The following is a 55,560-nucleotide window of genomic DNA, read 5'->3' as shown; positions in this document are numbered from 1 at the left end:
CTTACGGTATCCTTGCATACAGCCGCACGATGACGACCAAAGAGGCGGCCAATCGTTTGTCAGACGTAAGACTTGGTATCGATCTGGATTTAATTAAAGGGATTTCGGGTAATATTTTAAATGAACTTATGTTACTGACTCAGCCTGGTTTTCTTGAACAGTATGCAGGAGAATCACTGACTCAGGAAGAAGCAGATATAAGACGGGCAAATGTGATCCGTGAAAGAATAAAACTTGAATTATAGATTCACCAATGCGTAGGAGGTGCGTGCAACATGATGTTCGGCCGTTTTACAGAACGAGCGCAAAAAGTATTGGCGCTAGCTCAGGAAGAAGCTATCCGCCTTGGCCATAATAATATAGGAACAGAGCATATTCTGCTCGGTTTAGTGCGTGAAGGTGAGGGTATTGCTGCCAAAGCTCTGCAGGCACTGAATTTGGATACAGACCAGATTCAGCAGGAGGTGGAAACCCTTATAGGCACCGGTCAGCAGGGATCGAAAACAATTCATTATACCCCAAGGGCGAAAAAAGTTATTGAGCTTTCCATGGATGAAGCAAGAAAGCTTGGCCATTCCTATGTGGGCACAGAACACATTCTGCTCGGCCTAATCCGTGAAGGGGAAGGCGTTGCAGCCCGGGTACTGAATAATCTTGGTGTTAGTCTGAACAAAGCCCGTCAGCAGGTGCTTCAGCTTCTCGGAAGCAATGAAGGAGCTTCGAGCTCTGGCAGCCAGCAGGCTCCAGGAGCAGGCGGGAGTGCCAATACGCCGACTCTTGACAGTTTAGCAAGGGATTTGACGGCAGTAGCGAAAGAAGAAGGCCTCGATCCGGTCATCGGAAGAAGCCAGGAAATTGAACGTGTTATTCAGGTATTAAGCCGCCGGACAAAAAACAACCCGGTTCTTATCGGGGAGCCTGGTGTAGGTAAAACAGCTATCGCTGAAGGCCTGGCATTGTCGATCGTTTCCAATGAAGTGCCGGAAACGCTCCGCAATAAACGGGTTATGACTCTCGATATGGGTACTGTAGTTGCCGGCACGAAATACCGCGGTGAATTTGAAGACCGTTTGAAGAAGGTAATGGAAGAAATCCGTCAGTCCGGAAATGTGCTGTTGTTCATTGATGAACTGCATACATTAATCGGGGCCGGCGGCGCAGAAGGTGCAATCGATGCCTCGAACATCCTGAAGCCGTCACTTGCACGTGGAGAGCTTCAATGCATCGGTGCCACCACTCTGGATGAATACCGGAAATATATTGAAAAAGATGCTGCGCTTGAGCGTCGTTTCCAGCCAATTCAGGTGAATGAACCGACACTTGAAGAATCTATTCAAATTCTTGCCGGTCTGAGAGACCGTTACGAAGCCCACCACCGGGTAACTATCGGGGATGAAGCGATTGAACAGGCAGTGAAATTATCCGACCGGTATATTTCGGACCGTTTCCTCCCGGATAAAGCGATCGACTTAATCGATGAAGCCGGTTCACGGGTGCGTCTGCGTTCTTACACAGCGCCGCCGAACCTGAAAGAACTTGAGCAGAATCTCGAAGAAACACGCAAGGAAAAAGATGCGGCCGTGCAGAGCCAGGAATTCGAAAAAGCGGCCTCGCTCCGTGATTCCGAACAACGGCTTCGTGCAGAAGTCGAAGAGATGAAAAATGAATGGAAAGAAAAGCAGGGACAGGAAAACTCTGCAATTACGACAGAAGACATTGCCCAGGTGGTTTCAAGCTGGACCGGTGTTCCGGTATCCAAGCTTGCAGAAGAAGAAACAGACCGCCTGCTTCATATGGAAGATATCCTGCATAACCGGGTCGTCGGCCAGGACGAAGCAGTCAATGCTATTTCCAAAGCAGTGCGCCGTGCCCGTGCCGGCTTGAAGGATCCGAAACGTCCAATTGGTTCCTTTATTTTCCTCGGACCTACCGGTGTAGGTAAGACGGAACTGGCCCGTGCAGTTGCAGAAACGTTATTTGGCGATGAAGAGTCGATTATCCGAATCGATATGTCCGAATATATGGAACGGCACGCGACGAGCCGCCTGGTCGGTTCTCCTCCAGGCTATGTCGGCTATGAAGAAGGCGGACAGCTGACAGAAAAAGTGCGCCGCAATCCGTATTCCGTGATTTTGCTGGACGAAATTGAAAAAGCGCACCCGGAAGTATTTAACATTCTGCTTCAGGTACTTGAAGACGGTTTTCTTACCGACTCTAAAGGACGCCGGGTCGACTTTAGAAATACAGCGCTGATCCTTACCTCTAACGTCGGGGCAAGCACGCTGCGCCAGAATAAAAGTGTCGGCTTTGCGGCCCAGTCCACCGAGCAGAAATTCGATGATATGCGGGATAAAATCATGGGCGAGCTGAAAAATACGTTCCGTCCTGAATTTATTAACCGTCTGGATGAAATCATTGTCTTCCACAGCCTGGAAAAAGAGCACATCAAAAAGATTGTGCGCTTAATGACAGAACAGCTTAAAAAGCGTGTGGAAGAGCACGGTATCAGCATTGAAATTACCGATGCAGCACTCGATAAGATTGCCGATGAAGGTTTTGACCCTGAATACGGGGCCCGGCCGCTCAGACGTGCTCTGCAGCGTCACGTGGAAGACCGTTTATCCGACGAGCTGCTTAAAGGCACGCTTGAAGAAGGCAACACTGCTGTGATTGACGTGAAAGATGACGAATTCATTGTTGAAACGAAATCAGGCACGGCGAAAGCGCAATAAAGCTATACTCGAAACAGCTGCCTTGTGGCATATTGATGTCAGGGGGCAGCTGTTTTTCTTTTTATGAACGATAAAATCGTGTGGAATCGAAACGAAAAATGGATACAGCTCGTAGTAAAAGAGGAGGATCGTATGGCAAAAGCAAAAACAAAATTTGTCTGCCAGGAGTGCGGGTATGAAACTCAAAAGTGGATGGGGCGCTGTCCAGCCTGCAACAACTGGAATACGATGGTAGAAGAAAAGGAAGCTCCGGCATCGAAAGCAGGCCGACGACCGGCGGCAAATGTATTCAGCGAAGCTGACAAACCGACACCGATTACCCAGGTGACTGGAGAAAAGGAAAACCGCATTTCAACGTCTGTAGGCGAACTAAACAGAGTGTTAGGCGGGGGGATCGTGCCCGGATCACTCGTGTTGGTCGGGGGAGACCCGGGGATCGGGAAGTCAACGCTGCTTCTGCAGGTTTCTGCTCTGCTTGCTTCTCAGAAGTACCGTGTCCTTTATGTTTCCGGAGAGGAATCGGTCAAGCAGACGAAAATGAGAGCGGAACGCCTCGGTGTGGAAGCAGATACGCTGTTTGTCTTTACAGAAACAAATATGGAGCGGATCGAAGCGGCGATGGAGGAAGTGAAGCCGGATCTTGTAATTATCGATTCGATTCAGACCGTCCATTCGGATGAAATTCAGTCGGCGCCCGGAAGCGTAGCGCAGGTGCGTGAATCAACCTCGACCTTTATGCACATTGCAAAAAATCAGGGCATTGCTGTATTTGTTGTAGGACACATGACTAAGCAGGGGTCGATTGCCGGACCGAAAATGCTCGAGCATATGGTGGATTCCGTGCTTTACTTTGAAGGCGAGCAGCATAATACGTACCGGATTTTACGGGCCGTGAAAAATAGATTTGGCTCGACGAATGAAATCGGGATCTTTGAAATGAAAGAGGCAGGCCTGAAGGAAGTAACAAATCCTTCAGAAATCTTTCTCGAAGAGCGGACGGAAGGCACATCGGGCTCGGCTGTTGTAGCTTCTCTGGAGGGGACCCGGCCGGTGCTTGTAGAACTGCAGGCACTGATCGCCCCTACGAGCTATGCTTACCCGCGCCGGACAGCTACAGGAATCGATCAGAACCGGATTGCACTTCTGATGGCAGTGCTTGAAAAGCGTCTTGGCATGCTTCTTCAAAACCAGGATGCCTATATTAACGTCGCCGGAGGCGTGAAGCTCGACGAACCGGCAGTTGATCTTGGTATTGCTATATGTGTTGCCTCGAGCTTTCGGAACCAATCCACGAACCCGGGAGACATTGTCATGGGAGAAGTCGGTCTTACCGGAGAAATCCGGCGTATTTCCCGGGTGGAGGAGCGCGTGAAAGAAGCAGCGAAGCTTGGATTTTCACGGGCGATAATTCCATCGAAGAACATCGGTGGCTGGACATTTCCCGAAGGCATTCAGGTAGTAGGCGTCAAAACGCTTGAAGAAGCACTGGACGCTGCACTCGACCCGGCGCCGCTCAGATAAATTAAAGATGAAGGTCCTGATCGCTCTAGTAGGACCTTCACTATCCTTTTACCTAATAATTAAGAAAATTCAACGATTTTATGAACATATTGTATCAAATTGTCCAAAGTTATGATAAATATGACGTTAGTGGTTTGTACCAGAGGAAAAATGTTTATAATACACTTAAGGAGGTGTTTGGAAAGTGTTGGAAAAGATTGTACAGTTATTTTTTGTTCTTGCCGGTATTACGTTAGGATTTCTTTATATTCCTGAACTTATTTCTTTATTTCCTTTTTATACGTTTCCTGACTGGGTCTACAACACCTATATCGGCGCTACTGTTGGAGCGGTAATCGTGGGGTTTGTGTTTTGGGCCGTGAGCCTTTGGATCGCGGGGCCAATCGTCAACGGCATGCGATTCCTGGAAGAGAAGGTCGTGAAAGCTCCTGTCACAGACGTGTTGTTCGGTACGCTCGGACTGATTTTCGGACTGGTGGTCGCCTTTCTTATTTCCCTTCCGCTCAATTCTATCCGTATTCCCGTAATTGATTCCGTGCTTCCCTTATTTTTATCCTTTTTCTGCGGCTATTTTGGCTTCCAGATTGGATTTAAAAAGCGTGATGAGCTGTTGGGTCTTTTTTCAAGCTCAAAAAACGCTGCGGCAAAGGAAGAAGCAGCGCTGGCAGCTGCAGCCGCTTCAGAAGAAAATCAGGCATGGGAGAAGCTGCTCGATACAAGCGTGATTATTGACGGGCGGATTGCAGATATCTGCCAATCAGGATTTATTGAGGGGAAACTGGTGATCCCGGAATTTGTACTTGAAGAGCTTCAGCATATTGCGGATTCTTCAGATGTATTAAAGCGTAACCGGGGTCGTCGCGGACTCGATATCCTAAACCGTATTCAAAAGGAACTTCCTATCGAAGTAGAAATTACGGATACTGATTTTGAAGACATTCATGAAGTGGACAGCAAGCTGGTGAAGCTTGCGAAAGTACGAAATGGTATTGTTGTGACCAATGACTTTAACTTAAATAAGGTGTGCGATCTGCAGGGTGTCAGCGTGTTAAACATTAATGATTTGGCGAATGCGGTCAAACCGGTAGTTCTTCCTGGCGAGGAAATGATGGTCCAGGTGATCAAGGACGGGAAGGAACAAAGCCAGGGGATTGGATACTTAGACGATGGCACAATGATTGTAGTCGAAAGCGGGAAAGGCTATATCGGCCAGGAAATAGAAGTGGTAGTTACGAGCGTTCTGCAGACGAGTGCGGGACGGATGATATTTGCAAAACCAAAGGTATCAAAACGCGAAAAAGCTTTATAATGAGATGCCCTGTGCCTGCGCAGGGCTTTTTTATGCAGATTTCCATCAGATATAAACAGCCGGCAGCTTTTCCTTTAGGGCAAGTTTTGGTAAAATTAATGTTTGATAAGCGGCGCGGTAGAATATATAGGGCGTTTTTCGGGTATCAGCATATTATTAACAGGCGCACTTTGCTGTAAGAGCAGAGAAAACGCGTTACATAACACCGGGACTACAATGTCTTGAAATTGGAGAGGTACTATGAACTATGCGGTAGTCATTCCTGCAGCCGGCCAGGGGAAACGAATGCAGGCAGGCCATAATAAACAATTTCTCGTTTTAGAAGAACGGCCATTAATAATTCATACTGCATCTGTTTTCGAGCAGGACCCGTGGTGTAGAGAAATTATTGTTGTTGCCAACGCTTCAGAAATTTATGACATGGAAGAGCTTTTCGAAGAGTGGGGCATTCGGAAGGTAAAGCAGGTGGTCGTGGGCGGAAACGAACGCCAGAATAGTGTGCATGAAGGGTTGAAACGCCTTCTTCCCGAGCACCGGGTCGTTCTGGTGCACGACGGGGCCCGCCCGTTCGTCGAACAGGAAGATATCCACCGCCTCGTGGAACAGGCCGAGCAAACGGGGGCAGCGGTGCTTGGCACAAAAATGAAAGATACCGTCAAACGTACCGATGGGGCGACGGTGCTTGAAACGATCGACCGTTCCAGCTTGTGGGCAGTACAGACTCCACAGGCGTTTCAGGCAGCAGTGGTGATGGAGGCCTACGATTACGCAGCGGCCCACCAGATTATCGGCACAGACGATACCAGCCTGGTAGAATACATGGGCCGGCCGGTAAAGATTGTGGAAGGAAGCTACGATAACATCAAGCTGACTACTCCTGAAGACATGGTGGTGGCCCGGGCGATTTTGCAGAAGCGAAGAGAGGGAAGAAAGTAATGAGAATTGGACATGGATATGATGTACACCAGCTGCAGGAAGGCCGCCCTTTAATACTGGGAGGCATAAACATTCCTCACGATAAAGGACTCCTTGGACATTCGGATGCGGACGTTTTACTTCATGCAGTAACAGATGCGATACTGGGGGCAGTCGGGCTGGGCGATATCGGCAGGCATTTTCCGGACACGGATCCGGAATTTAAAGATGCTGATTCTGCAGACCTGCTTTCTCATGCCTGCAGTCTTGTACAAGCACAGGGATGGAAGCTTGGAAATGTCGATGCGACTATACTGGCCCAGCAGCCAAAAATGGCACCGCACATTCCGGAAATGAAAAAGCGGATCGGTGAACTGCTTGAAGCAGAAACAGAGGACCAGGTGAACGTAAAAGCGACGACTACAGAAAAGCTTGGGTTTGTCGGCCGAAAAGAAGGTATTGCTGCTCATGCTGTTGTACTTCTGCAGCCGGCTGATTAAATATATGTAAAAATAGAGGATATAAAAAAGAAAGTCTACGGAGGGTGAAGGAAATGAGTGAAAAAGTACGTGTACGGTTTGCGCCGAGTCCGACCGGCCATCTTCATATCGGAGGAGCGCGCTCGGCACTGTTTAATTATTTATTTGCCAGAAGCCAGGGTGGAGATTTTATTCTGCGCATTGAAGATACAGATCAGGAGCGTAACGTGGAAGATGCTACTGCCCGTTTAATGGAAAGCCTGCGCTGGCTTGGCATCGAATGGGATGAAAGCGTGGATGTCGGCGGCCCGCATGCGCCTTATCAGTCGATGGAGAGAATCGATCTGTATAAAGAATACGTCCAACGTCTTCTCGATGAAGGCAAGGCCTATTACGACTACATGACAGAAGAAGAGCTTGCCCAGGAACGAGAAGAGCAGATGGCCCGTGGGGAAGCGCCGAAATACAGCGGGCGTGACAGAGACCTTACGCCGGCGCAGCGGAAAGCATACGAAGACCAGGGGATTAAGCCGGTCGTTCGTTTTCGTGTTCCGGAAGGACAGAGCGTCATCATTGATGACGTGGTAAGAGGAAACGTTATTTTCGAGTCCAACGACATTGGGGACTTTGTCATAGCCCGTAAAGACGGCATACCAACATACAACTTTGCGGTAGTTATTGATGATCATTTGATGGAAATTTCCCACGTGATCCGTGCAGAAGAGCATCTTTCCAATACACCGCGGCAGGCGCTGGTCTATGATGCCTTTGACTGGGAAAAGCCGCGTTTTGCCCACGCATCACTGATTTTAAATCCGAACCGCCAGAAAATGAGCAAGCGTGACGGATCTGTCATCCAATTTGTCGAACAATACCGTGATCTTGGATACCTGCCGGAAGCTATCGTGAACTTCCTGGCGCTGCTCGGGTGGTCTCCAAAAGGAGAAGAAGAGCTGTTTACCATTGAAGAATTAAAAGAACAGTTTTCGCTTGAGAGGGTCTCCAAGGCCCCGGCGGTCTTTGATACGGACAAGCTTGCCTGGATGAACAATCAGTATGTAAAAGAAGCGGACACAGAGCGTCTGACACTGCTTGCACTTCCGCATCTTCAGGAAGCAGGAAAGCTGCCGGCAAAGCTTTCGGAAGAACAGTACGAGTGGCTGAAGCAGCTTGTCGGCATCTATCAGGAGCAAATGCATTATGCAGCAGAAATTGTCGAGCTGACAGATTTGTTCTTCAAAACAGAAATTGACTATACCCAGGAAGCCCGTGAGGTGCTCGAGCAGGAGCATGTAAGCACCGTGCTGGAGCACTTCTCAAAAGAGCTGGACGAGGCTCCGGACTTTGAACCGGAAACGGTGAAAAAAGCGGTAAAGGCTACCCAGAAAGCGACAGGCTATAAGGGCAAGCAGCTGTTTATGCCGGTCCGGGTGGCGACAACTGGTCAGACGCATGGACCGGAGCTGCCGGTAGCTATTTCGCTCCTTGGAAGAAACGTTGTACAGGCAAGGCTGCAGCAGGTTCTCTCTTCATAAATAAATATCTGTAAAACTATGACAGGAAGAAGTAAAAAACAACAGGCTTTATACAGAGATGCTCTCCGGTGGCTGAGAGAGGGCACTGAGCCGGTTTTTGAAATGCGTCCTGGAGTCCTCTGCTGAATATAGTAGGCAGCGGCGGCGTGCTCCGTTATGGCAAAAAGAGAAGTGCCTGTCCCGGCGCTTAAACAGAGTGGAACCGCGCTAAAAAAGCGTCTCTGTGCGAATTCGCACAGAGACGCTTTTTTTATTGATATACTAAGCATACAAATATGAAAGCTTGAGAGAAGGCATAGAAAGTGGGGAAGCACCATGTGGAAAACGCTGAAAAATGATTTGGACGTCGTGTTTGACCAGGACCCGGCAGCACGGAACCGTCTGGAGGTGGTCTTCACGTATGCAGGTGTTCACGCTGTATGGTCACATCGTTTCGCTCATTGGCTGTGGAAGAAAAAAATGTTTTTCCTGTCACGGGTAATTTCACAGCTCAGCCGTTTTATTACCGGAATTGAAATTCATCCAGGAGCCGTAGTTGGCGAACGGCTATTTATCGACCACGGCATGGGAGTCGTTATCGGGGAAACGTGTGAAATCGGTGATAATGTAACGATTTTCCAGGGAGTCACTTTAGGCGGTACGGGTAAAGAAAAAGGCAAGCGGCATCCGACGATTGAAGATCATGTATTAATCGCAAGCGGGGCTAAGGTGCTCGGTTCCATGACGATTGGAAAGCATTCCCGCATCGGTGCAGGTTCGGTCGTATTAAATGAAGTGCCGCCCAACTCGACGGTCGTCGGCATTCCGGGAAAGGTGGTTGTGCAGGATGGCGTCAAGATCAACAGAAACTCGCTCGACCACCAGAACCTACCGGACCCGGTAGCTGACAAGCTTCGTTCACTTGAAGAGGAGATCGAAATGCTGAAAGAGCGGCTCCCGGAGCACGAAAGCGCAGACCATGAACAATCGGTGAAAGGAAGAGAGCAGTAATGGCGATTCATATATACAATTCATTAACCAATCAAAAAGAACTGTTTCAACCGATAGACCCGGACCGGATCACAATGTACGTGTGCGGGCCGACTGTGTACAACTACATTCATATCGGCAACGCCCGTCCTGCTATTGTTTTTGATGCTGTCCGCCGCTATCTGATGTACCGTGGATACAATGTGTACTACGTGTCGAATTTCACCGATGTGGATGACAAAATTATTAAAGCTGCCCAGGAAATGAATGAAGAAGTGCCGGTGCTCGCTAATCGTTTTATCGACACGTACCTTGAAGATATCGAATCGCTCGGAGTTGAAAAAGCGGATCTTCATCCGCGGGCGACCGAAACAGTGACAGAAATGGTCGAGTTTATCGAGCAGCTGATCGCAAAAGGATTTGCCTATGAATCAAACGGCGATGTGTATTACCGCACAAAGAAATTCAAAAACTACGGAAAGCTTTCCTCGCAGTCGGTCGGAGATCTGCAAATGGGTGCGCGAATCGAAGTAGGCGAGCAGAAAGAGGACCCGATGGATTTCACGCTCTGGAAAAAAGCGAAGGAAAACGAAATTGCGTGGAACAGCCCGTGGGGCGAAGGGCGCCCGGGATGGCATATTGAATGCTCGGCGATGGTGAAGAAATATATGGGAGACACTATAGATATTCATGCCGGCGGCCAGGATTTAAAATTCCCCCACCACGAAAACGAAATTGCCCAGACGGAAGCATTGACCGGCAAGCCGATGGCCAACTACTGGATGCACAACGGCTATATTAATATTAATAATGAAAAAATGTCGAAATCTCTCGGAAATTTCGTGCTGGTGCATGACATGATTCAGCAGCACGATCCGGAAGTGATCCGCTTTTTCATGATGCAGGCGCACTACCGCAATCCTATTAACTTTGATAACGATTTGCTTGAATCGGCCAGAGCCGGGCTGGAGCGGCTGCGCTCCACGCTTGAAAACGTCAAGCACCGCCGGGGTGAAAGTGCGGACGGCGGCAGCGGGGAAGGCCGGGAGGCGGCCGAACGGGCCAAGGCGCGCTTTCTGGAGGAAATGGATGATGACTTCAACACGGCAAATGCCATCAGTGTACTGTTTGACCTGGCCCGGGAAGCAAATAAATATATGCAGCAGCCACAGACAAGTATCGCCTCACTGGATGCGATTATTGAAACGATGACAGAAATTGGGGACGTGCTGGGGGTATCTTTGGAAAAAGAGGAGGAAATGCTCGATGAAGACATCGAACAGCTTCTCAAAGAGCGGGTGGAAGCAAGAAAAAATAAAAACTTTGCCCGTGCCGATGAAATCCGGGATCAGCTCGAGAACGACGGAATTTTATTAGAAGATACGCCGCAGGGAACCCGGTGGAAGAGGAAGTAGCATGATAAACTATAGTAAAGTAGATGAAAAGCAGTTAAATGCTCTGGCGCTTGCGTATATGGGAGATGCAGTGCTTGAAACCCACATCCGTCATTATTTAATTTCGGAAGGGAAAGTGCGGCCGCAGGAGCTGCATAAGCAGGCTACCTCCTACGTATCGGCTCAGGCCCAGGCGGAAGTGCTTCGGTCCATGTGGGAGGAAAGGTATTTAACTGAAGAGGAGACAGCCGTGGCCAGACGTGGACGCAACGCGAAATCCGGAAGCATCCCCAAAAACACGGACCTGGCCACCTACCGTATGAGTACAGCGTTTGAAGCAGTGATTGGGTATCTGTATTTTGCCGGCAGACAGGAACGGGTGAACGAAATTATTGCATTTGCGATAGACAAAACACAAGAAAGAGGCCAGTCATTATGAGCCAGGAATGGATCGCGGGGAAAAATCCTGTTATAGAAGCGTTGAAAGCCGACCGGAAAATTGAAAGAATTATGATCGCAGATACTGCCAAAAAAGGAGCAGCACAGGAAATAAGAGCTCTGGCAGGAAAAAAAGGAATAGCAGTGCAGGAGGTTTCAAAGAAAAAACTTGATGAGCTCGATGCAGGCGTACACCAGGGAGTAGCGGCGGCTGTGCCGGCTTATCAGTACGCAGGAATGGAGGATTTATTCCGAAAAGCAGAAAAGCAGCATGAGGACCCTTTTTTCCTCGTCCTGGACGGGGTGGAGGATCCTCATAATCTGGGTTCCATGATACGGACGGCGAATGCCTCTGGCGTACACGGCGTCATTATTCCGAAAAGACGGGCTGCAGGTGTGACCCAAACCGTAGTAAAAACATCGGCCGGAGCCGTCGAATACGTGCCGGTAGTCCGTGTAACAAACATTAATAAAACGCTCGATGAATTAAAGGAAAAAGGCCTTTGGATAGCCGGGACGGGAATAGAGAACGCCTCTGATTACAGGCAGATGCAGGCAGACATGCCGCTTGCTCTGGTAATCGGAAACGAAGGAAAGGGATTGAGCCGGCTTGTAAAGGAAGCCTGTGACTTTCTGGTACAGATTCCGATGCACGGAGCAGTTACTTCATTGAACGCTTCTGTCGCCGGTGGTGTTCTAATGTATGAAGTGATGCGTAAAAGACAGGAGAAGGGCAGGCAGACACCATGAAGGACATTCTTCTCGTAGATGGATATAACGTGATTGGCGACTGGCCGGAGCTGAAGCCGCTCCGGGCCGGTCATCTGGAAGAGGCACGGGACCGGCTTATTGATGCCATGGCGGAGTACCAGGCGTATAAAGGATGGAGAGTTATTGTTGTTTTCGACGCCCATATGGTTCCCGGCATTGGGAAAAACTATCAGCTGAAACGTGTGGAGGTAGTATATACGAGAGAACACGAAACAGCTGATGAGCGCATCGAAAAATTAGTCGGAGAGTTAAAAAACGTGGAAACGAGGGTACACGTCGCCACCTCTGATTATGCTGAACAGTCAATGACGTTTGGGAGCGGGGCATTAAGAAAATCAGCACGGGAGCTCCGGCATGAAACAAAGCTTGTCGAAAAAGGCATCGAAGAACAGCTTGAAAATCAAAAAAAGGCAATTCATAAGACTACTCTTCCTATTACGGAAGAAATGGCAGAAATTTTCGACAAATGGCGCAAAAGGGATTTGTAGGCAGTTGACGCTCTTATGAACACTCCGATATAATGATTGCTATATTTATACTACTACGCGCATGGGCGGAGGGATTGTATTGAGTACAGACCTCAAGAAACCGGAACAACGTCAAACCACCCGAACCGAAGATGAAATACTGATTGAATTTGCACGTGCAGGCGATAACCAGGCGTTAGAACGACTGATTGAGAAATACCGGCATTTAGTGCGGGCGAAATCGCGATCGTATTTTCTCATCGGGGGAGATTATGAAGATATTATACAAGAAGGAATGATCGGGCTGTATAAAGCTGTACGAGATTTCCGGGGGGACAAACTATCCTCTTTCCGTGCCTTTGCTGAGTTGTGTATTACAAGGCAGATCATTACAGCTATAAAGACGGCGACGAGACAGAAGCATTCGCCGCTGAACTCATATATCTCGTTGGATAAGCCAGTGTATGAGGAAGATTCGGAACGCCCGCTGCTTGATATTTTAGTAGAGACCCACGCCAAAAGTCCGGAGGATCTGCTGATTATCAGAGAGAATCAGGAGGACATGGAAACGAAAATTGGCAGTGTGCTGAGTGAACTTGAACAGCAGGTGCTGCAGCTGTACATCGATGGCCGTTCCTATCAGGAGATGTCCGGACTGCTCGGCAGAAGAAATAAATCAATCGACAATGCGCTTCAGAGAATCAAGCGAAAACTCGAAAACTGTGAAGAGTGGAATGCGTTAATCTCTTGAAGGACGGGCTTTGCACACCTTTTAATTTCAGAAAAATCAAAAATAATTATGTGACAAGTTATTGACAGCGTTTTCTCATAGTGGTAAGATTTATTTAAGTTAATACGTTAGGTTGAGTATATGAAAGCCGCACACCAGTCATTCCATTGGGATACGTGTGCGGCTTTTTCTAGGCTCACCCGGTTATTTCCGGTTGTTCATGCTAATTTTTATTCATTATTATGAAAGCGTTTTTCTGGAAAATAACTGGGGTTAAAGGTCTGGGTCTTGCGGCGCCGCAACAAATAATAAGACGAACCGCCTAACGTTATGACGATAAGTAAGCTTTAATAAAAAAAGGAGGAAGAAAAAATGTCTGTTTATTTAGCGGAGCTTATCGGTACGATGATTCTTATTATCTTTGGCGGCGGCGTAGTTGCTAACATCAGTCTGAATAAATCAAAAGCTCAAGGCGGAGGCTGGATTGTGGTGGCGCTTGGGTGGGGGTTTGCAGTGGCAATGGCAGTTTACGCAGTAGGCCAGTTCTCCGGAGCGCACATTAACCCGGCAGTAACTCTCGGTCTTGCTTCTGTTGGGGAATTCGCATGGTCCCAGGTTCCGGGCTACATTATTGCTCAATTGATTGGTGCTGCGTTAGGCGGCGTAGTAGTTTATCTTCACTTTCTCGGGCACTGGAAGGAAACGGATGACCCGAATACAAAGCTTGGTGTGTTTTCAACCGACCCTGCTCTTCCGAACCGGTTTAACAACTTTCTGAGCGAATTTATCGGCACAGCTGTTCTTGTAGGCGGTATTTTAGGAATTGGCGCGAACCAGTTTACTGAAGGATTGAATCCTCTGATTGTCGGTTTTCTGATTGTAGCGATCGGCCTGTCGCTCGGCGGTACGACCGGGTATGCGATCAATCCGGCACGTGACCTTGGTCCGCGTATTGCACACGCATTGCTTCCAATTCCGGGCAAAAGAGATTCCAACTGGTCCTATGCCTGGATTCCAGTAGTAGCACCGGCAGCCGGCGGTGTGTTTGGTGCAATGGTTTACCGTTCGTTCTTCTTAGGAGAAGGCGCAATGGCACTGATGATTTACTCGGTCATCGTAGCAGTTTTCTTAGGAGGCCTGTACTACATGGGCCGGCGCTCTGCCAAAACGATTATGTCCAACCCTGAAGTGAAAAACTAATACAACTTATATACGAAAGAGGAGATGAGGCGGATGGAGAAGAAATACATTTTAGCAATCGACCAGGGAACAACAAGCTCGCGTGCCATTATTTTTAACGAAGAAGGAGAAATTGTAGGCACCGCGCAAAGAGAATTCAAGCAGTACTTCCCGAAATCCGGGTGGGTGGAGCATAACGCCCAGGAAATCTGGACCTCTGTCCTTGCCGTACTCGCAGAAGTGCTTGGTGAAAACGGTATCCAGGCTGAAGAGATTAACGCAATTGGAATCACGAACCAGCGTGAAACAGCGGTGGTATGGGACAAACACACCGGGCGTCCTGTCTATAACGCAATTGTATGGCAGTCCCGGCAGACGATGGACATCTGCAATGAGCTGAACGAGCAGGGCTACGGTGAAATGTTCCGAAATAAAACGGGACTCCTGATTGATGCTTATTTCTCGGGAACGAAAGTGAAATGGATCCTCGATAATGTGGACGGTGCCCGGGAAAAAGCGGATAACGGAGATCTTCTGTTTGGTACCATTGATACGTGGCTCATCTGGAAGCTGTCCGGAGGCAAAGCCCATGTAACAGACTATACCAATGCCGGCCGGACGCTTATGTACAATATTTATGATCTGCAGTGGGACGACGAACTGCTTGAGGTTCTTGGCGTACCGAAGAGCATGCTTCCGGAAGTACGTTCTTCTTCCGAGGTGTATGCCAATACGGTGGATTACCACTTCTTCGGCCAGGAAGTTCCGATTGCCGGCGTAGCAGGAGACCAGCACGCTGCCCTGTTCGGCCAGGCATGCTTTGAAAAAGGGATGGCAAAGAACACGTATGGCACCGGCTGCTTTATGCTGATGCATACCGGAGACAAACCAGTGCCTTCTAATAACGGACTATTGACCACGATTGCCTGGGGAATTGACGGAAAAGTTGAATATGCTCTTGAAGGAAGTATTTTCGTAGCCGGCTCGGCTATTCAGTGGCTGCGCGATGGCCTGCGGATGTTTACGAACGCTCCGGACAGCCAGAAATACGCAGAGCGTGTCGACGATACGAACGGTGTATACTTTGTACCGGCATTTGTAGGGCTCGGAGCTCCTTATTGGGACAGTGAAGCGCGCGGAGCCATCTTTGGACTCAGCCGTGGCACGGAAAAAGAGCATTTCGTAAGAGCTACGCTTGAATCGCTTGCGTATCAGACGAAAGACGTTCTCGGCGCGATGGAAGCGGACTCAGGTATTGAAGTGAAGTCTCTCCGTGTTGACGGTGGAGCCGTTTCAAACGATTTCCTGATGCAGTTCCAAAGTGATATTGTCGGTGTACCTGTAGAGCGCCCGGCTGTTATCGAAACAACTGCGATGGGAGCAGCATATTTAGCAGGAATTGCTACGGGCTTCTGGAGCAGCAAAGAAGAAGTGAAAAAGCAGTGGAAGAAAGAGAAACAGTTTGAACCGCAAATTAATGAGGATACGAGAACAGAACTGTACGATGGCTGGAAGGAAGCGGTGGACGCTACCAGAGCGTTCAAGCCGGGAAAAAAGAAAGCAACAACTCAGTCGTCTAACTAATAATTTATGAAGGGACCGGCGTTCCCTATGGAACGCCGGTTTTTATGTGCCCTTTAATTTCTCCTTGATTATAGTACAGAAGTTGTTTATGATTGATATTGGTAGAAATATATGTGCACCTAAAGCAAACAGACCGCAGAGCCCTTAGGAGCGGCTGTTTTTTTAATGGTTGAAAACAAGCCGGGCAAAGAAGTCTGATGGTACATGGATGCAGAAAAAGATGCAGATACATTGTTCGTACGAGACCTTATATTAATAATTCTATAACCGTAAACACCGGTTGATGGAGGTGGCTGCATGGCTGGGGGTACGAAAAAAGGCCCTATCCGCTTTCTCAAAGAAGTAGGGCAGGAAATGAAGCGTGTTACATGGCCGACACGCAAAGAACTAACGAAATATACAATTGTCACGGTGCTGACTGTCATCTTTTTTGTGATCTATTTTGCCGTTATCGATTTAGGGCTTTCTGAGCTTGTTCGTATATTTTTGGAGTAGTAACGGTTGAACGTTTGGAATAAAGGAGGGAAGGGACTTAGCTCCCACTCTAGATATGGAAAAAAGCTGGTATGTAGTCCATACTTATTCGGGCTATGAAAACAAAGTAAAAACGAACCTGGAAAAACGGGTGGAATCCATGGGGATGACGGATAAAATTTTCCGTGTGCTGGTACCGGTGGAAGAAGAAACAGAAACCAAAAATGGAAAAAGCAAGACGGTTTCCAAAAAGGTTTTTCCAGGGTATGTCATTGTTGAAATGGTAATGACAGACGACTCCTGGTACGTGGTTCGCAATACGCCTGGAGTAACCGGATTTATCGGTTCAACAGGAGCGGGATCGAAGCCGACGCCGCTTTTGCCGGACGAGGTAGATGCTATTCTCGGTCAGATGGGCGAGAAGGAACCAAAGGCAGAGGTGTACTTTGAACTTAAAGAAGCAGTGAAGGTTACCGAAGGGCCGTTTGCTGATTTCACCGGCACGGTCGAAGAAATTAATGCCGAGAAGCAGAAGGTCAAAGTTTATGTAAACATGTTTGGCCGCGAAACGCCGGTTGAACTGGAGTTTACTCAAGTAGAAAAAATCTAGAGCCGGCTTACGGTTTCCGCTCTCTCACGAATTAACCATTGCTTATTTTGGCTGCAGGTGATAAAATCATCCTGTTTGGTATTGAAAGATATCACAGCCTAAAGCACATAGTGTTTTAGAATGAGTGGGAGGATACCTTGTATCCGGCTACCACATCACGGACGAAGGAGGTGTGTCGCGTGGCTAAAAGAGTCGAGAAGGTTGTTAAACTTCAAATTCCGGCTGGTAAAGCGAACCCGGCACCACCGGTAGGCCCAGCGCTTGGTCAAGCCGGTGTGAATATCATGGGATTCTGTAAAGAATTCAACGCTCGTACACAAGAGCAGACAGGAACAATCATTCCTGTAGAAATCAGTGTCTATGAAGACCGTTCGTTCACTTTTATTACGAAAACTCCGCCAGCTCCTGTACTTCTTAAAGAAGCAGCTGGAGTAAAAGGCGGTTCCGGTGAGCCTAACCGTAACAAAGTCGGTTCAGTAACCCGGGATCAGGTTCGTGAAATTGCTGAAACGAAAATGCAGGATTTGAACGCATCTGACGTTGATTCAGCAATGCGTATGGTTGAAGGAACAGCCCGCAGCATGGGCTTAAACGTTGAAGACTAATTGAAAGATTTGCCTTGCTGAAGGTTGTGTGCACGCCTCTGACGCTCTTGTCGAAGGGACGGCCCGCAACCTTTACTAGTGGGAGGTCTTACCGTTAAACCACAACAAGGAGGAAAAACAATGCCTAAAAGAGGTAAAAAATACCGCGAGGCGGCGCAGCTCATCGACCAGGAGCAGCAGTACAATGCTGAAGAGGCGATTGAGCTTGCGAAGAAAACATCGATCGTAAACTTTGATGCAACGGTAGAAGTAGCGTTTCGTCTTGGAATTGACCCGCGTAAAAACGATCAGCAGATCCGTGGCGCGATTGTACTTCCAAACGGAACAGGAAAAAGCCAGCGTGTGCTTGTTTTTGCTAAAGGCGAAAAAGCCCAGGAAGCAGAAGCAGCCGGCGCTGATTATGTAGGAGAAGAAGATCTGGTGAACCGCGTGCAGCAAGGCTGGTTTGACTTTGATGCAGTAGTAGCCACTCCTGACATGATGGCCCAGGTAGGGAAATTGGGCCGTACTCTCGGACCAAAAGGCCTTATGCCTAACCCTAAAACTGGTACGGTTACGATGGACGTTACAAAAGCTGTTGAAGAAATTAAAGCAGGTAAAGTGGAATACCGTGTCGATAAGTCCGGTAACATCCATGCGCCAATCGGCAAAGTATCCTTTGATACTGCAAGCCTGGTGGAAAACTTCAACACGGTTGCCGACGCGCTTCAAAAAGCAAAGCCGGCAGCTGCTAAAGGAACGTACATGAGAGGCGTTGCTGTAACGACTTCCATGGGTCCTGGCGTAAAAGTCAGCACTTCTTCGTTGAAATTCGCATAAAATTAAACCGTAATACTTTTGTTTGCCGGCAGCTCCCGGGCGATCTTGAAAAAGCTCTTGACCCGGGTGCTGCTTCCATTTATACTAAATGACGGATCAGCCAACAATTTTATATTGTTGCCGCAGACAGCAGGAGTGCACAGCACTTAAATAAACATCCTGCCGAGGTACCATTCCTATACATTAAACGCTTTGGAGTGTTTTACGGGAGTAGTGTCTTCGTGTCTGCTAATTGAGACAGGAAGATTTTTTTGTGTCTGCGGTTGCAGGCGGCAAACAATAAAGAATGGCAGGAGGTGGAACGGATGAGCAAAGTAATCGAACAAAAGCAGGCGGTTGTTGATGAAATCGCAGCTAAGCTGAAAGACAGCGTATCAACCGTACTGGTAGACTATCGCGGTCTGGACGTATCGGAAATCACGGAATTGCGTGCGCAGCTTCGTGAAGCAGACGTTGATTTCAAAGTATATAAAAATACAATGGCGCGTCGTGCAGCCGAAGACGTGAATCTGAAAGACGAGTTGAACGACTACCTGGTAGGTCCTACGGCCATTGCAACAAGCAAAGAGGACGCAGTAGCACCTGCGAAAGTATTGTACAATTTCGCTAAAGATCACGAAGCACTGGAAATCAAAACGGGTGTCATTGAAGGCAGCGTTGTTTCCCAGGAGCAGATTCAGGAATTGGCCAGCCTCCCATCCCACGATGGACTTGTGGCTATGCTGCTTAGCGTTATGCAGGCGCCAATCCGTAACTTCGCACTGGCTACAAAAGCAGTGGCAGAGCAAAAAGAAGAAGAAGAGAGCGCCTAACCAACCGGCGTTTCAATCGGCTTAAATATTAATATTAAGAGGAGGATTATCCATGAGTAATCAAGAAATGATTGATGCGATTAAGGAAATGTCCGTTCTGGAACTGAACGAATTAGTAAAAGCAATTGAAGAAGAATTCGGCGTAACAGCAGCTGCCCCAGTAGCAGCTGGCGGTGGCGGCGGTGAAGCCGTTGAGGAAGAGCAAACAGAATTCGACGTAGTACTCGAAAGCGCTGGATCTTCTAAAATCAACGTCATCAAAGTCGTCCGCGAAATCACCGGCCTTGGCTTGAAAGAAGCTAAAGCACTGGTAGACGGAGCTCCTGACACATTGAAAGAAGGCGTATCTAAAGAAGACGCTGAAGAAATGAAAGGTCAACTCGAAGAAGCAGGCGCTTCTATCGAATTGAAGTAAGCTTTCTATAAACTCATCCGCACCTGTGCGGGTGAGTTTTTTGTTGCAATAAACTCCCTGGCCCTGCTATGATAATATTCCAATAATCAGAACGGAGCGATGCTATGAGCGGTGAACAATATTTTCATGCAAACCCAAGTGCGGCAAGTAACGAGAAAGTCATTCATGCAGAGCTTCGGGGGAGAGACTGGTCGTTTATTACAGACAGCGGAGTATTCTCGAAACAAACGGTGGATTTTGGTACGGCAACGCTGCTTGAAACCTTTGAATGGCCGGAGGTGGATGGCGACATTATCGACATTGGCTGTGGTTACGGCGTAGTGGGAGTCACTCTCGCCAAAGAAACCACCCGGAGCGTTCTGCTTTTTGATATCAATCAACGTGCTGTGGAACTGGCGAATAAAAATATCCAGCGCTGCCAGGCTGATAATGCAAAGGCGGCGGAGAGTGATTTATTCAGTGCCTATAAAGGCAGAGCGGCAGCGATTTTGACAAACCCTCCTATCAGGGCAGGAAAAAAAGTGGTGCACCGGTTGTTTGAAGAAGCTTATGAAGCGCTAAGCCCCGGAGGCGAATGCTGGGTTGTCATTCAAAAAAAACAGGGTGCCCCTTCAGCGAAGGAAAAGCTTAACGAGCTGTTTCCGGTTGTGAAGAATGTGAAAAAGAATAAAGGCTATTATATTTTTCGTGCGTGCAAATAAATAAAACAGCACCATCAGAAGTTGACGGTGCTGTTTTGATATGGTATTATAATTTAATGCGTATAAGTGTCCGTACGCGTCAAACTACATGTAATATTCTACTTATAAAATTAGGTGATACCGTAAGAAGTATCATCCATTTCTTTTCTATTTGCCACTTCACGGCTGGGCTGAATTACGGTTGCAGCAAGCTTATCCACTAAAACGAGAACGTTTGTGCTTTTGATTCCTTCTTATTCTAACACACTCGAATGAGAAATGGGAGAATCGATCGTAATAAGTATTAGGAAAAACAATTCCATTTAAGACAATCAATATAAGTCAGGGAGAAGCAATCAGCGTTCTCAAACTGGCTATTCGGTTTGCGAAGCTTTTTTAACGACGACGTGTGCGCGGGCTGTTCTCTGTGTTCTGATCCGCAGACTGTTTTATCAGAGCAGAAAGAGCCGTCCGTCTACATGACGACGCGTCTCTGCATTTATCACTATTTAGCTATATTACCGATAATTGCCTTGGAAAAACGCTTGTTTTTAAAACGGGCGGATATCATGCGAGATTTGAGGGGTGAATCTGTTGTCAAGTCAACTTATTCAATTTGGACGTCACCGCCAGCGGAGAAGCTATGCCCGAATCAATGAAGTCTTGGACCTTCCAAACCTCATTGAGATTCAGACGGCTTCTTATCAATGGTTTCTAGATGAAGGTATTCGCGAAATGTTTCAGGACATTTCGCCGATTGAAGATTTTACCGGAAACTTGGTGCTTGAATTCATCGATTACAATTTAGGAGAGCCTAAATACCCGATTGATGAATCAAAAGAACGCGATGCCACGTATTCTGCACCGCTCCGGGTCAAGGTTCGCCTGATGAACAAGGAGACCGGCGAAGTAAAAGAGCAGGAAGTATTTATGGGTGATTTCCCGCTTATGACCGACACAGGTACTTTTGTGATAAACGGGGCTGAGCGCGTTATCGTATCCCAGCTCGTACGTTCACCAAGCGTATATTTTAACAATAAAGTAGACAAAAACGGAAAGCGCGGCCACACTGCAACCGTCATTCCGAACCGCGGTGCGTGGCTCGAGCTTGAAACAGATGCAAAAGACGTCGTTCACGTTCGTATTGACCGCACCCGGAAAATCCCGGTCACCGTTCTTCTTCGTGCGCTTGGGTTTGGCTCTGACCAGGAGATTATCGATCTTCTGGGTGAAGACCAGTACCTGCGGAATACGCTCGAAAAAGATAACACAGAAGGCAGCGAAAAAGCCCTTCTCGAAATTTATGAACGTCTCCGCCCTGGGGAGCCGCCAACGGTGGACAGCGCGAAGAGCTTATTAAATACGCGCTTTTTTGATCCGAAGCGGTACGATCTCGCAAATGTCGGGCGTTATAAAATGAATAAAAAACTTCATATCCAGAATCGTTTGTTCAATCAGCGTTTAGCAGAAACGCTTGCTGACCCAGAAACGGGAGAGGTCATTGCCGAATCGGGCACGATGCTCGACCGCCGGACATTGGACCGTCTGATGCCGTACCTGGAAAACAACCTTGGATTTAAACGGTACACCGTTTCCGGTGGAGTGGTGGAAGATGCAGATTTGGACGTACAGTCTATTAAGATTTATGCAGATGACGGTCAAGGCGAAGACCGTGAGATTAACGTAATCAGTAACGGAAATATTGATCATGATACGAAGAATATTACTCCTGAAGACATGATTGCTTCAGTTAACTATTTCTTCAATCTGCTTCACGGCGTCGGCCGTACAGATGATATTGACCACCTGGGCAATCGTCGTCTCCGTTCCGTCGGTGAGCTGCTTCAGAATCAATTCCGTATCGGGCTTTCCCGTATGGAGCGTGTTGTACGTGAGCGTATGTCCATTCAGGACCCAAGCTCCATCACGCCGCAGGCGCTTATCAATATTCGTCCGGTGATTGCTTCTATTAAAGAGTTTTTCGGAAGCTCGCAGCTTTCCCAGTTCATGGACCAGACAAATCCTTTGGCTGAATTGACGCACAAACGCCGTCTGTCAGCGCTTGGACCGGGTGGTCTGACCCGTGAACGTGCCGGCTTTGAAGTTCGTGACGTGCACTATTCCCACTACGGGCGTATGTGTCCGATCGAAACGCCGGAAGGTCCGAACATCGGTTTGATTAACTCCTTATCAAGCTACGCCAAGGTAAATAAATTCGGCTTCATCGAAACAGCTTACCGCCGTGTAGATCCGGATACGGGAGTGGTCACCGAGCAGTGTGACTATCTTACTGCCGATGAAGAAGACAACTACGTAGTAGCTCAGGCGAACGCTTCACTTGCTGAAGACGGCACGTTTGCCGACGATGAAGTTATTGCCCGTTTCCGCGGGGACAACACGATCGTTCCAAAAGAAAAAATCGACTATATGGACGTATCGCCAAAGCAGGCGGTTTCTGCTGCGACAGCGTGCATTCCGTTCCTGGAAAACGATGACTCCAACCGGGCATTAATGGGGGCGAACATGCAGCGTCAGGCAGTACCGCTTCTTGAACCGGAAGCTCCTCTTGTAGGCACCGGCATGGAATACGTTTCAGCGAAGGATTCAGGTGCTGCCATCATCGCACGCCACAAAGGCGTAGTTGAGCGGGCATCCGCACGTGAAATCTGGATCCGCCGCATTGAAGATGTAGACGGAAAAGAAGTAGAAACAGATATCGACAAATATCGTATGATGAAATACGTCCGCTCCAACCAGGGCACAAGCTACAACCAGCGTCCGATCGTTAAAGACGGAGACCGTATTGAAAAAGGCGAAGTACTTGCAGACGGTCCGTCGATGGACAACGGGGAAATGGCATTGGGCCGTAACGTATTAACCGCCTTTATGACCTGGGACGGCTATAACTATGAGGACGCCGTTATCCTTAGTGAACGGGTAGTAAAAGACGATGTTTACACTTCCATTCACGTCGATGAATACGAGTCAGAGGCCCGCGATACTAAGCTCGGACCGGAGGAAATCACCCGTGATATTCCAAACGTCGGCGAAGAAGCGCTGAAGGACCTGGATGACCGTGGTATTATCCGTGTCGGTGCGGAAGTGAAGGATGGCGACATTCTTGTTGGGAAAGTAACGCCAAAAGGCATGACAGAGCTTTCCGCAGAGGAACGTCTGCTTCACGCAATCTTTGGGGAAAAAGCCCGCGAAGTACGGGATACTTCGCTTCGTGTTCCGCACGGTGCAGACGGCATTGTACTCGACGTAAAAATCTTTAACCGTGAAGACGGAGATGAACTTCCGCCGGGAGTGAATCAGCTTGTCCGGGTATACCTCGTGCAGAAGCGTAAGATTCACGAAGGGGATAAAATGGCAGGCCGTCACGGAAACAAAGGTGTTATTTCGCGTATTCTTCCAGAAGAAGATATGCCTTACCTGCCAGATGGAACACCGATTGATCTCATGCTGAACCCTCTCGGGGTGCCTTCGCGTATGAACATCGGACAGGTGCTTGAAATGCACCTGGGCATGGCAGCTCGTTCCCTGAACCTTCACATGGCAACACCGGTATTTGACGGTGCCCGTGAAGAGGATGTTTGGGAAACTATTCAGGAAGCCGGCCTCGCCCGGGACGGAAAGACCGTATTGTATGACGGGCGAACCGGGGAAACCTTTGACAACCGTATTTCAGTCGGGGTCATGTATATGATCAAGCTTGCCCACATGGTGGACGACAAGCTTCACGCCCGTTCAACCGGACCTTACTCCCTCGTTACCCAGCAGCCGCTTGGTGGTAAAGCCCAGTTCGGCGGCCAGCGTTTCGGGGAAATGGAAGTATGGGCGCTTGAAGCGTACGGTGCAGCTTATACGCTGCAGGAGATTCTCACGGTGAAATCCGACGACGTTGTCGGCCGTGTGAAGACGTACGAAGCGATTGTTAAAGGGGAAAACGTTCCAGAGCCTGGCGTTCCCGAGTCGTTTAAAGTTCTGATTAAAGAGCTTCAAAGCCTTGGCATGGACGTAAAAATGCTTTCAAGCAATGAAGAGGAAATCGAGATGAAAGAGCTCGATGACGAAGATGAACAACCCGGAGATAACTTGAATCTTAGAATCGAGTCCACGGAAAACGCATAAGGTCTCATCGGTAAAACGGAGAACACGGGGTGTCTAATTAAAAGCTTTTCAGCTTTTTGTAGGCACCTCTTGTCCCTCTTTCAGCCATGCCACCTTTAAAGATTGAAAGGGAGGTCGACCTCTTGATAGACGTCAATAACTTTGAATATATGAAAATTGGACTTGCCTCTCCGGAAAAAATTCGTTCCTGGACACACGGCGAAGTGAAAAAGCCAGAAACGATCAACTACCGGACGTTAAAACCGGAAAAAGACGGGCTGTTCTGTGAGCGTATTTTTGGTCCGACCAAGGACTGGGAATGCCACTGCGGTAAATACAAGCGTATTCGCTATAAAGGCGTAGTCTGTGACAGATGCGGAGTAGAAGTTACCCGTTCGAAGGTGCGCCGGGAACGCATGGGCCACATTGAACTTGCAGCTCCGGTATCTCACATTTGGTACTTTAAAGGTATTCCGAGCCGTATGGGACTTGTTCTTGATATGTCCCCGCGTTCGCTCGAAGAAGTTATTTATTTTGCTTCCTATACAGTAACGGAGCCAGGGGACACACCGCTTGAATACAAGCAGCTGCTTTCCGAAAGAGAATACCGTGCGTATTACGATAAGTACGGCAAAACCTTCTCTGCTCAAATGGGTGCAGAAGCCATCCGTAAGCTTCTCCAGGATATTGATCTTGAAAAAGAAGTACACGGCTTAAAAGGCGAACTCGAAACAGCACAAGGTCAGCGCCGCACCCGTGCGATCAAGCGTCTGGAAGTGCTTGAAGCATTCCGTCACTCCGGCAACCATCCAGCATGGATGATTCTCGATGTGCTCCCGGTTGTTCCTCCGGAAATCCGTCCGATGGTTCAGCTTGACGGCGGCCGGTTTGCAACATCTGACCTGAACGATCTGTACCGCCGTGTTATCAACCGGAACAATCGTTTGAAACGTCTTCTTGATCTGGGAGCACCAAGCATCATTGTGCAGAACGAAAAGCGTATGCTCCAGGAAGCTGTCGACGCCTTGATCGACAACGGGCGCCGCGGCCGTCCGGTTACCGGTCCCGGCAACCGTCCGCTGAAATCTCTTTCTCACATGCTGAAAGGGAAGCAGGGGCGTTTTCGTCAGAACCTTCTCGGTAAACGTGTCGACTATTCCGGTCGTTCCGTTATCGTGGTCGGGCCGAGCCTGAAAATGTATCAGTGCGGACTTCCTAAAGAAATGGCACTTGAACTGTTCAAGCCGTTTGTAATGAAAGAGCTCGTAAACCGGAGCCTGGCACACAACATTAAGAGCGCTAAACGGAAAGTGGAACGCGTGCATCCGGAAGTCTGGGACGTGTTAGAAGACGTCATCCGTGAACACCCGGTTCTTTTGAACCGTGCTCCGACACTTCACCGCCTTGGTATTCAGGCGTTCGAACCAACGCTGGTCGAAGGGCGTGCCATCAAGCTTCACCCGCTCGTATGTACAGCGTATAACGCCGATTTTGACGGGGACCAGATGGCCGTACACGTACCGCTTTCAGCAGAAGCACAGGCAGAAGCCCGCGTGCTTATGCTTGCAGCGCAGAACATCCTGAACCCTAAGGATGGTAAGCCGGTTGTTACACCATCCCAGGACATGGTGCTTGGAAACTATTATCTGACCCTTGAGCGTGAAAACGCGATGGGTGAAGGCTCTACTTTTAACGATATAAAAGAAGTGCTCACTGCTTATCAAAACGGCTATGTGCATCTGCACACCCGTATTGCTATGCCTGTGCGTGCGTTAAATAAAACGAACTTCAGTGAAGAAGAGATGAGCAAGCTCGTCTTAACGACACCAGGAAAGCTCATTTTCAATGAAATACTGCCGACGTCGTTCCCTTACGTGAACGAGCCGACAGCATTAAACCTTGAGCAGGAGCTCCCGGAAAAATATGTAGTACCGAGCACGACAGATGTAAAAGAAGAATTAAAAAACCGCGAACTCATTCAGCCATTTAAAAAAGGCTTTCTGGGTGACATCATTGCAGCGGTGTTTAAAAACTTCCAGATCATTGAAACGTCGAAAATGCTTGACCGTATGAAGGATCTTGGCTTCCATTACTCCACAAAAGCAGGAATTACGGTTGGTATTTCCGATATTGTGGTGCTGCCGGACAAGCAGGACGTACTCTCGGACTCCGAAGAGCAGGTCTCGAAGGTAATGAAGCAGTTCCGGCGCGGTTTAATTACCGAAGAAGAACGCTACGATAAAATCATCAGCATCTGGGGCAGTGCCAAAGACATCATCCAGGACAAACTCATGGGCACGCTTGATATTCGCAACCCTATTTTCATGATGAGTGACTCCGGTGCCCGTGGTAACGCCTCGAACTTCACGCAGCTTGCAGGTATGCGCGGACTGATGGCCAATCCATCCGGACGAATCATCGAGCTTCCTATTAAATCGAGCTTCCGTGAAGGACTTACAGTGCTTGAGTACTTTATTTCCACGCACGGTGCGCGTAAAGGTCTGGCAGACACAGCGCTTAAAACTGCCGACTCGGGTTACCTGACCCGTCGTCTTGTGGATGTGGCCCAGGACGTTATCATCCGTGAAGACGACTGCGGCACTGACCGCGGCCTTTCAGTGGCAACGCTCCGTGAAGGCAACGAAATCATTGAAAAGCTTCAGGATCGCCTGATCGGCCGTGTAGCCTTTGAAACAGTGCGTCATCCTGAAACAAACGAAGTACTGGCTCAAAAAGGCGAGCTTCTGAATGAAGATTCGGCCCGCATTATTGAAGAAGCCGGCGTTGAAAAAGTTGTTATCCGCTCTGTCTTTACGTGTGATACACATCACGGCGTCTGCAAAAAATGCTACGGCCGTAACCTTGCCACTGGAGCCGACGTTGAAGTGGGCGAAGCAGTAGGAATCATCGCTGCACAGTCGATCGGTGAGCCGGGTACCCAGCTTACTATGCGTACGTTCCACACAGGCGGCGTAGCCGGGGATGACATTACCCAGGGTCTTCCCCGTATCCAGGAGCTTGTTGAAGCCCGTAATCCGAAAGGGCAGGCTGTCATTTCTGAACTCTCCGGCGAAATTGTCGATGTGAAGGATCTGACGGATAAAAAAGAAGTTACGGTGCAGGGTGCGCTTGAAAGCCGCTCTTATACAACTCCGTACGGTGCCCGCCTCCGTGTAAGTGTAGGAGACCAGGTGGAAGTCGGCCAGGCTCTTACTGAAGGTTCCATCGATCCGAAAGAACTGCTGAAAGTTACCGGACTTGACCAGGTACAGCAGTATCTTCTGAAGGAAGTTCAGAAGGTATACAGCATGCAGGGCGTTGAAATTGGCGACAAGCACATTGAAGTAATGGTCCGCCAAATGTTCCGTAAAATCCGGATCACTGATTCCGGTAATACAGACGCTCTTCCTGGCAGTCTGGTGGAAGTGCACGCGTTTGAAAAAGCAAATCGTGAAGCACTTCAAAAACACCATCAGCCAGCCGTCGGACAGCCGGTCATTCTTGGTATCACGAAAGCATCGCTTGAAACGGATTCCTTCCTTTCAGCCGCTTCGTTCCAGGAAACGACAAGAATTCTTACGGACGCAGCGATTCGCGGCAAGCGCGACGAGCTGTTAGGCCTGAAAGAGAACGTTATTATCGGGAAGCTGGTTCCGGCCGGTACGGGCATGCAGCGTTACCGCAGCCTTGAACAGGTTCTCCCGGAAGAAGCTGTGGAGGAAATGCAGGAATCGGGCGAAGAAGTGTATTCGTCGGAATGAAATAGTGTTGACATCGCAAAAACGCGGTGATATGCTATCTAAGGTGCGTTAAGCTCCTGTGCTTTGGAGGATGAATGATGTCTTATGAAAAAGTAACACAGGCTGACGAAGTTTTGATTGGAACTAAACAAACGCTTAAAGCGATTGAACATGGCACAGCTTCCGAAATCATTGTGGCAGAAGATGCCGCTGCAGAAATTCAGCAGCGTATTCTTAAAGCAGCAAATGAAAGCAGTGTTTCCATCCAGTTTGTCGATTCAATGAAAAAACTTGGAAAAGCTTGCGGAATTGATGTAGGAGCGGCTACGATCGCTTTAAAAAAGCAATAACGAGTTTTTGCTGGTGGGGTTTCGGATCTCATCGGCAAAAACTTTCATTTTGCTTATCAATGAACCACCTGGAACGGTGGTCTTGAAATAACTTAGTCGGAAAGGAGGAAAACAACTATGCCAACTATTAATCAGCTGGTTCGTAAAGGCCGTCAGATGAAGACTAAAAAGACTGACTCTCCGGCATTGAACCGAGGTTACAATAGCTTGCGTAAAGTCCCAACAGATCAAAATGCTCCTCAAAAACGTGGTGTATGTACTCGTGTAGGAACACTTACTCCGAAGAAACCAAACTCGGCTCTTCGTAAGTATGCCCGTGTGCGCCTTACCAACCAAATCGAGGTTACAGCATACATTCCCGGTATTGGCCACAATCTCCAGGAGCACAGTGTAGTATTGATCCGTGGAGGCCGTGTTAAGGACCTTCCTGGTGTGCGTTATCACGTTGTTCGTGGCGCCCTTGATACTGCCGGTGTACAAAACCGCATGCAAAGCCGTTCTAAATACGGAACTAAACGCGGGAAGAAAAAGAAATAATAACAGCTAATTCATAATATAAAGAAAGGAGGAGGATTTATGTCTCGTAAAGGACCAGCACCACGCCGTGATGTTCTGCCTGATCCTATTTATAACTCCAAGCTTGTTACGCGCATGATCAACCGTGTAATGAATGATGGCAAAAAAGGAAAAGCGCAAAATATCCTATACAGAGCATTTAACCTCGTGCAGGAGCGTTCCGGTCAAGAGCCGATGGAAGTTTTCGATCAGGCTATGAAGAACGTTATGCCTGTACTGGAAGTAAAAGCCCGCCGTGTAGGGGGAGCTAACTATCAAGTACCAATCGAAGTTAAACCAGATCGTCGTACGACCCTGGCGCTTCGTTGGATCGTAAGCTACGCCCGTCTTCGTGGAGAAAAAACCATGGAGGAGCGTCTTGCAAATGAAATTCTTGATGCTTCCAATAACACAGGATCTGCTGTTAAGCGTCGCGAAGATACTCATCGTATGGCTGAAGCAAACAAAGCGTTTGCTCACTACCGCTGGTAAGCACTACCGCGGAAAATACTACTTTGATGAATGGAAGGAGAAAGAAAGTCCATGGCACGTGAATTCTCCTTGGAAAAAACCCGTAATATCGGAATCATGGCTCACATTGATGCTGGGAAAACAACAGCAACAGAGCGTATCCTTTATTACACGGGTCGTATCCATAAAATTGGTGAAACCCATGAAGGTGCTTCTCAAATGGACTGGATGTCACAGGAACAAGAGCGTGGTATTACTATCACCTCTGCTGCGACAACAGCCCAGTGGAAAAACCACCGTATCAATATTATCGACACTCCAGGACACGTAGACTTTACCGTAGAGGTAGAGCGTTCCCTGCGTGTGCTTGACGGAGCTGTTGCTGTATTGGATGCGCAGTCCGGCGTGGAGCCACAGACAGAAACTGTATGGCGCCAGGCAACTACCTATCATGTTCCACGTATTGTTTTTGTTAACAAGATGGACAAGGTAGGAGCGGATTTTATTTATTCCTTAAGCACACTGACAGATCGTCTCGGAGCGAATGCTCAGGCAATTCAGCTTCCGATCGGTGCTGAAGATGACTTTGAAGGAATTATCGATCTTATCGAAATGCAGGCTTACTACTACCTGGATGATCTCGGAACCCGCGCGGAAGCGCGTGAAATTCCGGAAGAATATCAGGCGCAGGCGCAGGAATACCGTCAGAAGCTGGTAGAAGCTGTATCAGAGCTTGATGAAGATCTTATGATGAAATACCTTGAAGAGGAAGAAATCACAAATGAAGAGCTCAAGCTGGCAATCCGTAAAGGAACGCTGAACGTTGAGTTTTATCCAGTACTCTGTGGTTCTGCCTTTAAAAACAAAGGTGTTCAGCTTATGATCGATGCTGTGCTCGACTATCTTCCATCTCCGTTGGATGTTCCTCCTATTAAAGGGAAATATCCGGATTCGGAAGAAGAGGAAGAGCGTCCGGCAGACGACAGCGGGAAGTTCTCTGCACTGGCCTTTAAAGTGGCCACAGACCCTTACGTTGGTAAACTTACTTTCTTCCGGGTGTACTCTGGTACACTTACTTCCGGGTCGTATGTCAAAAACTCCACCAAGGACAAGCGTGAACGTGTAGGCCGTATTCTTCAAATGCACGCAAACTCCCGTGAAGAAATTTCAACGGTGTATGCCGGTGATATTGCAGCGGGTGTCGGTTTGAAAGATACGAGTACCGGTGACACCCTTGTGGCAGAAAAAGACAACATCGTGCTTGAATCGATGGACTTCCCTGAACCGGTTATTTCCCTTTCTGTAGAGCCAAAATCGAAAGCGGACCATGACAAAATGAGTATCGCTCTCGGAAAGCTTGCAGAAGAGGATCCAACCTTCCAGACAGAAACAGACGAAGAAACCGGACAAACGATCATCAAAGGTATGGGTGAGCTTCACCTTGATATCATCGTTGACCGTTTGAAACGGGAATTCAAAGTAGAAGCAACTGTAGGTGCCCCTCAGGTATCCTATCGTGAAACTATCCGCCAGGAAGCTAACTGCGAAGGTAAATTCGTACGTCAGTCCGGTGGACGCGGTCAGTACGGGCACGTTTGGGTGAAATTTGAGCCAAACGAAGAAGGCGCCGGCTTTGAATTTGTAAATAAAATCGTCGGCGGTGTGGTACCTCGTGAATATGTACCTTCCGTGCAGTCCGGCATTGAAGAATCCCTTCAAAGCGGCATGCTTGCCGGTTATCCAGTAATCGACGTAAAAGCTACTCTTTTTGACGGTTCCTATCACGATGTCGACTCTAACGAGATGGCATTTAAAGTTGCTGCTTCCATGGCTCTGCGTGAAGCAAAGCAAAAATGTAAGCCGGTACTGCTTGAACCGTTAATGAAAGTAGATATCGTGGTTCCAGAAGAATACATGGGCGACGTCATGGGTGATGTAACATCCCGTCGTGGCCGTGTAGACGGTATGGAAGCACGGGGCAACTCTCAGGTTATCCGGTCGTTCGTACCGCTTGCTGAGATGTTTGGCTACGCCACGACCCTTCGTTCGAACACGCAGGGCCGCGGAACGTATTCCATGTTCTTCGATCATTACGAAGAAGTGCCAAAAAGTGTTTCTGAAGATGTTATCAAGCAGGCAACAGGACAGTAAAAATCCGGCGGCTTGATGATTGTATGCATGACCGATTTATTGTAAGCTAAGGTAGGGCGTTTACTGGTAGCAGCGCCCGCCTGGCTGCTATACAACATTAATTACCTGAAATAAAGGGAGGACAATTATAATGGCAAAAGAAAAATTCGACCGTTCGAAAACGCATGCGAACATTGGTACTATCGGTCACGTTGACCATGGTAAAACAACTTTGACTGCTGCGATCACAACGGTACTTCACAAAAAATATTCCCGCGGAACGGCTATGGCCTATGACGCAATCGACGGTGCACCTGAAGAGCGTGAGCGTGGAATTACGATCTCTACTGCACACGTAGAGTACGAAACAGATTCCCGTCACTATGCACACGTTGACTGCCCAGGTCACGCTGACTATGTTAAAAACATGATCACTGGTGCAGCTCAAATGGACGGAGCGATTCTCGTTGTGTCTGCAGCTGACGGCCCAATGCCTCAGACTCGTGAGCACATCCTACTTTCCCGTCAGGTTGGTGTACCATCCATCGTTGTTTTCTTGAACAAAGTTGACATGGTAGACGACGAAGAGCTTCTCGAACTCGTAGAAATGGAAGTTCGCGACCTCTTATCCGAATATGACTTCCCTGGTGACGATGTACCAATCATCAGCGGTTCTGCTCTGAAAGCCCTTGAAGGCGACGAAGAGTATGAAAACAAAATTCTTGAACTGATGGAAGCTGTAGACAACTACATTCCAACTCCAGACCGTGACAAAGACAAGCCGTTCATGATGCCAGTAGAGGACGTATTCTCTATCACAGGCCGTGGCACAGTTGCAACTGGCCGTGTTGAGCGTGGCGTTCTTAACGTTGGGGATGAAATTGAAATCATCGGTATCGATGAAGACTCCCGCAAATCCACGGTTACTGGTGTGGAAATGTTCCGTAAGCTTCTTGACTATGCAGAAGCTGGCGACAACATTGGTGCGCTTCTCCGCGGTGTTTCCCGCGATGACATCAAACGTGGTCAGGTTCTTGCAAAGCCAGGTTCGATTACTCCACACACTAACTTCAAAGCAGAAGTTTATGTACTTTCCAAAGACGAAGGTGGACGTCATACTCCATTCTTCTCTAACTACCGCCCACAGTTCTACTTCCGTACTACGGACGTAACTGGTATCATCCAGCTGCCTGAAGGCGTTGAGATGGTAATGCCTGGCGATAACGTAGAAATGACAGTTGAGCTTATCAACCCGATCGCTATCGAAGAAGGAACTAAGTTCTCTATTCGTGAAGGCGGCCGTACAGTTGGCGCCGGCGTTGTTTCCACTATCCAAAAATAATCATCCGGTTATTCTCCTCTAATGCTGAAAAGCATTAGAGGTTTTTTTGTTTCTTCCATATTAATAAAGGCTTTTACAATTAAATGAGAAAAAGGGTGAGATATATCGAGATTTTTTCGAAAAAACCCTTGCGTAAAAGGCGAACGATCACTATAATAGATGAAGTGTGACCATGGGAGACATAGAAATACTTCTATATCCACCCACGGTCAGGCGATGATGCGGAAGGTTGCTGACACACCCGGGTCCATTGCCATGACCAGGTGTGAGGAAATTTTCGCGGAGTATGTCTGTAAAATCGGACGAGAAGGAGGGCTTTTAATGGCAGCTAATGAAAAAATTCGTATTCGTTTAAAAGCGTATGATCACAGAGTGTTGGATCAATCCGCTGAAAAGATTGTAGACACGGCAAAACGTTCTGGTGCAGGTGTTTCTGGACCGATTCCATTGCCAACAGAGAAATCTGTTTATACAATTCTTCGTGCTACGCACAAATTTAAAGATGCTCGTGAGCAATTTGAAATGCGTACACATAAACGTTTAATCGACATTTTAACGCCAACGCCGCAAACGGTAGATTCGCTTATGCGTTTAGATTTACCGTCGGGTGTAGACATCGAAATCAAATTATAATAACAAATATATGAAAATCAAAATTTATTAGGAGGTGTGACTCATGGCCAAAGGAATCTTGGGTAAAAAACTCGGCATGACGCAACTGTTTAAAGAAAACGGCGAACTGCTTCCAGTTACGGTCATTGAAGCAGAACCAAACGTTGTGCTTCAAAAGAAAACTACTGAGTCCGATGGATACGAAGCTATTCAGCTAGGTTTCCACGACAAAAAAGAAGCACGCGTAATCAAACCGGAAAAAGGACATGCTGAGAAAGCAAACACGACCCCCAAGCGCTTCGTTAGAGAAATCCGCGGGACAAACCCAGAGGATTACGAGGTTGGTCAAGAGGTCAGTGTAGCAACATTTGCAGAAGGAGATATCGTAGACGTCACTGGAAAATCCAAAGGGAAAGGGTTCCAGGGTGCGATCAAGCGCCATAACCAATCCCGCGGACCAATGACGCACGGCTCCCGTTTCCACCGTGCCCCTGGTGCGATGGGTGTTATCGACCCTAACCACGTATTGAAAGGTAAAAAGCTCCCTGGACGTATGGGTAACAACACCGTTACAGTACAGAACCTGGAGATTGTTAAAGTAGATACCGAGCGTAACGTGCTTTTAGTTAAAGGCAACGTTCCTGGTGCGAAACGCAGCTATGTAACAGTACAGAACGCTGTGAAAGCAAACACTGAAAAAGCATAATAGAAAGGAGGGCGCAAGATGCCAACAGTAGATTTACTAAACCAAACCGGTTCCCGCGTAGGAGATATCGAATTAGCAGACACTGTTTTCGGTATTGAACCAAATGAGCACGTTTTGTATGACGCAGTAATTATGCAGCAAGCATCATTACGACAAGGAACGCACAAAGTAAAAAACCGTTCCGAACGCCGCGGCGGCGGACGTAAGCCATGGCGCCAAAAAGGCACAGGCCGGGCCCGTCAAGGTTCCATCCGCTCCCCGCAATGGGTGAAAGGTGGTATCGTGTTCGGTCCGACGCCAAGATCTTACGGCTACAAGCTTCCGAAAAAAGTTCGCCGTCTGGCGATCAAATCAGCACTTGCAAGCAAAGCACAGGAAAATGACCTTGTCGTGCTTGATGAGCTGAAGTTTGATGCTCCAAAAACGAAAGAGATGGTTAAAGTACTTTCTTCTCTTTCTATTGATACGAAGGTACTGATTGTTACTGGCAACGACGACGAAACTGTCGGTTTGTCCGCACGCAATCTTCCTAACGTAACATTCCTTACGGCAAGCAGTGTGAACGTCCTGGACGTTGTTAAACATGACAAATTGGTCATGACACAGGACGCCGTGAAGAAAGTAGAGGAGGTGTTCGCATAATGGAAGCACGTGACTTGATTAAAAAACCCGTTATTACAGAACGCTCCGCTGACTTGATGGATGAAAAGAAATACACGTTTGAAGTAGACGTGAAAGCTAATAAATTCCAAATCAAAAACGCGGTTGAAGAAATCTTTGATGTTCAGGTAGAAAAAGTAAATACAATGAACAAAAAGGGTAAATTCCGTCGTTTTGGCCGTCATGAAGGGTACAAGCCCAACCGTAAAAAAGCGATCGTGACGCTTACAGCAGATAGCGAAGATATTGAATTCTTCGAAGGTGCTTAATTAACAAATAGATACGAAGGAGGGTAATGAGCATGGCTATCCAAAAGTATAAACCGACCACAAACGGCCGCCGTCACATGTCGGTAAACAAGCACAGCGAAGTCACTTCAGAAACACCAGAACGTTCGCTGCTTGAACCGCTTCACAAAAAAGGCGGTCGTAATAATCAAGGTCGTATGACAAGTCGTCACCAGGGCGGCGGTCATAAACGTCAATACCGTGTTATTGACTTCAAACGTAATAAAAATGACGTACCAGGTAAAGTTGCTGAGATCGAGTACGACCCAAACCGTTCAGCAAACATCGCGCTTATCAACTACGTTGATGGCGAAAAACGGTACATCCTTGCTCCAAAAGGGTTGAAAATCGGTCAGGAAATCATGGCTGGTTCGAGTGCAGATATCAAGCTTGGTAATGCATTGGACCTTCGTGATATTCCGGTAGGTACTGTTATTCATAACATCGAATTAAAGCCGGGCCGCGGCGGACAACTCGTTCGTTCTGCTGGCGCAGAAGCCCAGGTTCTCGGTAAAGAAGGCAAGTACGTACTCGTGCGTCTTCGTTCCGGTGAAACCCGCCTGATCCTCGCTTCCTGCCGTGCAACTGTCGGACAGGTTGGAAACGTAGAGCATGAACTGGTGAACATCGGTAAAGCCGGACGTTCCCGTTGGTTAAACAAACGTCCACACGTTCGTGGTTCCGCAATGAACCCTAGCGATCACCCACACGGTGGTGGTGAAGGCCGTGCGCCAATCGGACGCGTTGCACCTGTATCCCCTTGGGGTCAGCCTGCAGTTGGCTATAAAACAAGAAAACGTAATAAAGATTCCAATAAATATATCGTACGGGGCCGTCGCCGTAAGAAAAAATAATAAAAAGATGAAGCTGCGGTTCTCCGGAATCGCAGGTTAATCGCGAAAGGAGGTTCTCTCATGGGTCGTAGTTTAAAAAAAGGACCTTTCGTCGACTTGCACTTGATGAATAAAATCGAGAGACTAAACGATTCGAACAATAAAGAAGTTATTCGTACCTGGTCACGCCGTTCCACAGTATTCCCGGAATTTGTCGGCCACACGATTGCAGTGTACGACGGACGCAAGCACGTACCTGTTTATGTATCTGAAGATATGGTAGGCCATAAGCTTGGTGAATTCGCACCAACGAGAACATTTAAAGGCCATAAAAATGACGATAGAAAAACGAAAAGATAAGACCTGAGGGGAGGTAAAGAAACATGGAAGCAAAAGCAGTAGCAAAGCAGATCCGTATAGCCCCCCGCAAGGCTCGTCTTGTGATAGACCTAGTCCGGGGAAGATCCGTCGGAGAAGCTATTGCCATCCTTAAGAACACGCCAAAATCGGCGTCTCCGATTGTTGAAAAAGTTATCAACTCTGCTATCGCCAACGCAGAGCACAACTATGAGATGGAACCAGAAAATCTTTACATCAGCCAAGCATTCGTAGACGAAGGAGTAACACTCAAACGTTTCCGCCCACGTGCAATGGGGCGCGCAAGCCGCATTAACAAACGTACGAGCCACATTACTGTAATCGTCGAAGAAAAAAAGGAGGGATAACGCGTGGGACAAAAAGTTAATCCTATCGGACTTCGTGTTGGAGTCATCCGTGATTGGGAATCAAAATGGTATTCGGAAAAAGAATACGCGACTTTGCTTCATGAAGACTACAGAGTGCGTCGTCACATCGAAACGAAGCTTGTTGATGCTTCTATTTCTACTGTGGAAATTGAACGTGCGGCAAACCGTGTAAACATTACGATCCATACTGCGAAACCAGGAATGGTTATCGGCCGCGGTGGGTCGGAAGTAGAAGCACTTCGTAAAGAATTGAATAACCTGACTAACAAACGAGTACACATTAATATCGCAGAAATTAAGCAGGCAGATATGGATGCTCGTCTCGTAGCGGCAAACATTGCCCGTCAGCTTGAAAACCGTATTTCCTTCCGTCGTGCAATGAAACAATCCATTCAGCGTACAATGCGCGCAGGAGCAAAAGGGATCCGGACAGAAGTGAACGGCCGCCTGGGTGGCGCAGACATCGCCCGCTCTGAAAGATACAGTGAAGGAACAGTACCTCTCCATACGTTGCGTGCAGATATTGATTACGGCACTGCAGAAGCAGATACAACGTACGGTAAACTGGGTGTAAAAATCTGGATTTATCGCGGGGAAGTCCTTCCAACGAAAGGAACGAACAAAGAGGAAGGAGGCAAATAATATGTTATTGCCAAAACGCGTAAAATATCGTCGCGAACACCGTGGCAAAATGAGAGGCCGTGCAAAAGGCGGCAAAGAAATCACTTTTGGCGAGTACGGACTGCAGGCAGTGGAAGCTTCCTGGATTACGAACCGTCAGATTGAATCTGCACGTATTGCTATGACTCGTTATATGAAACGTGGCGGTAAAGTCTGGATCAAAATCTTCCCGGACAAGCCATATACAGCAAAACCCCTCGAAGTCCGCATGGGTTCCGGTAAAGGTTCTCCTGAAGGCTGGGTAGCTGTCGTAAAACCAGGAAAAATCATGTTCGAAATTGCCGGGGTTAATGAAGAAATTGCCCGTGAGGCGTTGAGACTTGCAGCTCACAAGTTACCGATTAAAACGAAATTTGTGAAACGCGAAGAAGTGGGTGGTGAGGCAAATGAGAGCTAATGAATTGAGAGATCTAACCACAGTGGAAATCGAAGATCAAACAAAAAGCCTGAAAGAAGAACTTTTTAACCTTCGTTTTCAATTAGCGACCGGTCAGTTGGAAAATCCCGCCCGCATCCGTACTGTAAGAAAAGATATTGCACGTGCCAAAACCGTGTTGCGTGAACGTGAACTCGGGATGAACAAAGGCTAAAAGGAAAAGGAGGTTAAACCAATATGGCTGAAGAACGTAACAACCGTAAGGTTTATAGCGGCCGCGTGACATCTGATAAAATGGATAAAACGATTGCCGTTGTTGTTGAAACGTATAAAAAAGACCCGTTGTACGGCAAACGTGTCAGAGACTCCAAAAAGTTTAAAGCTCACGATGAAGAAAACACTGCAAAGGTTGGCGACATCGTCCAGATCATGGAAACCCGCCCACTGTCGAAAGACAAGCGTTTTCGTCTCGTGAAAGTAATCGAAGAATCAGTTATTCTTTAAATCGTTTTTAAAGAAAGGAGGTACCGTGACCTATGATCCAACAAGAATCACGCTTAAGAGTAGCGGATAACTCTGGTGCCCGCGAAGTACAGTGTATAAAAGTTTTAGGCGGTTCCGGCCGTAAAACTGCTAACATCGGTGATATGATTACATGCACTGTCAAACAAGCAACACCAGGGGGCGTTGTCAAAAAAGGCGAGATTGTTCAGGCAGTTATTGTACGTTCCCGCAGCGGCGTCCGCCGTCCAGACGGTTCTTACATTCGCTTTGACGAAAACGCAGCTGTAATCGTACGTACGGACAAAGGACCACGTGGAACACGTATCTTTGGCCCAGTAGCAAGAGAGCTTCGTGATGAGCAGTATATGAAAATTATCTCCCTTGCACCGGAAGTGCTGTAATACAAATATCATGCGAAGTCATGATGTCCCGTTAAGGAGGTGCGAAAATGGCCCAAAATAAGCTTCATGTTAAACAGGGTGAAAAAGTAAAAGTAATCAGCGGCAAGGATAAAGGCAAAGAAGGCGTTATCCTTAAAGCAATGCCTGCACAGGCACGTGTAATCGTCGAAGGTGTTAACATCGTGAAAAAACATGCGAAGCCTTCCCAGGAAAACCCACAAGGCGGTATCTTAAACCAAGAAGCTGCCATTCACGTATCAAACGTTATGCCGCTTGATCCGAAATCCGGCGAACCAACCCGTGTTGGTCACAAGGTAGAGAACGGCAAAAAAGTACGTGTCGCCAAAAAATCAGGTGAAGCCCTGAACTAAGTAAGACAAAGGACGAGAGGAGGTCACACGAATGAACGCTTTAAAAGAAAAGTATCAAACATCAATCGTACCGAGTCTGCACGAGAAATTCGACTACTCTTCTGTAATGGGAGTACCGAAGGTTGATAAAATTGTTATTAACATGGGTGTCGGTGAAGCAGTACAAAACCCTCGCTCATTGGATAAAGCAGTAGAAGAGCTGGAAGCAATCAGTGGGCAGAAGCCTTTGATTACAAAAGCAAAACGTTCTATTGCAGGATTTAAACTTCGTGAAGGTATGCCAATCGGTGCAAAGGTCACTTTGCGCGGAGCACGTATGTATGACTTCCTGGAGAAATTAATCCACGTCACGCTTCCACGTGTCCGTGACTTCCGCGGGGTGTCAAATAAAGCATTTGACGGCCGTGGCAACTACACACTCGGTGTGCGTGAACAATTGATCTTCCCGGAAATTTCCTACGATCAGGTAGAAAAAGTTCGCGGAATGGACATTGTTATCGTTACTACTGCTTCGACAGATGAAGAATCTTACGAACTGCTCGATCAAATGGGCATGCCGTTTCAAAAATAAATTATTCGCGTAAACGCCGGCAGGCGCCGGCGCACGACCCCGTAACTGGGAGGGAGGTATTCAAATGGTCATGACAGATCCGATTGCTGATATGCTTACTCGTATCCGCAACGCAAACATGGTGAACCACGAAAAAGTAGAATTTCCTGCATCGAACCTAAAAAAAGAAATCGCTGAAATCCTCAAGCTGGAAGGTTTCATCCGCGACGTTGAATATGTTGATGATAAAAAACAGGGAATGATCCGCTTATTCTTAAAAGCAGGTACGGAAAACAAGAAAGTCATTTCCGGTATCAAACGTATCAGTAAACCAGGTCTCCGTGTTTATGCAGGATCCAACGAGGTTCCTAAAGTGCTGGGCGGACTTGGTATCGCAGTAATTTCTACATCTAAAGGCGTTATGTCTGATAAAGAAGCAAGAAAACAAAACGTTGGCGGCGAAGTACTCGCATACGTTTGGTAATAAAATCGTTATAAAGAACGGAGGTGTGCAATATGTCTCGTATTGGCCTGAAACCAATCGAAATTCCAGAAGGCGTCACAATCGCTAAAGACGGAAATACAGTTACAGTTAAAGGACCAAAAGGTGAATTGAGCCGTGAGCTTCACCCGGTTATTACTGTGAACATTGGAGAGTCGGAAGTGACTTTTGAACGCCCTTCTGACAATAAAACGTACCGCTCGCTTCATGGTACGACCCGAAGCCTTGTAAACAACATGGTAGAAGGTGTAACAAAAGGGTACGAAAAGAACCTCGAGCTCGTCGGCGTAGGTTATCGTGCGCAGAAGACTGGCGAGAAGTTAGTGTTAAACGTTGGTTACTCCCACCCGGTAGAATTCGTTTCCGAGGAAGGAATCGACATCGAAGTACCTTCCAACACGAAAGTGACAGTCCGCGGTATTGATAAAGAACGCGTTGGTGCAGTCGCTTCCAACATTCGCTCTGTACGTCTTCCTGAACCTTACAAAGGTAAAGGAATCCGCTACGAAGGTGAAGAAGTTCGCCGCAAAGAAGGTAAAACGGGTAAATAATCGGTTAATTAACATCGCAACAAGCACGAAAGGAGGAACTGTACGATGGCTCAAGCAACAAGTTATGAAAAACGCAAGAAACGCCATATGAGTATCCGCCGTAAAATCAGCGGCACACCAGAACGTCCTCGTCTGAACGTTTTCCGTTCTGCAAAGCATATTTATGCGCAGCTGATTGACGACGAAGCAGGAGTGACTCTGGCAGCGGCATCGACAATGGAAAAAAATTCCGGAATCGAAAACGGCGGCAATAAAGAGGCAGCCCGTAAAATTGGGGAAACTCTCGCCAAGCGTGCTACAGAAAAAGGCTATGACACAGTCGTTTTTGACCGGGGTGGATTTGTTTATCACGGCAGGGTTCAAGAACTCGCTGAAGCAGCCCGCGAGAACGGACTAAAATTCTAAAAAGCAAGGGAGGGACAAGAATGCAAAGTATTGATCCGAATAAACTGGAACTTGAAGAACGTGTTGTAACCATCAACCGTGTCGCAAAAGTTGTAAAAGGTGGACGTAACTTCCGCTTTGCAGCACTCGTAGTAGTTGGAGACCGTAACGGCCATGTCGGCTTTGGCCAGGGAAAAGCTATTGAAGTACCAGAAGCAATCCGTAAAGCGGTAGAAAACGCTAAAAAGGACCTTGTGCAGATTCCGATCGTAGGAACAACTATTCCACACGAAATCACTGGTCACTTTGGCGCAGGCAATGTTTTATTGAAGCCTGCATCTGAAGGTACTGGAGTAATCGCTGGAGGACCGGTACGTGCCATCTTAGAGCTTGGCGGCGTACAGGACATTCTGTCGAAATCTCTTGGTTCCAACAATCCTATTAACATGGTTCGCGCTACTATCAACGGATTAACTTCTTTGAAAACAGCTGAAGAAGTAGCTAAATTGCGTGGTAAGAGCGTCGAAGAATTGTTAGGATAAGGGGGGAAAGCAAATGGCCAAACAATTGGAAATCACCCTTAGCCGCAGCATGATCGGACGTCCGGAAGAGCAGCGCGTAACAGTCCGTACACTTGGTTTGCATAAAATAAACCGTACGGTAGTAAAAGAAGACAATCCCGCAATCCGCGGTATGGTGAACAAAGTGTCTCACCTGCTGACGGTAAAAGAACTGGACCAATAAATCTCATTTCTAAATGACAGGGAGGTGGCAGCATGAAACTCCACGAACTTCAGCCTGCAAAAGGCAAAAACAAACAGCGTAACCGTGTGGGCCGCGGGCCGGCTTCCGGCAACGGCAAAACTTCCGGCCGTGGACAAAAAGGGCAGAATGCCCGTTCCGGCGGTGGTGTACGTCCAGGTTTTGAAGGTGGGCAGAACCCTATCTTCAAGCGTTTGCCAAAACGCGGCTTTACGAACATTAATCGTAAAGAATACGCTATTGTTAATGTGGAAACGCTCAACAGCTTCGACAATGGTACAACAGTAACTCCAGAAGCGTTGCTTGAAAAAGGCGTAATCAGCAAATACAAAGATGGCGTGAAAATTTTAGGCGACGGCAAGTTGGAGAAAGAGCTTCAGGTGCACGCGAACAAGTTCTCTGCTTCAGCAGTGCAAGCAATTGAGGCAGCAGGCGGAAAAACCGAGGTGGTCTAATGTTCCGCACGATTATCAACATGTTTCGTGTGAGTGACATTCGAAACAAGGTGTTGTTCACCTTAGCCATGTTGATTATATTTCGGATCGGAAGTTTTATTCCGGTGCCTGGGACAAACCGCCAGGTGCTAAATTTCTCTGATGAAGCAAGTGCATTTGGCTTTTTAAACACGTTTGGAGGCGGGGCGCTGTCGCAGTATTCGATATTTGCGATGGGCGTCATGCCATACATTACCGCTTCAATTGTGGTACAATTGCTTCGTATGGACGTTGTGCCTAAATTTTCGGAATGGGCAAAGCAGGGGGAAGCAGGAAGACGGAAACTGAATCAGTTTACCCGTTATTTCACTATTGTTCTTGCGTTTGTTCAGGGACTTGGGATGTCTGTTGGGTTTAACAACTATTTTCCAGGACTTATTCCGAACCCAAATGCTGCTAAATATATATTTATTGCGTTGATAATGACAGCCGGCACGGCTTTTTTAATGTGGCTTGGTGAGCAAATCACTGCAAAAGGTGTGGGGAACGGTATCTCTATCCTGATCTTTGCCGGTATTGCGGCGGGTATTCCTAATGGAATCAACCAAATTTATGCGACGCAGATCCAGGATGCTGGCGGAGAGTTATATATAGGCATTATCACTATAGCGCTTCTGGCAGTAGCAGTTCTTGCTATTATTGTAGGCGTCATTTTTGTACAGCAGGCGCTGCGCAAAATTCCTATTCAATATGCAAAACGAACTGTTGGACGGAGCCCGGTTGGCGGGCAGTCGACACATCTTCCTTTGAAAGTAAACGCTGCAGGGGTTATCCCGGTAATTTTTGCTTTGGCGTTATTTATTTTTCCGCCGACAGCAGCCAGCTTTATTGGGGAAGATAATGCGATTGCCAACTGGATTGTAAATAACTTTGATTATACGCAGCCTATAGGAATGGTCGTATATGCAGCTTTAATCATTGCGTTTACGTACTTCTATGCCTTTGTTCAGGTGAATCCGGAACAAATGACGGAAAACCTGAAAAAGCAGGGTGGCTACATTCCCGGCATACGCCCAGGGTTTGCCACTGAAAAGTACATCCGGCGGACGCTTTACAGACTTACATTCGTCGGAGCCCTGTTTTTAACCGTGGTTGCCATCATTCCAGTCTTTTTCATCACACAGATGGGTCTCCCACAGTCGATTCAAATTGGCGGTACAGGCCTTCTAATCGTTGTAGGGGTTGCTTTGGAAACGATGAAGCAAGTAGAAAGCCAGTTAGTTAAACGGAACTATCGCGGTTTCATTAAATAGAATTGGCCTCGAAGACGAAGCTCGCCTATGCCGCTTCCCTTCGGGTAAAATAGTCGTTGGAGGAGATAGCGTGAATCTGATATTGATGGGGCTGCCGGGTGCTGGAAAAGGCACGCAGGCTGCAACAATAAGTGAAGAATACAATATTCCCCACATTTCTACTGGGGATATGTTCCGCACAGCCATTAAAGAAGAGACCGAGCTTGGCAGACAGGCAAAGTCTTACATGGATGCTGGTGATTTAGTTCCAGACGAAGTCACAAACGGTATTGTTGAAGAACGTTTGCAGAAAGAAGACTGCCAAAACGGATTTTTGCTCGATGGTTTTCCTAGAACTCCGGCTCAGGCCGGGGCACTGGAAAAAATGCTGTCAGATATGGGCAGGCAGCTCGACTACGTACTGAACATTGATGTTCCAAAAGAAAAACTTGAAGAACGTCTTACCGGCCGTCGCGTTTCACCTTCTTCAGGCAGGACGTATCATGTGATTTACAACCCACCGAAGCAGGAAGGTATTGATGACGTAGACGGAAGTGAACTCGTTCAGCGCGATGATGATAAACCGGAGACGGTTAAGCGCCGTTTGGAAGTAAACATTGAACAGCAGCAGCCGCTGATTGATTTCTATGAAGAAAAAGGATATCTCCGCAACATCGATGGAGATCAGGATATAGATAAAGTATTTCATGACATTGAAGCACTCTTGAAAGACCTTCGTGCATGATTGTTTGTAAAACGGGTCGGAAACTCGTTATAATACGGGAAGTGCGATGCGGCAAAAGCGTTTCATAAGTGACGGGGAGCCCATCGGATGCGATCCGGGAACATGATGCAATACCATCATTTTAGGGGTACACTGAATTTGCCTAGAGCAAACACGTATACACCCTCTCCGATGGTTGGACAGCCCAGGCCGTGTAGTACGGCTTCAGGCTGCTAAATCCTAACGAAGCCTAAGGAAAAGAGGATGCATGCATGAAAGATTCGGAGTCAAGGCGACCCGATCTGGGACAAATCGTTCGAGTGACCCGGGGGCGCGAAGCTGGTCAGTACGCGGTAGTAATTGATGTGCTGGATGATAAGTTTCTTATGCTGGCGGACGGGGAAAGACGAAAGTTCGATCGGGGAAAGAAGAAAAACACGTCCCACGTAGAATTGCTTTCGTATATTTCGCCGGAAGTACAGTCGAGTTTGATAGAAACCGGCCGAGTGACTAACGCGAAAATCCGGCACGCTCTTTACACCTTTTTTGAACAAGAAGCCTTATTTGAAAAGGAGAATTAATTCATGGCTAAAGATGATGTTATTGAAATGGAAGGCACGGTGGTTGAGCCTCTTCCAAACGCTATGTTTCGTGTTGAGCTTGAAAATGGACACAAAATTTTAGCGCATGTTTCCGGTAAGATCCGTATGCACTTTATCCGGATTCTTCCTGGTGATAAAGTAACTGTAGAAATTTCACCGTACGACCTTTCCCGCGGACGTATTACGTACCGCTACAAATAGACCCGCAAGTTCATTCTTGAGCACTCTTACCAATGCATGGCTTACATGCAGTGAAGGAGGTAAATGGAAAATGAAAGTAAGAGCTTCCGTTAAAAAGATTTGTGACAATTGTAAAGTTATTCGCCGTAAAGGTTCGGTAATGGTAATTTGCTCGAACCCGAAGCATAAACAAAGACAAGGATAATAAAAAGGAGGTGCCCGCATGGCACGTGTTGCAGGAGTAGATATTCCTCGTGATAAGCGTATTGCTATTTCACTCACTTACGTATACGGCATCGGCAAATCGCTTGCAGTTCAGGTTCTGAACGAAGCTGACGTTGACCAGAACACCCGTGTGCGTGATTTAACAGAAGACGAGCTGGCCCGTATCCGTACGGCTATTGATAACAACCATACGGTAGAAGGGGATCTTCGCCGTGAAACTTCCCTCGACATCAAACGCTTGATGGAGATCGGAAGCTATCGTGGGATCCGTCATCGTCGTGGACTGCCGCTTCGCGGACAAAACACGAAGAACAATTCCCGTACCCGTAAAGGCCCGCGTCGTACAGTAGCAAACAAACGTAAATAATTTATTTATAAAGGAGGTTACCTATTATGGCAAAAGCAAAGTCGAACGCACCACGTAAACGCCGTCAGCGCAAGAATATAGAGTCGGGTGTGGCTCATATCCGCTCGACGTTTAACAACACGATTGTAAACATTACGGACGTGCAGGGGAACACACTTGCATGGGCAAGCGCTGGAGTGCTTGGTTTCAAAGGTTCCCGTAAATCCACTCCGTTCGCAGCTCAAATGACTGCGGAAACAGCAACAAAAGCTGCAATGGAACACGGATTGAAAAGCGTAGAAGTTACAGTGAAAGGTCCAGGTGCTGGACGTGAAGCTGCAATTCGTTCCCTTCAGGCAACCGGGGTAGAAGTTACGGTTATTCGTGATGTTACGCCAGTACCTCATAACGGGTGCCGCCCGCCAAAACGTCCACGTGCATAACTGAAAGCGAACATGACTATTGCAAAGGAGACAGGCTGGAAGGTGTGCTTTTGCATCCCGCTTTCCTGTTTTCCTTAATTTCCGGCACCGGCTGCCGGATGTACGACGTTTGAAGGAGGGTACGCAAACAAATGATCGAAATTGAAAAGCCTAACATTGAAGCGGTCGAAGTGAGCGAAGATGCCAAGTTTGGCAAATTTGTTGTTGAACCATTGGAACGTGGTTATGGTACTACCCTGGGAAATTCCCTGCGTCGTATTCTTTTATCCTCGTTACCGGGAGCAGCGGTTTCTACAGTTCAAATCGATGGGGTTCTTCACGAGTTTTCAACGATTGAAGGCGTACTTGAAGACGTAACGACCATTATTTTGAATTTGAAAAAGCTCGCTTTGAAGGTGTACTCTGATGATGAAAAAGTGCTTGAAGTGGATGTGCAGGGAGAAGGTACAATCTCTGCTCGGGATATTACACACGACAGCGACGTGGAAATCCTGAATCCGGATCTTCATATCGCTACCTTATCCAAAAACGCCAACCTGCATATGCGCCTTACCGCTCATCGCGGACGCGGCTATGTCCCGGCTGATGGAAACAACAGCGACGACCTTCCAATCGGTGTCATTCCCATTGATTCTATTTATACGCCGGTCGAGCGTGTGAATTACCAGGTGGAAAATACCCGCGTCGGGCAGATTACCAACTACGACAAGCTAACGTTGGATGTCTGGACAGACGGAAGCATCCGTCCCGAAGAGGCAGTATCTCTTGGTGCGAAGATCATGAATGAGCACTTGAATATCTTTATCGGTCTGACCGATCAGGCACAGAATGCGGAAATCATGGTGGAGAAAGAAGAAGACCAAAAAGAAAAAGTGCTTGAAATGACAATTGAAGAGCTTGATCTTTCGGTCCGTTCCTATAACTGCCTGAAACGCGCAGGCATCAATACTGTGCAGGAGCTGACGCAAAAGTCAGAGGAAGATATGATGAAAGTCCGCAACCTTGGACGCAAATCGCTGGAAGAAGTTCAGGAAAAGCTCGGTGAACTCGGACTCGGCTTGCGCGAAGAGGACTAATCATAAATATTTTTTGACCAAAGGAGGGAATTGTAATGCCATACTCAAAGCTTGGACGCGACACATCGGCAAGAAAAGCGCTCTTTCGTGATTTGACTACCGACCTTATTATTAACGGCCGGATTGAAACAACTCACGCAAAAGCGAAGGAAGTACAGCCGATCGCAGAAAAAATTATTACTCTCGGAAAACGTGGAGATTTGCACGCCCGCCGTCAGGCAGCTGCATTTGTTCGCAAGGAAACAGCTAACGAAGAAGGCCAGGATGCTGTTCAGAAGCTGTTCTCTGAAATCGGTCCTCGTTACGAAGACCGTCAAGGCGGGTACACGCGCGTACTGAAACTCGGACCGCGTCGTGGGGACGCTGCTGAAATGGCTATCATCGAACTTGTATAAACGGGAAGCCCTCGTTTATACATTTCTTTCATTTGCAAATGAAGGTTACATGTAAAAGAGGCAGGACGATGTCTGTAAAGACTGCGTCTTGCTTTTTTTCTATGCAAAAATCGTACATTAAAGGGAGGGGAGAGGGCATGGCGATTATTGAGCTCCGGGATCTTGAATACCAATACGAGGAGAGCGGCGAGAAGGTGTTGAAAGGATTAAATAAAAAGATTCACCAGGGGGAATGGCTTTCAATTATAGGAGCCAACGGTTCGGGGAAATCGACCCTCTCCCGTCTCTTTAACGGCCTGTCCCAGCCAACCGGAGGATCCGTTCTTGTGCTGGGTAAAAAAACAACAGAGGAGGAGTCTCTGCAAATGATCCGGCGGGAAGTGGGCATGGTTTTCCAGAACCCGGAGCATCAGTTTGTGGCACCGACAGTGCGTGATGACATTGCTTTTGGAATGGAAAACGCCGGAATTCCGCGCGAAGTGATGCTTGAACGCATTGATGAGGTCAGCCGCTGGGTAAACATTGAACATATTTTACATATGGAGCCCCACCGTCTGTCCGGAGGCCAGAAGCAACGGGCAGCGATAGCCGGAATTCTTGCTTTGCGTCCGCAGGTGATGGTGTTTGATGAATCCACCTCGATGCTTGATCCGAACGGCAGAAAAGAAATTTTGGAAACAATGAACCGGCTGTGCCGCGAATCGGGCATCACCATCGTATCGATTACTCATTATCTCGAAGAAGCCTTCATGTCCGACCGTATTTGGTTCATGAAAGCAGGACAAATCGAAAAAGATGTAACCACAGCGAGCATTCTGGACCAGCTGGAGTGGATGGAGGCAGAAGGGATGCCTCTTCCGTATAAATATCAGCTTTACCGGGAAGCAAAGAAGCGGGGGATCGACATACGAACACTCCGTACAATGGTTGAAGGAGAGTAGCAGCATGGAGGTAAATTTTCAAAACGTAAGCCATGTGTACATGAAAAAAACACCATTTGAAACGCTGGCACTTAAAAATATAAACGCCCGCTTCCGCTCTTCTTCCGTGACGGCTGTCATTGGGCGTACCGGCTCCGGGAAATCGACACTTGTACAGCATATCAACGGCCTGCTGAAGCCTTCCGCCGGTGTAGTGACGGTAGGGGAGCACCAGCTGGAATCCAGAACAAAACGAAAAATGGTCAAAACGGTGCGGAGTCATGTAGGGATGGTGTTTCAGTATCCCGAGCACCAGCTGTTCGAGGAAACCGTCGAAAAAGATTTATTATTTGGGCCGAAAAACAAGGGAATGGATGTTGCAGAGATACAAAAAAAGCTTCCGGAATTGCTGCAGCAGGTGGGACTCAGTGAAACACTGCTGGAGCGCTCGCCGTTCGAGCTGAGCGGGGGACAGATGCGGCGGGTAGCAATAGCTGGGGTGCTTGCCACCAGCCCGGACATTCTTATCCTGGACGAACCGACCGCCGGGCTCGACCCCCAGGGGCAAAAAGAAATTTTGGAGTTATTTATGGACTGGCAGCGTGCGTATCAGCCGACTACGATTATGATTACGCATCAGATGGAGGAGGCGGCCGCATTTGCTGAGTACATGTATGTGATGGAGGATGCAGAGATCAGGATGCAGGGAGAGCCGGAAGCCATTTATGCCCAACGGGAAAAGCTGCAGGAAATGGATCTGGATATCCCGGAGCAGGTACAGGTGCTTCAGCAGATTGAACGGGACAGCGGCATCCGCTTCCCGCACTATAAGCTTTCTCCAACAGAAGCTGCCGATTACTGGGAGCATGCGGTTCAGAACGGGGAGGTGCCGCATGTTTGAAAATGTCATAATCGGTCAGTACCTGCCAGGGCGCTCCTTTCTTCATCATATGGATCCCCGGGCGAAGATTGCTGCCGTATTATTTTTGATTATCGCGGTTTTTCTCGTGAACAGCTGGAATGGCTACGCGCTTTTCGGAGCGGCAGCGATAGCCGTTTATTTTCTCTCAGGCGTTCCGTTTCGGTATATTCGCAAAGGCATGTTTCCGGTATTCATTTTAGTAATATTGACTTTCTTTCTGCATGCATTTTTCACAAGGGAAGGGGAGGTGCTATTCTCAATCGGCATGTTTTCTTTTTATGAGGAAGGCTTCCGCCAGGGACTGTTTATTTCTCTTCGTCTGCTGCTGCTCGTATACTTTACGTCGCTCTTAACGCTGACAACGAGTCCGATTGATCTTACAGATGCATTGGAGCAGATGTTTTCCCCGCTCGAGCGCTTTAAGTTTCCCGCCTATGACGTGGCGATGATGATGTCTATTGCGATCCGGTTTATTCCTACACTGCTTCAGGAAACAGAAAAAATCATTAAAGCCCAGACGGCCCGCGGCGCTGATTTTAACAAAGGCTCTATGCGGGATAGGATGCAGGCATTTGTCTCCCTTCTGGTGCCGTTATTTGTACGTGCCTTCCGCCGGGCGGAAGACTTGGCCTATGCGATGGAGGCCCGCGGCTATAATGGAGGAGAAGGACGGACCAAGCTTCGTCTGCTTGTGTGGGGATGGAGAGATACCCTGTGCTGTGTCCTGATCGCAGCATTTGGAATTGTTTTATTGTTTTTACGTCAGTAAACGAAAGGAGAAGAGCCCGATGCCGAGAGTGAAAGCAACGGTGGCGTATGATGGTACATTTTTTGAGGGCTGGCAGGTGCAGCCGGGACGCCGGACTGTTCAGAGAGAAATCGAGGAGGCACTGCAGAAAATGCATAAAGGTGTCTACGTGCCCGTTCATGCTTCTGGAAGGACAGATTCAGGCGTGCATGCAAAAGGCCAGGTCTTTCATTTTGATTCTCCGCTGCAGCTGCCGGAGCACAAATGGGGAAAGGCTCTCGAATCGTTCCTGCCAAAAGATATCTATGTCTGGCACTCCGCTTATGCCGATGAGGATTTTCATGCACGTTTTGATGCGGTGGAAAAAGAGTACCGGTACTGTGTGCTGCTGCGTAAGGAGCGGGATGTATTCCGGCGGAATCATGCCTTTTATTATCCGTATCCTACGGACGTTGAAGCTGTGAAGAAGGCCGTCCGCTACCTTGAAGGGGAGCACGACTTTTCCTCCTTTTGCGCTGCCAACACCGACGTGAAGGAAAAAACCCGTACGGTATACAAAGCAGATGTTACGCTCGACGGGGAAGAGCTGTGGTTTACGTTCCGCGGCTCAGGCTTTTTGTATAATATGATTCGTATTGCTGTAGGGACGCTGCTTGAAATAGGGAAGGGAAACCGTTCCCCTGAAGAAATGAAAGCCATTATTGAAGCGAAGGAGCGGGCAGCTGCAGGCAATACCGCTCCCGGCCACGGGCTGTACCTTTGGAAGGTAAACTACTGACAGAGAAGTATCTTTGAAAAGAACGGACTTAAAACATAGTATTGGATAGGAAATTAAGGGAGCTGAGGTCATGACGTTTGTGAGTTTTCTTTTCGTGCTTGTTTTTGCTGCTGTCCATGCGGCGGTTAAATTTGTGGGCCGTATATCCAATGCGAGTCGCCGTAAGCTGATTTCGGTCTCCGGTGGAGTGGCAATCGCTTACGTGTTTTCTATTACGCTGCCGAATTTGAGCACTTCTCAAAAGCAGATCGACAGCCAGACCAGCACTGGTTTTTTAGAAACAGTCAATAATGATGCCTACCTGGTGGCCATGGCTGGGCTGCTTTTAACCTATGCGCTGGAAAAGGTGGCTCATTCATTTCATAGAGAAGACAGCGTCAGAGATCGTCTTCGGAGCGGGAACCTCTACTTTTTAATCCCGCTTATATTTTATACATTATTTAATGTTGTCGTGGGCTACCTGCTGCTTCACGGGCAAATGGGAACAACAAAGGAAACTATCTTTTATTTCGCTGCCCTTTCGGTATACCTGTTAACCTCAGATATCAGCATGCGCTCCATCAATCATCGTCTCTTTGATAAATTTGGCCGTTGGCTTTTAGTAGCTGGAGTTTTAGCAGGCTGGCTCTTCGGATTGACCGTTGATTTAAAGGACGAGTGGGTCTCAATTATCTATGCGTTTATTTCCGGGGGTATTATTTATCAAGTAATGCAGGAGGAAATACCTCAGCACCGGAAGAGTACTTTCCGGTATTTTGCCGTGGGCTGTGCACTGTACACAGTACTCTGGCTGGCTGTCCGTTAATGGTTTTTAAGGTCAGCTGAAAGCGTTTAGGCCCCGAAGAAAATTGATTACAAAAAAACAACGTTTCCTGGTGTTTTAACATTGACATTTGGCCCCTATTATTATACGATGTTATTTGGCATTTCACGTCCCACTGCCCCGGGATACGGAATGATGAGCGTAAATAAGACAAGTGATCGATGATATAATCGGCAGAGAATTGATTTAGGAGGGAAACAACTATGCGTACGACATACATGGCTAAGCCAGGCGACGTAAAACGCAAATGGTACGTAGTAGACGCACAAGGCCAGACACTCGGACGTCTTGCCAGTGAAGTCGCTGCAATCCTTCGCGGTAAAACAAAGCCACAATACACCCCGCACATCGACGTTGGGGATAACGTGATTATTGTTAATGCAGAAAAAATCCACTTGACCGGGAAAAAGCTTTCTCAAAAGTATTATCACCGTCACAGCGGTTATCCGGGTGGACTGAGATCTACACGCGCAGACGACATGCGCCGTGAGAAACCAGAAAAAATGCTCGAAATTGCTATTAAAGGCATGCTTCCGAAAAATACTCTTGGCCGTGAGCAAGGCAAGAAGCTATTTGTATACGAAGGCCCAGAGCACAATCACCAGGCACAACAACCAGAAGAACTGCAACTGCGCGGTTAAAATAAAAGGAGGGACTACATTTGGCACAAGTACAATATTACGGTACTGGACGCCGGAAAAACTCATCGGCTAGAGTTTTTCTTGAGCCAGGCGATGGAAAAATCACTGTAAACGACCGTGAACTCGACGAGTATTTCAATCTTGAAACATTGAAGCTTGTTGTAAAGCAGCCACTCGCTGCTACAGGCACGGAAGGTTCTTATGACATTAAAGTAACTGTAAGAGGCGGCGGCTTCACCGGCCAGGCTGGTGCTATCCGTCACGGAGTAGCGCGCGCTCTCCTGAAAGTAGACCCGGATTTCCGTCCTACTCTGAAATCTGAAGGCTACCTGACTCGTGACGCACGTATGAAAGAACGTAAAAAATACGGTCTCAAATCAGCACGTCGTGCGCCACAGTTCTCGAAGCGTTAATTCATCTCTTCATCCAAAAACTCCTTCTGCATTCAGCAGAGGGAGTTTTCTTTTTATCTGGTTTGCTTATGTGTAAAGAAAAAACGCCGGGTTTTAGTTGTAAACGTTTGAAATCTGCTTCTTAAAAACGGTATGCTAGATAAGGAATGTTTCCAATAGTTACAGCTATAGTCTAGAGAAGGAAGGTGTGCAATGTGATTACAGAAGAACAGGTGCGCGAAGCACTTCAGTCCATAGAAGATCCTGATCTGGGCAAGCCGATCGTTGAAACCGGCGGTATCCGCAGTATCAGTGTGAAAGATGACAGCAAGGTGCGTTTAAAAATAGCATTGGCTAAGACTGGTACTCCTGAACAAATGCAGATGCAGCAGCAGGTAGTGGATACGCTCAAAGAAGCCGGGGCCGACTCAGTGGGACTCCGCTTTGAAACTCTTGAACCCGAAGAAGTAGAAAAAGCCGGAGGGTTAAAAGGAGAAGAAGGACCGAAAATTTTATCTGAGGACAACAAAACTCAGTTTATTACCATTGCAAGCGGTAAAGGCGGAGTCGGTAAATCTACAGTTACAGTGAACACAGCTGTGGCGCTTGCCCGTGCCGGAAAAAAGGTAGGTATTATCGACGCAGACATATACGGCTTCAGTGTACCGGATATGATGGGCATTGAAGAACGCCCGAAGGTACAGGATGAGCGGATTTATCCGGTAGAGCGTTTCGGCGTTAAAGTCATTTCGATGGGATTCTTTGTGGAGGATAACGCTCCGGTAGTCTGGAGAGGCCCAATGCTTGGAAAAATGCTGAATAACTTCTTTAATGAAGTGGAGTGGGGCGACCTTGATTACCTGCTGTTGGATCTTCCGCCGGGAACAGGGGACGTGGCACTCGATGTTCACACTACCCTGCCGGAAAGCCAGGAAATCATCGTTACTACGCCGCATCCGACGGCGGCATTTGTGGCTGCCCGTGCCGGAGCAATGGCGATTAAAACCAATCACCGTGTATTGGGGATTATTGAAAACATGGCTTATTATGAAAGCCGCAGCGGTGAGAAGGAATACGTCTTCGGCGAGGGCGGAGCAGACCGTCTGGCTGACGAGTTAAAGGTTGGCATTCTCAGCCGCATTCCATTGGGTCAGCCGCTTGAAGACGACAGTGTGTTCGCCCCATCTGTTTATCAGCCGGAGCACCCGATCGGTGAGCTCTATGATGAATTGGCGTCAACGATTATGAATAAAGTACCGAGTGAATAGCATCCAATAAACAGAAGCCGCCCGCAGATATCTGCGGGCGGCTTCTTGCTATTTGTTGTATTGAATGAGCTCTTCCATCGGCTGCTGAAGAGATGGCACAGTATAAATATATTTGGAGGGAGAATCAGCTAAAGGGCTGATATGAATACCTTCAATTCCAAGCAGAACGCCGGGCATCACATCATTCATTAAGTTATCCCCGATGACCATCGTTTCCTGAGGACTGACCCGGTACTCTTCCAATAATTGTTCGTAATGATCCTTCGTTTCTGCCGGTTTGTTTGCAGAAGTAATCCTGGTGTAGGGAGGAAGCAGATCATGCAGGTTTAACTGCTGTAAAATGGATTCTGCGTCTTCATCGTCGCTATTGGTGACTAACACCATCTGCTTTCCATTAGATTGAAGCCACTGCAGCCCCGATCGAAGCGAAGGAGTCTGGGAAAGCTGGAAGGCTTCAGATGACATATATGTTTTTGTTTCCACGTATGCGGCATAGGCTTCTTCTTTCGAAACACCGAAATGCCTGGCAGTAGCATGGGGAGTCCACCACCCGTCCCCGATAGCTATTTTTTTGTCAAAGTCAAAAGAAAGGTTCTTATACTCTCCGGCCCACACAGAAGGTTCCATTTCTTTCCCGCTCCAATTGACGACTCTTACTGGCTGGGCGGTGACCGGGTCGAGATAGAGGATACGGTCGTTCTCTGCATCATACGCTGTGCCTATCTGCAGAGCCCGCTCGCCGTTTTGAACAGCTTCGTACTCGGAGAAAAATGCAGGTCTCTCTTTTTCTGCGATAAAGGCAGCCAGCCGTTCAGCGTAATAATCAAAGTGTTCAGTATCCTCATATAGAGTACCATCGAGGTCGAAAATCAATAACTCTTTATCATTCCAGTGGATATCGGCCAACGGTCAATTCTCTCCTTTCTTCCATTACATACCACTAGAATAGCATAAAATACGAAGCAGTTAGTAATCAGAATAAAAAGAAAAGACCTATAAGAGGCTAACGGAAGCAATAGATAATTACACATTACTTTATTTATACATTTTTTTAAAAGAAATTATAAAAAGTTGTTGACCGCTTAGAGCCACGGTGATATATTTATACATGCGCTTCCGAGAGAGGCGGAAAAACAACAGCCGGAAATAATAAATTTCATAAAAGTTGTTGACTTTCATTTACCTACTTGGTATGATATTAATTGTCGCTTTGAGCGGCAGATCGTTCTTTGAAAAGGAAAGACAAGCCAGAGCCCCAAAGAAAAGAATCAAATTTAGGGCATTTC

Annotated in this window: 67 protein-coding genes and 2 other annotated features (1 of these 69 only partly in view); of the genes, 66 read left to right on the top strand and 1 reads right to left on the bottom strand. The window is 47.7% G+C overall.

From position 1 onward, the window contains the following. From Q0757_RS15000 to Q0757_RS14675, 66 genes are all read left to right on the top strand, one after another. Window positions 1-245: the 3' portion of a protein arginine kinase gene (locus Q0757_RS15000; protein ID WP_298788768.1), read on the top strand. Its footprint begins 820 nt before the window's first position; only the last 245 of its 1,065 coding nucleotides appear in the window; its start codon lies beyond the left edge, outside the window; the stop codon is at window positions 243-245. A 30-nt stretch (window positions 246-275) separates the two neighbouring features. After that, entirely contained in the window at window positions 276-2,732 is a 2,457-nt protein-coding gene (gene clpC / locus Q0757_RS14995) for an ATP-dependent protease ATP-binding subunit ClpC (protein ID WP_298788767.1), read from the top strand. 132 nt (window positions 2,733-2,864) lie between these two features. After that, on the top strand, window positions 2,865-4,253 hold the full coding sequence (radA, locus tag Q0757_RS14990; RefSeq protein ID WP_298788778.1) for a DNA repair protein RadA: 1,389 nt from the start codon (window positions 2,865-2,867) through the stop codon (window positions 4,251-4,253). Between the two features lie 184 nt (window positions 4,254-4,437). After that, a complete protein-coding gene (locus Q0757_RS14985) occupies window positions 4,438-5,562 on the top strand; it encodes a PIN/TRAM domain-containing protein (RefSeq protein ID WP_298788766.1) in 1,125 nt (374 codons plus the stop codon). Between the two features lie 240 nt (window positions 5,563-5,802). Then, entirely contained in the window at window positions 5,803-6,498 is a 696-nt protein-coding gene (ispD, locus tag Q0757_RS14980) for a 2-C-methyl-D-erythritol 4-phosphate cytidylyltransferase (protein ID WP_298788764.1), read from the top strand. Further along, window positions 6,498-6,977, top strand: a complete 480-nt coding sequence (gene ispF, locus Q0757_RS14975; RefSeq protein ID WP_298788762.1) for a 2-C-methyl-D-erythritol 2,4-cyclodiphosphate synthase — start codon at window positions 6,498-6,500, stop codon at window positions 6,975-6,977. Before ispD ends, ispF begins: the two co-directional genes overlap by 1 nt. A gap of 53 nt (window positions 6,978-7,030) precedes the next feature. Continuing rightward, a complete protein-coding gene (gene gltX / locus Q0757_RS14970) occupies window positions 7,031-8,491 on the top strand; it encodes a glutamate--tRNA ligase (protein WP_298788761.1) in 1,461 nt (486 codons plus the stop codon). Window positions 8,492-8,500: 9 nt separating this feature from the next. Further along, window positions 8,501-8,717, top strand: a binding site (T-box leader). A gap of 89 nt (window positions 8,718-8,806) precedes the next feature. Further along, the gene (gene epsC / locus Q0757_RS14965; protein WP_298788759.1) at window positions 8,807-9,481 is read left to right on the top strand and encodes a serine O-acetyltransferase EpsC; all 675 of its coding nucleotides are present in this window, start codon (window positions 8,807-8,809) and stop codon (window positions 9,479-9,481) included. Further along, a complete protein-coding gene (gene cysS / locus Q0757_RS14960) occupies window positions 9,481-10,875 on the top strand; it encodes a cysteine--tRNA ligase (protein WP_298788757.1) in 1,395 nt (464 codons plus the stop codon). The genes epsC and cysS overlap by 1 nt, the downstream gene beginning before the upstream one ends. A gap of 1 nt (window position 10,876) precedes the next feature. Further along, a complete protein-coding gene (locus Q0757_RS14955) occupies window positions 10,877-11,293 on the top strand; it encodes a Mini-ribonuclease 3 (protein ID WP_298788756.1) in 417 nt (138 codons plus the stop codon). Continuing rightward, window positions 11,290-12,042 carry a 23S rRNA (guanosine(2251)-2'-O)-methyltransferase RlmB gene (gene rlmB / locus Q0757_RS14950; protein WP_298788754.1) on the top strand — a complete coding sequence of 251 codons (753 nt, stop codon included), beginning with the start codon at window positions 11,290-11,292 and terminating at the stop codon, window positions 12,040-12,042. The genes Q0757_RS14955 and rlmB overlap by 4 nt, the downstream gene beginning before the upstream one ends. Continuing rightward, window positions 12,039-12,551, top strand: a complete 513-nt coding sequence (locus tag Q0757_RS14945) for an NYN domain-containing protein (protein WP_298788752.1) — start codon at window positions 12,039-12,041, stop codon at window positions 12,549-12,551. Before rlmB ends, Q0757_RS14945 begins: the two co-directional genes overlap by 4 nt. 61 nt (window positions 12,552-12,612) lie before the next feature. Continuing rightward, entirely contained in the window at window positions 12,613-13,281 is a 669-nt protein-coding gene (gene sigH / locus Q0757_RS14940; RefSeq protein WP_298788750.1) for an RNA polymerase sporulation sigma factor SigH, read from the top strand. Between the two features lie 351 nt (window positions 13,282-13,632). After that, on the top strand, window positions 13,633-14,460 hold the full coding sequence (locus Q0757_RS14935) for an MIP/aquaporin family protein (RefSeq protein ID WP_298788748.1): 828 nt from the start codon (window positions 13,633-13,635) through the stop codon (window positions 14,458-14,460). A 33-nt stretch (window positions 14,461-14,493) separates the two neighbouring features. Then, window positions 14,494-16,023, top strand: a complete 1,530-nt coding sequence (glpK, locus tag Q0757_RS14930; RefSeq protein WP_298788746.1) for a glycerol kinase GlpK — start codon at window positions 14,494-14,496, stop codon at window positions 16,021-16,023. A 297-nt stretch (window positions 16,024-16,320) separates the two neighbouring features. Beyond that, window positions 16,321-16,518, top strand: coding sequence for a preprotein translocase subunit SecE (secE, locus tag Q0757_RS14925; protein WP_298788744.1), 198 nt, complete (start codon window positions 16,321-16,323; stop codon window positions 16,516-16,518). 55 nt (window positions 16,519-16,573) lie between these two features. Further along, entirely contained in the window at window positions 16,574-17,107 is a 534-nt protein-coding gene (nusG, locus tag Q0757_RS14920; protein WP_298788742.1) for a transcription termination/antitermination protein NusG, read from the top strand. A gap of 179 nt (window positions 17,108-17,286) precedes the next feature. Further along, window positions 17,287-17,712: a 50S ribosomal protein L11 gene (gene rplK, locus Q0757_RS14915; protein ID WP_022794455.1), complete on the top strand. Its 426-nt coding sequence runs from the start codon at window positions 17,287-17,289 to the stop codon at window positions 17,710-17,712. 120 nt (window positions 17,713-17,832) lie between these two features. Then, window positions 17,833-18,531 carry a 50S ribosomal protein L1 gene (gene rplA, locus Q0757_RS14910; protein WP_022794456.1) on the top strand — a complete coding sequence of 233 codons (699 nt, stop codon included), beginning with the start codon at window positions 17,833-17,835 and terminating at the stop codon, window positions 18,529-18,531. Between the two features lie 102 nt (window positions 18,532-18,633). Next, window positions 18,634-18,792 (top strand) — a sequence feature (ribosomal protein L10 leader region). A gap of 44 nt (window positions 18,793-18,836) precedes the next feature. Then, window positions 18,837-19,343, top strand: coding sequence for a 50S ribosomal protein L10 (gene rplJ, locus Q0757_RS14905; protein ID WP_298788738.1), 507 nt, complete (start codon window positions 18,837-18,839; stop codon window positions 19,341-19,343). Window positions 19,344-19,395: 52 nt separating this feature from the next. Then, entirely contained in the window at window positions 19,396-19,758 is a 363-nt protein-coding gene (gene rplL, locus Q0757_RS14900; protein ID WP_022794458.1) for a 50S ribosomal protein L7/L12, read from the top strand. A 104-nt stretch (window positions 19,759-19,862) separates the two neighbouring features. Then, the gene (locus Q0757_RS14895) at window positions 19,863-20,459 is read left to right on the top strand and encodes a class I SAM-dependent methyltransferase (RefSeq protein WP_298788735.1); all 597 of its coding nucleotides are present in this window, start codon (window positions 19,863-19,865) and stop codon (window positions 20,457-20,459) included. A 573-nt stretch (window positions 20,460-21,032) separates the two neighbouring features. Continuing rightward, entirely contained in the window at window positions 21,033-24,572 is a 3,540-nt protein-coding gene (gene rpoB, locus Q0757_RS14890) for a DNA-directed RNA polymerase subunit beta (protein WP_298788733.1), read from the top strand. 122 nt (window positions 24,573-24,694) lie between these two features. Continuing rightward, on the top strand, window positions 24,695-28,312 hold the full coding sequence (gene rpoC / locus Q0757_RS14885) for a DNA-directed RNA polymerase subunit beta' (protein ID WP_298788731.1): 3,618 nt from the start codon (window positions 24,695-24,697) through the stop codon (window positions 28,310-28,312). Window positions 28,313-28,389: 77 nt separating this feature from the next. Continuing rightward, a complete protein-coding gene (locus Q0757_RS14880; RefSeq protein WP_022794462.1) occupies window positions 28,390-28,641 on the top strand; it encodes a 50S ribosomal protein L7ae-like protein in 252 nt (83 codons plus the stop codon). Window positions 28,642-28,758: 117 nt separating this feature from the next. Continuing rightward, window positions 28,759-29,178 (top strand): 30S ribosomal protein S12, encoded by a 420-nt coding sequence (gene rpsL, locus Q0757_RS14875; RefSeq protein WP_022794463.1) that lies wholly within the window; start codon window positions 28,759-28,761, stop codon window positions 29,176-29,178. A gap of 39 nt (window positions 29,179-29,217) precedes the next feature. Then, on the top strand, window positions 29,218-29,688 hold the full coding sequence (gene rpsG / locus Q0757_RS14870; protein WP_022794464.1) for a 30S ribosomal protein S7: 471 nt from the start codon (window positions 29,218-29,220) through the stop codon (window positions 29,686-29,688). Between the two features lie 51 nt (window positions 29,689-29,739). Then, entirely contained in the window at window positions 29,740-31,818 is a 2,079-nt protein-coding gene (gene fusA / locus Q0757_RS14865) for an elongation factor G (protein ID WP_298788726.1), read from the top strand. A gap of 130 nt (window positions 31,819-31,948) precedes the next feature. Then, window positions 31,949-33,139, top strand: a complete 1,191-nt coding sequence (tuf, locus tag Q0757_RS14860) for an elongation factor Tu (protein ID WP_022794466.1) — start codon at window positions 31,949-31,951, stop codon at window positions 33,137-33,139. A 321-nt stretch (window positions 33,140-33,460) separates the two neighbouring features. Continuing rightward, window positions 33,461-33,772, top strand: a complete 312-nt coding sequence (gene rpsJ / locus Q0757_RS14855) for a 30S ribosomal protein S10 (protein WP_027847395.1) — start codon at window positions 33,461-33,463, stop codon at window positions 33,770-33,772. A 43-nt stretch (window positions 33,773-33,815) separates the two neighbouring features. Beyond that, window positions 33,816-34,457 (top strand): 50S ribosomal protein L3, encoded by a 642-nt coding sequence (gene rplC, locus Q0757_RS14850; protein ID WP_022794468.1) that lies wholly within the window; start codon window positions 33,816-33,818, stop codon window positions 34,455-34,457. A gap of 18 nt (window positions 34,458-34,475) precedes the next feature. Further along, complete coding sequence (gene rplD / locus Q0757_RS14845; RefSeq protein WP_022794469.1) at window positions 34,476-35,099, top strand: 50S ribosomal protein L4; 624 nt, start codon at window positions 34,476-34,478, stop codon at window positions 35,097-35,099. Beyond that, window positions 35,099-35,386 (top strand): 50S ribosomal protein L23, encoded by a 288-nt coding sequence (rplW, locus tag Q0757_RS14840; RefSeq protein ID WP_022794470.1) that lies wholly within the window; start codon window positions 35,099-35,101, stop codon window positions 35,384-35,386. Before rplD ends, rplW begins: the two co-directional genes overlap by 1 nt. 32 nt (window positions 35,387-35,418) lie before the next feature. Then, window positions 35,419-36,258, top strand: coding sequence for a 50S ribosomal protein L2 (gene rplB, locus Q0757_RS14835; RefSeq protein WP_022794471.1), 840 nt, complete (start codon window positions 35,419-35,421; stop codon window positions 36,256-36,258). 60 nt (window positions 36,259-36,318) lie between these two features. Beyond that, entirely contained in the window at window positions 36,319-36,597 is a 279-nt protein-coding gene (rpsS, locus tag Q0757_RS14830) for a 30S ribosomal protein S19 (RefSeq protein WP_022794472.1), read from the top strand. 23 nt (window positions 36,598-36,620) lie between these two features. Continuing rightward, the gene (gene rplV, locus Q0757_RS14825) at window positions 36,621-36,962 is read left to right on the top strand and encodes a 50S ribosomal protein L22 (protein WP_022794473.1); all 342 of its coding nucleotides are present in this window, start codon (window positions 36,621-36,623) and stop codon (window positions 36,960-36,962) included. 3 nt (window positions 36,963-36,965) lie between these two features. Beyond that, the gene (rpsC, locus tag Q0757_RS14820) at window positions 36,966-37,625 is read left to right on the top strand and encodes a 30S ribosomal protein S3 (RefSeq protein ID WP_091616712.1); all 660 of its coding nucleotides are present in this window, start codon (window positions 36,966-36,968) and stop codon (window positions 37,623-37,625) included. Between the two features lies 1 nt (window position 37,626). Further along, a complete protein-coding gene (gene rplP / locus Q0757_RS14815) occupies window positions 37,627-38,061 on the top strand; it encodes a 50S ribosomal protein L16 (protein WP_022794475.1) in 435 nt (144 codons plus the stop codon). Next, the gene (gene rpmC / locus Q0757_RS14810; protein WP_091616711.1) at window positions 38,051-38,254 is read left to right on the top strand and encodes a 50S ribosomal protein L29; all 204 of its coding nucleotides are present in this window, start codon (window positions 38,051-38,053) and stop codon (window positions 38,252-38,254) included. Before rplP ends, rpmC begins: the two co-directional genes overlap by 11 nt. A gap of 23 nt (window positions 38,255-38,277) precedes the next feature. Next, complete coding sequence (gene rpsQ, locus Q0757_RS14805; protein ID WP_091616709.1) at window positions 38,278-38,544, top strand: 30S ribosomal protein S17; 267 nt, start codon at window positions 38,278-38,280, stop codon at window positions 38,542-38,544. Between the two features lie 32 nt (window positions 38,545-38,576). Next, window positions 38,577-38,945, top strand: coding sequence for a 50S ribosomal protein L14 (rplN, locus tag Q0757_RS14800; RefSeq protein WP_022794478.1), 369 nt, complete (start codon window positions 38,577-38,579; stop codon window positions 38,943-38,945). Window positions 38,946-38,992: 47 nt separating this feature from the next. Continuing rightward, window positions 38,993-39,316 (top strand): 50S ribosomal protein L24, encoded by a 324-nt coding sequence (rplX, locus tag Q0757_RS14795; protein ID WP_298788709.1) that lies wholly within the window; start codon window positions 38,993-38,995, stop codon window positions 39,314-39,316. Window positions 39,317-39,347: 31 nt separating this feature from the next. Beyond that, a complete protein-coding gene (gene rplE / locus Q0757_RS14790; RefSeq protein ID WP_022794480.1) occupies window positions 39,348-39,887 on the top strand; it encodes a 50S ribosomal protein L5 in 540 nt (179 codons plus the stop codon). A 64-nt stretch (window positions 39,888-39,951) separates the two neighbouring features. After that, window positions 39,952-40,350 (top strand): 30S ribosomal protein S8, encoded by a 399-nt coding sequence (gene rpsH / locus Q0757_RS14785; protein ID WP_022794481.1) that lies wholly within the window; start codon window positions 39,952-39,954, stop codon window positions 40,348-40,350. A gap of 32 nt (window positions 40,351-40,382) precedes the next feature. After that, on the top strand, window positions 40,383-40,919 hold the full coding sequence (gene rplF, locus Q0757_RS14780; protein WP_298788704.1) for a 50S ribosomal protein L6: 537 nt from the start codon (window positions 40,383-40,385) through the stop codon (window positions 40,917-40,919). Window positions 40,920-40,964: 45 nt separating this feature from the next. Continuing rightward, window positions 40,965-41,324 (top strand): 50S ribosomal protein L18, encoded by a 360-nt coding sequence (gene rplR, locus Q0757_RS14775; RefSeq protein ID WP_298788702.1) that lies wholly within the window; start codon window positions 40,965-40,967, stop codon window positions 41,322-41,324. Between the two features lie 20 nt (window positions 41,325-41,344). Then, window positions 41,345-41,845 (top strand): 30S ribosomal protein S5, encoded by a 501-nt coding sequence (gene rpsE / locus Q0757_RS14770; protein ID WP_022794484.1) that lies wholly within the window; start codon window positions 41,345-41,347, stop codon window positions 41,843-41,845. Between the two features lie 13 nt (window positions 41,846-41,858). Further along, a complete protein-coding gene (rpmD, locus tag Q0757_RS14765) occupies window positions 41,859-42,047 on the top strand; it encodes a 50S ribosomal protein L30 (RefSeq protein ID WP_298788699.1) in 189 nt (62 codons plus the stop codon). Between the two features lie 32 nt (window positions 42,048-42,079). Next, window positions 42,080-42,520 (top strand): 50S ribosomal protein L15, encoded by a 441-nt coding sequence (rplO, locus tag Q0757_RS14760; protein ID WP_298788697.1) that lies wholly within the window; start codon window positions 42,080-42,082, stop codon window positions 42,518-42,520. Continuing rightward, the gene (gene secY / locus Q0757_RS14755) at window positions 42,520-43,812 is read left to right on the top strand and encodes a preprotein translocase subunit SecY (RefSeq protein WP_298788695.1); all 1,293 of its coding nucleotides are present in this window, start codon (window positions 42,520-42,522) and stop codon (window positions 43,810-43,812) included. The genes rplO and secY overlap by 1 nt, the downstream gene beginning before the upstream one ends. Before the next feature lie 70 nt (window positions 43,813-43,882). After that, on the top strand, window positions 43,883-44,536 hold the full coding sequence (locus Q0757_RS14750) for an adenylate kinase (protein WP_298788693.1): 654 nt from the start codon (window positions 43,883-43,885) through the stop codon (window positions 44,534-44,536). 251 nt (window positions 44,537-44,787) lie between these two features. Then, the gene (locus Q0757_RS14745) at window positions 44,788-45,096 is read left to right on the top strand and encodes a KOW domain-containing RNA-binding protein (protein ID WP_022794489.1); all 309 of its coding nucleotides are present in this window, start codon (window positions 44,788-44,790) and stop codon (window positions 45,094-45,096) included. Between the two features lie 3 nt (window positions 45,097-45,099). After that, window positions 45,100-45,318: a translation initiation factor IF-1 gene (gene infA / locus Q0757_RS14740; RefSeq protein ID WP_022794490.1), complete on the top strand. Its 219-nt coding sequence runs from the start codon at window positions 45,100-45,102 to the stop codon at window positions 45,316-45,318. A gap of 70 nt (window positions 45,319-45,388) precedes the next feature. Further along, the gene (gene rpmJ, locus Q0757_RS14735) at window positions 45,389-45,502 is read left to right on the top strand and encodes a 50S ribosomal protein L36 (RefSeq protein WP_084687350.1); all 114 of its coding nucleotides are present in this window, start codon (window positions 45,389-45,391) and stop codon (window positions 45,500-45,502) included. Between the two features lie 18 nt (window positions 45,503-45,520). Continuing rightward, window positions 45,521-45,889 carry a 30S ribosomal protein S13 gene (gene rpsM, locus Q0757_RS14730; RefSeq protein WP_022794491.1) on the top strand — a complete coding sequence of 123 codons (369 nt, stop codon included), beginning with the start codon at window positions 45,521-45,523 and terminating at the stop codon, window positions 45,887-45,889. Window positions 45,890-45,915: 26 nt separating this feature from the next. After that, window positions 45,916-46,311 (top strand): 30S ribosomal protein S11, encoded by a 396-nt coding sequence (rpsK, locus tag Q0757_RS14725; protein WP_022794492.1) that lies wholly within the window; start codon window positions 45,916-45,918, stop codon window positions 46,309-46,311. Window positions 46,312-46,442: 131 nt separating this feature from the next. Continuing rightward, the gene (locus Q0757_RS14720) at window positions 46,443-47,387 is read left to right on the top strand and encodes a DNA-directed RNA polymerase subunit alpha (protein WP_298788682.1); all 945 of its coding nucleotides are present in this window, start codon (window positions 46,443-46,445) and stop codon (window positions 47,385-47,387) included. Between the two features lie 35 nt (window positions 47,388-47,422). Beyond that, entirely contained in the window at window positions 47,423-47,782 is a 360-nt protein-coding gene (rplQ, locus tag Q0757_RS14715) for a 50S ribosomal protein L17 (protein ID WP_022794495.1), read from the top strand. A gap of 137 nt (window positions 47,783-47,919) precedes the next feature. After that, on the top strand, window positions 47,920-48,723 hold the full coding sequence (locus Q0757_RS14710; protein WP_298788679.1) for an energy-coupling factor transporter ATPase: 804 nt from the start codon (window positions 47,920-47,922) through the stop codon (window positions 48,721-48,723). Window positions 48,724-48,727: 4 nt separating this feature from the next. After that, window positions 48,728-49,603 (top strand): energy-coupling factor transporter ATPase, encoded by an 876-nt coding sequence (locus tag Q0757_RS14705; RefSeq protein WP_298788677.1) that lies wholly within the window; start codon window positions 48,728-48,730, stop codon window positions 49,601-49,603. Beyond that, window positions 49,596-50,393, top strand: a complete 798-nt coding sequence (locus Q0757_RS14700; protein ID WP_298788675.1) for an energy-coupling factor transporter transmembrane protein EcfT — start codon at window positions 49,596-49,598, stop codon at window positions 50,391-50,393. The genes Q0757_RS14705 and Q0757_RS14700 overlap by 8 nt, the downstream gene beginning before the upstream one ends. A 19-nt stretch (window positions 50,394-50,412) precedes the next feature. Further along, window positions 50,413-51,150 (top strand): tRNA pseudouridine(38-40) synthase TruA, encoded by a 738-nt coding sequence (gene truA / locus Q0757_RS14695; protein WP_298788673.1) that lies wholly within the window; start codon window positions 50,413-50,415, stop codon window positions 51,148-51,150. 70 nt (window positions 51,151-51,220) lie between these two features. After that, window positions 51,221-51,955, top strand: coding sequence for a hypothetical protein (locus Q0757_RS14690; protein ID WP_298788670.1), 735 nt, complete (start codon window positions 51,221-51,223; stop codon window positions 51,953-51,955). A gap of 221 nt (window positions 51,956-52,176) precedes the next feature. Further along, a complete protein-coding gene (gene rplM / locus Q0757_RS14685) occupies window positions 52,177-52,614 on the top strand; it encodes a 50S ribosomal protein L13 (protein WP_022794500.1) in 438 nt (145 codons plus the stop codon). 20 nt (window positions 52,615-52,634) lie between these two features. Continuing rightward, window positions 52,635-53,027, top strand: coding sequence for a 30S ribosomal protein S9 (gene rpsI, locus Q0757_RS14680; protein WP_091616686.1), 393 nt, complete (start codon window positions 52,635-52,637; stop codon window positions 53,025-53,027). A gap of 194 nt (window positions 53,028-53,221) precedes the next feature. Continuing rightward, complete coding sequence (locus Q0757_RS14675) at window positions 53,222-54,274, top strand: P-loop NTPase (RefSeq protein ID WP_298788665.1); 1,053 nt, start codon at window positions 53,222-53,224, stop codon at window positions 54,272-54,274. A 48-nt stretch (window positions 54,275-54,322) separates the two neighbouring features. On the opposite strand, the gene Q0757_RS14670 is transcribed toward Q0757_RS14675, so the two are convergent. Further along, the gene (locus tag Q0757_RS14670; protein ID WP_298788663.1) at window positions 54,323-55,180 is read right to left on the bottom strand and encodes an HAD family hydrolase; all 858 of its coding nucleotides are present in this window, start codon (window positions 55,178-55,180) and stop codon (window positions 54,323-54,325) included. Window positions 55,181-55,560 lie beyond the last annotated feature (380 nt).

Origin of the sequence: uncultured Marinococcus sp. (genome assembly GCF_947493875.1) — a bacterium.
Lineage (GTDB): Bacteria > Bacillota > Bacilli > Bacillales > Marinococcaceae > Marinococcus.
This window is presented reverse-complemented; position numbering and strand designations above follow the sequence as displayed.

Excerpts from the sequence above, each read along its gene's own strand:
- clpC (WP_298788767.1), top strand. The coding sequence starts at position 276 with ATGATGTTCGGCCGTTTTACAGAACGAGCGCAAAAAGTATTGGCGCTA.
- radA (WP_298788778.1), top strand. The coding sequence starts at position 2,865 with ATGGCAAAAGCAAAAACAAAATTTGTCTGCCAGGAGTGCGGGTATGAA.
- ispD (WP_298788764.1), top strand. The coding sequence starts at position 5,803 with ATGAACTATGCGGTAGTCATTCCTGCAGCCGGCCAGGGGAAACGAATG.
- ispF (WP_298788762.1), top strand. The coding sequence starts at position 6,498 with ATGAGAATTGGACATGGATATGATGTACACCAGCTGCAGGAAGGCCGC.
- gltX (WP_298788761.1), top strand. The coding sequence starts at position 7,031 with ATGAGTGAAAAAGTACGTGTACGGTTTGCGCCGAGTCCGACCGGCCAT.
- epsC (WP_298788759.1), top strand. The coding sequence starts at position 8,807 with ATGTGGAAAACGCTGAAAAATGATTTGGACGTCGTGTTTGACCAGGAC.
- cysS (WP_298788757.1), top strand. The coding sequence starts at position 9,481 with ATGGCGATTCATATATACAATTCATTAACCAATCAAAAAGAACTGTTT.
- Q0757_RS14955 (WP_298788756.1), top strand. The coding sequence starts at position 10,877 with ATGATAAACTATAGTAAAGTAGATGAAAAGCAGTTAAATGCTCTGGCG.
- rlmB (WP_298788754.1), top strand. The coding sequence starts at position 11,290 with ATGAGCCAGGAATGGATCGCGGGGAAAAATCCTGTTATAGAAGCGTTG.
- Q0757_RS14945 (WP_298788752.1), top strand. The coding sequence starts at position 12,039 with ATGAAGGACATTCTTCTCGTAGATGGATATAACGTGATTGGCGACTGG.
- sigH (WP_298788750.1), top strand. The coding sequence starts at position 12,613 with ATGGGCGGAGGGATTGTATTGAGTACAGACCTCAAGAAACCGGAACAA.
- Q0757_RS14935 (WP_298788748.1), top strand. The coding sequence starts at position 13,633 with ATGTCTGTTTATTTAGCGGAGCTTATCGGTACGATGATTCTTATTATC.
- glpK (WP_298788746.1), top strand. The coding sequence starts at position 14,494 with ATGGAGAAGAAATACATTTTAGCAATCGACCAGGGAACAACAAGCTCG.
- secE (WP_298788744.1), top strand. The coding sequence starts at position 16,321 with ATGGCTGGGGGTACGAAAAAAGGCCCTATCCGCTTTCTCAAAGAAGTA.
- nusG (WP_298788742.1), top strand. The coding sequence starts at position 16,574 with ATGGAAAAAAGCTGGTATGTAGTCCATACTTATTCGGGCTATGAAAAC.
- rplA (WP_022794456.1), top strand. The coding sequence starts at position 17,833 with ATGCCTAAAAGAGGTAAAAAATACCGCGAGGCGGCGCAGCTCATCGAC.
- rplJ (WP_298788738.1), top strand. The coding sequence starts at position 18,837 with ATGAGCAAAGTAATCGAACAAAAGCAGGCGGTTGTTGATGAAATCGCA.
- rplL (WP_022794458.1), top strand. The coding sequence starts at position 19,396 with ATGAGTAATCAAGAAATGATTGATGCGATTAAGGAAATGTCCGTTCTG.
- Q0757_RS14895 (WP_298788735.1), top strand. The coding sequence starts at position 19,863 with ATGAGCGGTGAACAATATTTTCATGCAAACCCAAGTGCGGCAAGTAAC.
- Q0757_RS14880 (WP_022794462.1), top strand. The coding sequence starts at position 28,390 with ATGTCTTATGAAAAAGTAACACAGGCTGACGAAGTTTTGATTGGAACT.
- rpsL (WP_022794463.1), top strand. The coding sequence starts at position 28,759 with ATGCCAACTATTAATCAGCTGGTTCGTAAAGGCCGTCAGATGAAGACT.
- rpsG (WP_022794464.1), top strand. The coding sequence starts at position 29,218 with ATGTCTCGTAAAGGACCAGCACCACGCCGTGATGTTCTGCCTGATCCT.
- fusA (WP_298788726.1), top strand. The coding sequence starts at position 29,740 with ATGGCACGTGAATTCTCCTTGGAAAAAACCCGTAATATCGGAATCATG.
- tuf (WP_022794466.1), top strand. The coding sequence starts at position 31,949 with ATGGCAAAAGAAAAATTCGACCGTTCGAAAACGCATGCGAACATTGGT.
- rpsJ (WP_027847395.1), top strand. The coding sequence starts at position 33,461 with ATGGCAGCTAATGAAAAAATTCGTATTCGTTTAAAAGCGTATGATCAC.
- rplC (WP_022794468.1), top strand. The coding sequence starts at position 33,816 with ATGGCCAAAGGAATCTTGGGTAAAAAACTCGGCATGACGCAACTGTTT.
- rplD (WP_022794469.1), top strand. The coding sequence starts at position 34,476 with ATGCCAACAGTAGATTTACTAAACCAAACCGGTTCCCGCGTAGGAGAT.
- rplW (WP_022794470.1), top strand. The coding sequence starts at position 35,099 with ATGGAAGCACGTGACTTGATTAAAAAACCCGTTATTACAGAACGCTCC.
- rplB (WP_022794471.1), top strand. The coding sequence starts at position 35,419 with ATGGCTATCCAAAAGTATAAACCGACCACAAACGGCCGCCGTCACATG.
- rpsS (WP_022794472.1), top strand. The coding sequence starts at position 36,319 with ATGGGTCGTAGTTTAAAAAAAGGACCTTTCGTCGACTTGCACTTGATG.
- rplV (WP_022794473.1), top strand. The coding sequence starts at position 36,621 with ATGGAAGCAAAAGCAGTAGCAAAGCAGATCCGTATAGCCCCCCGCAAG.
- rplP (WP_022794475.1), top strand. The coding sequence starts at position 37,627 with ATGTTATTGCCAAAACGCGTAAAATATCGTCGCGAACACCGTGGCAAA.
- rpmC (WP_091616711.1), top strand. The coding sequence starts at position 38,051 with ATGAGAGCTAATGAATTGAGAGATCTAACCACAGTGGAAATCGAAGAT.
- rpsQ (WP_091616709.1), top strand. The coding sequence starts at position 38,278 with ATGGCTGAAGAACGTAACAACCGTAAGGTTTATAGCGGCCGCGTGACA.
- rplN (WP_022794478.1), top strand. The coding sequence starts at position 38,577 with ATGATCCAACAAGAATCACGCTTAAGAGTAGCGGATAACTCTGGTGCC.
- rplX (WP_298788709.1), top strand. The coding sequence starts at position 38,993 with ATGGCCCAAAATAAGCTTCATGTTAAACAGGGTGAAAAAGTAAAAGTA.
- rplE (WP_022794480.1), top strand. The coding sequence starts at position 39,348 with ATGAACGCTTTAAAAGAAAAGTATCAAACATCAATCGTACCGAGTCTG.
- rpsH (WP_022794481.1), top strand. The coding sequence starts at position 39,952 with ATGGTCATGACAGATCCGATTGCTGATATGCTTACTCGTATCCGCAAC.
- rplF (WP_298788704.1), top strand. The coding sequence starts at position 40,383 with ATGTCTCGTATTGGCCTGAAACCAATCGAAATTCCAGAAGGCGTCACA.
- rplR (WP_298788702.1), top strand. The coding sequence starts at position 40,965 with ATGGCTCAAGCAACAAGTTATGAAAAACGCAAGAAACGCCATATGAGT.
- rpsE (WP_022794484.1), top strand. The coding sequence starts at position 41,345 with ATGCAAAGTATTGATCCGAATAAACTGGAACTTGAAGAACGTGTTGTA.
- rpmD (WP_298788699.1), top strand. The coding sequence starts at position 41,859 with ATGGCCAAACAATTGGAAATCACCCTTAGCCGCAGCATGATCGGACGT.
- rplO (WP_298788697.1), top strand. The coding sequence starts at position 42,080 with ATGAAACTCCACGAACTTCAGCCTGCAAAAGGCAAAAACAAACAGCGT.
- secY (WP_298788695.1), top strand. The coding sequence starts at position 42,520 with ATGTTCCGCACGATTATCAACATGTTTCGTGTGAGTGACATTCGAAAC.
- Q0757_RS14745 (WP_022794489.1), top strand. The coding sequence starts at position 44,788 with ATGAAAGATTCGGAGTCAAGGCGACCCGATCTGGGACAAATCGTTCGA.
- infA (WP_022794490.1), top strand. The coding sequence starts at position 45,100 with ATGGCTAAAGATGATGTTATTGAAATGGAAGGCACGGTGGTTGAGCCT.
- rpmJ (WP_084687350.1), top strand. The coding sequence starts at position 45,389 with ATGAAAGTAAGAGCTTCCGTTAAAAAGATTTGTGACAATTGTAAAGTT.
- rpsM (WP_022794491.1), top strand. The coding sequence starts at position 45,521 with ATGGCACGTGTTGCAGGAGTAGATATTCCTCGTGATAAGCGTATTGCT.
- rpsK (WP_022794492.1), top strand. The coding sequence starts at position 45,916 with ATGGCAAAAGCAAAGTCGAACGCACCACGTAAACGCCGTCAGCGCAAG.
- Q0757_RS14720 (WP_298788682.1), top strand. The coding sequence starts at position 46,443 with ATGATCGAAATTGAAAAGCCTAACATTGAAGCGGTCGAAGTGAGCGAA.
- rplQ (WP_022794495.1), top strand. The coding sequence starts at position 47,423 with ATGCCATACTCAAAGCTTGGACGCGACACATCGGCAAGAAAAGCGCTC.
- Q0757_RS14710 (WP_298788679.1), top strand. The coding sequence starts at position 47,920 with ATGGCGATTATTGAGCTCCGGGATCTTGAATACCAATACGAGGAGAGC.
- Q0757_RS14705 (WP_298788677.1), top strand. The coding sequence starts at position 48,728 with ATGGAGGTAAATTTTCAAAACGTAAGCCATGTGTACATGAAAAAAACA.
- Q0757_RS14700 (WP_298788675.1), top strand. The coding sequence starts at position 49,596 with ATGTTTGAAAATGTCATAATCGGTCAGTACCTGCCAGGGCGCTCCTTT.
- truA (WP_298788673.1), top strand. The coding sequence starts at position 50,413 with ATGCCGAGAGTGAAAGCAACGGTGGCGTATGATGGTACATTTTTTGAG.
- Q0757_RS14690 (WP_298788670.1), top strand. The coding sequence starts at position 51,221 with ATGACGTTTGTGAGTTTTCTTTTCGTGCTTGTTTTTGCTGCTGTCCAT.
- rplM (WP_022794500.1), top strand. The coding sequence starts at position 52,177 with ATGCGTACGACATACATGGCTAAGCCAGGCGACGTAAAACGCAAATGG.